Below are 44,379 nucleotides of genomic sequence, written 5' to 3' on the forward strand. Positions count from 1 at the left end.
CCCACTACTGGAGCGCAAACAATAAATCGCTATAATCTGTTTCGTTCGATTGAAATCACTGGCTCAGCAGCTTCGGGTTCTAGTTCTGGAGAAGCAATTCAGGCGATGGAGGGGCTAGCTCAAGAGATTTTGCCACCGACTTTGGGCTATGAATGGTCTGGTATTTCTGCCGAAGAACAGGAGTCTGGCGGTCAAGCACCGATTATTTTCAGTCTTGGGCTTGTTTTCGTCTTCTTGGTTTTGGCTGCTCAATACGAGAACTACGTCGATCCTTTTATTATTCTTCTAGCTGTACCCTTAGCCATCATGGGTGCGCTTGCGGCTCAATCGTTGCGTGGTTTGCCCAATGATGTTTACTGTCAAATTGGTCTGGTAATGTTGATTGGATTAGCGAGTAAAAACGCGATTTTGATTGTAGAATTTGCTAATCAGTTGCGCGATCGCGGTTATTCAATCACCAAGGCTGCTCTTGAAGCCTCAAAACAGCGTTTGCGCCCAATTCTCATGACTGCTATTTCTACGTTGTTAGGGATTTTTCCGCTGGCAATTGCCACGGGAGCAGGAGCAGGTAGCCGACAATCACTTGGTACAGCAGTATTTGGCGGGATGTTTGTTGCTACTTTCTTAACTCTGTTTGTGGTGCCAGTTTTATATATCGTAATTCAAACACAGAGCGATCGCATCTTCAAGAAAAACCGCAAATCCAATCAATCTAATAACTCTAAGAAGCCAAAGACTACTTCTCAGGAAAAAACTCACGTTGAAAGTCGTCGTTGAATGAAAAACTCCACGCCACTTGTGGCGTGGAGCTTTTGGCGATGGGGCATGGGGAAAAGTTACCAATGCCCAAGTCAGGGGTCAGCTATTCCTTGCCCACGAGATAACGGAGTCTCTTGCCGACTTACTTATGCGACATTTAAGAAGCCGCTTTGAATCAAATAGGCGGTATAAGTCATCAACAATTTAGAGTCAATAGTCGGACAAACAATAGAGCTACCAGCTAATGCATGAAGAGTATCTTGGCAGCTAATGTGAGGTCTTCTGGCTTGCAAGTACAAATCAGGAATGGTCAGTTGTTCATCAGACCAACGTTCTAGTAAAAAGGGCCGCAAAGTATATAAAGGATTGTCTACAGAAGACACATTATTAATTAACTCTGCTTGCCATTGGTCATAAGGAATCATCTCAACTGGATAACCAAAAGAGCGTATCCACTCAACTAAGTTCTTCAAAGAAATGGGTTGAGGATGTTGCAAATGAAAAGCCTTGCCTATCGATGTTTTCTGTCTTGATAGATAAACAACAGCTTTGCTAACATAGTCCACAGGAGACATATCCAACATATAGTCTACATCGGGAAAACTTCCCATCTGTAGACAGCCTTTGGTCATCAGATTGATAAAGTCATGGGTGTTGCAAATACCTGTTTTGCTATCTCCTGAAATCAATGGCGGTCTATAAATAGTAACAGGAAGTCCTCGTTCCCCAGCAATCTTGACTAACTTTTCAGCCACCCATTTAGTCTGAGAGTAACCAAGATAAATTCCTTCCCAATGACTGAATTCATCGTCTTCTTTAACTATCTTGCCTGCATAAGCAGGTGATTCAAAAACAGCAACACTAGAAACGTAATGTACAGGCTTGACTTTAATTTGACATGCCAATCGTAAAACTTCTTGAGTTCCTAGAACGTTAGCTGTTTTCAGTGCTGAATATGGATAAACATAATTTAGCAAAGCCGCACTATGATAAATAGTATCAACGTTTGCAGCTAAGATTTGAAACTGTTCAGAGCCAATTCCTAAAAGTGGCTGAGATAAATCGCCGACAACAGGAATAATTCTGGAATTAAACTTTTCCTGCCAAACTGCATACTGTTGCAGATTTTTTTGGAGTTTGCTCTTGCCTTCTTCTGCATCAGCAGCACGCACTAAGCAATATATATCTGCATGAGTTTCTTGTAATAGTTCCTGGATTAAAAAAGCTCCTAAAAAACCTGTTCCTCCAGTGAGAAAGATTTTCTTAGGTTCACTGAAAGGCACTTTAGGTAAAGCACCAGGATGAATGGTAGAGTCAAGAACAGCTTCGGCTTTTAAATTTAGAACAGGGGCAGCAGTGTTGACATTTCCTGTGTCTTGAACCTCTGACTTTTCTTGCAATTCTTCAGCTAAACGCTGTGAAAGAGCTTCAATGTTTGGGTAATGCCACAACAGAAGTGGAGACGGTTGAAATCCTAGTAATTTCTCTAGTTTACCAACTAGAATCATCGCCTGGGCTGAATCCAAACCATAGCTTTCTAAATGCTCTTTGACATCTATCTCATCAGTTTCTAACTCTAGTAAAGTAGCTAAGTTAGACGCTAAAAAAACTTGAATATCTCCTGCGGTACAAGTCTGTTTTATACTCATTTTTTAGCTCTCCAATATTGTAGGACTAGGGTGATACTGACTGTAATAATTAGGTATTTGCAGTCCTTGAATTTTTAAACTTTGGATGCGGTATAAAAAGACTGCACCAGTCATAATTTGGTCAGCAACATCAACTACATGGCGATTTTTGGGTTCAGATAGATAAGAACCACGCACCCAGTCATTGAAACTACCCATTGCCGGGCCACACCAAATTTGATAATCGACTTCTCGACCTTTTTCACCAGAACTAGACCAACGAGAAGATAATCCTAAATACCAGCGGAAAATTAAAGCCATTTTGAGCTTAGAATTATTCACCGCTTTACCTAGCTTCTCAGGATTTTTTTGAGACAAATAAGTCGCAGTTCCTTCCCATACCTCAGCAATACTTTTGCGAAAAACTTGCTTTTCTAATTTCTCTCTTTCTGGTAAAGGAATGTCTTCAATCGAGTCATAACTTCGATATAATTCAAATAATTTCTGCGCTCGCATGGGGAACATCGTACCCCGTTTGAGGACTTGCAGTTTCACTCCCATTTCAAACATATCTGCGGCTGGAGCCATCATCACATCAGCCATTTCTGCTTGAGCTAGTAGTTTCTTAGTATGTTCACAAGCTCCAGATTCAACACATGACTGATTAATTGAGCCAGTCATAATATAAGCAGCACCCATCATAAAAGCTGCTAAGGCTGATTGTGGTGTAGCAATCCCTCCTGCTACGCCAACTCTCACGGGTGTTTCGTAATGATATTGTTCCTGAATTTCATCACGCAAAGAAATGATAGAAGGTAACAAACAAACCAAGGGACGATTGTCTGTATGACCGCCAGAATCAGCTTCGACAGTAATATCATCAGCCATCGGAACTTTGGCTGCAAGAGTTGCTTGTAACTCAGTAATTAGTCTTTGCTCAACAAGTTCCTTAAGAATTCTAGCTGGTGCTGGTTGGAGAAATTTAGTCGCTACTTCTCGGCGAGAAATTTTAGCAATGACTTTATTTTTGATTTCAATTTGATTGGCGTCATTTAAGCCAAGTCCAGCAGCACGGTAGTAGACGATGTTAGGAGTTAAGTCGAGAAATGCTGAAGCTTCTACAGTTCTGACTTGATATTTGAGGTATAAACCTACCGCACGCCGTTCAATTGCAGGTTCGTTGGGACTATGAATTAAATTAAAAGCATAAGGGCCTTGAGGTAAAGCTTGTTGAATGCGATTAATAGCTGCTTCTAAACGGTCTGGAGTTAAGCCACCTGCGCCAAAGGAACTGAGAACTTGCTCTTTACCAAGTGCAATAACCATTTCTTCAGAAGCAATACCGCCAGCCATTGCGCCAGTGACGTAGGCATATTTGACGCCATGAAATGAGAGAAAATTAGGATCACCTAGCTGTTGAATACGAATTGGTGGGACAAATGTCAGCAGTTCTACTTGTAATGTTGTGCCGTTATCAACTGGAGATAAATATCCTTCGTTGGTAACACCAATTTTTCCGGCAACTTTCACGATGTAGCAAGGTTTATCTAATACCATCAATTTCTCTTTGATGGCTGATTGCTCAAAAGATATAGATTCTAAAGAACCTTTCCAAACTTGGTTTTGGTTATGAGAACAAGCAGAAAATCCAAGACCATTATTGTGTTTACTGAGTACCGCATCTACGGTTGTCACGGCAGTTATCCCTCAAATTATAAGCATGGTTGGGTATTGGGTATTAGGAATTGGAGATTGGGCATGGGACATTGCTATTCTTTTCCTGCTCCTCTGCTTTTTTTCCAGTCCCCAATACCTAATAAAAGCTGGAGGATATAGACTCCCTAAATGAGTCTACACACTTCATTATCAGGACTCTTCGTTAAGCAAATTTTCAGCGCAAGCTAATTGCAATTGAATGATTTCGCTCATTTGCTGACTAAAGTCTTGTCTTGCCTGTAAAAAAACGGTATGTGCTTTAGTTAACTTTGAATTATTAGAGTTGAGCTTTTGATACTGGGACTTATTTAAATCGAACATACTGATGGTTTTACCAAATTTTCGGGTTATAGCAGGTGGAGAAGAAATAGGTTGAGAAATTTGCTGCTCAATTGCGCTTAACTCAGAAGATTGTAATTGTTCTTTAAGTTCAAAACCGTTATCAATGATATTTTTCGTTTTGACTTCTTCTGGTTGAGTATTGGGTGGTAAAATGTGATGGGAATTACTTTTCTCTTGAGCAATCGCCCCCACAGCATTCACAGAATTTATTTCCAAATCTTGGAAATTAGGTATATCTAGCTGCTGTTTTTGGGTACGATGGGCTACGCCCCGCTGGAGGCGATCGCGTCTAATTTGTTCACCTATATCTTGAAAAAGTTTTCGGTTTTCTTCACTCAATATTGCGTGAGTAATTGGGTTCCCACCTAGGGTAATTGTTCTCAAGGTTGTTTTATGTTGACTAGTTTCTGGTGTGAGACTGTACAGTGGTGATAAATCCACATTCACCTGATGGCTGAGTAGTTTTGCTAAAGCTTTGACCATCGAAGTATGATCATCCATACCTCTACGATTTAGGGATATTGTGATGTGTTCTTGATTGCCGAGGATTTTATCAATCCATCGAGAACAAACACTACCAGCACCCGCTTCGAGAAATATTCGGACACCATCATCGTAGACACGGTTAACTAATCGCGGGAAATCTAGTTCTTGGCATAATCCTGTAGCAATGTTGTGAGCAATAACCTCACTATCCAGTGCGATAGGTTGATAATCAGCCGCCGAATAGAATACAATACCCGGAAGATTTTGTGATGGTAAAGTGTTTACCTTCTTAATTTCCTCGTATTGCGATCGCATTGCCTCACAATGAATCACATGGTCGAAAGGAGCCGGAAAAGAATTGCAACCCAGAGTTTCAATCACTCGCTTACAAGCTGCTGTTTCCCCAGCAATTAATACTTCTTCTGGTGTATTAATCTGAGTTAAATAAACATGCTTCTCATGTTTAATACATTCCCTGATTTGTGATGGAGTAGCCATGAGAACATAAGTACTCCAAAAATCATTGTTTTGTGAATTTGGCGTCAATCCCCAATATTCACGTACAGCATTTTTCGGGCCAGATAACTTATCTCCAAACAACGGAGACGAATTTAAAGTGTTACTTCCACCCTCAAAATCACTCCAAACTCCTTGGGCAACCATCATACTAGTTTCACCCAAGCTGTAGCCAAAAACGCATTGTGGCTTAACTTGAAAATCATCTCGAAAAATTGCAGTCATGTATCTGGCGAAAGCTATTTCACTTTCAAACATTGCTAGAGAATCATCTAACAATTGCTTTTCGAGAGTTTCTAATTGTCTAGTTGACAATTTATTCAAACTTCTGGGGTAAACCAGTTTCTCAACATCAGCAGCACGGTTGTAGAGATTATTGCTTTTCAAGTCCTCAAAGACTTTGGGAAATAAGCGGAAGACGGTGCGACCAATGCCGATATAAGAATTGACCGCCGCTGGATAAACGTAAGCTAAAGCTCCAGTTTTACCCAATGGTTTGGCTGTAAAATAACTACCTAGAGGTGTTTGCCAATCTGTCCCACTTTCAAAAGCATTATTTACACCTTTGCGAGCCGATTCAATTTCTTTGAGTAATTCTTTTTTGTTGCGTCCTGTGATTGCTAGCGCATATTTTGCTTCTCGATGTTGTCCAAAAGTCGCAAATGTTTGACTAGCGATCGCTGCTAAAGAAGAACTATCCTCGATAGTGTGTTGAAGACTGTTCAGCAGTTCAGGTAAATCTGATTTATCTTGTGCTGCTATGGGGAAGAGATGGAAAGGCATTTGCTGCAAATACTTGCTGCTGCGCTCCTCTTGAACGGGTTCTTCTGACAAGATTAAATGGGCGTAAGTCCCATCTATACCCATACCGTTAATTGCTGCTACTCTGCGTGTGCCATCTTTATCCAGAAACCAGGGTCTTGATTCCGTGGCGACATAAAAAGGGCTACCCTCCCAAATTTGGGGTGTTTTGACGCCTGACCAATTGGGAGTCGCAGGAATGTATCTGTAATGCAGACACAAAGCGGTTTTGATGAGGCTAGCAATTCCCGAAGCCACATAAGTATGGCCGATATTGGCTTTGACGCTACCTAACGCACAGTGTAGACCATCTCCCACAGGCGGATAAGCTTGCAGTAAACCTGTAATTTCGGCTGCATCTTCTTGAGGAATACCACTACCACAGACTTCCACATAGTTCACCTCTGTGGGGTCAATACCCGCCATCTGGAAAGCTTGGTTACAGACTTGGTTAACCGTTCCCGCATCTATAGAAGTTGAATCGGCTTGTCCAAAGCTAATGGCATCAATGACTGCATAGATGCGTTCATTATTTTCTTGAGCAGTTTCGTGACGCTTTAGCACCACTGCACCCGCACCTTCGCCAACCATCCAGCCATCGGCTTTCTGGTCGTAACTCAAGGTATTTACACCAGTGTTAATTTGTGAGTATTGGTTTCGCAGCAAGACATTTTCCACACCGCCTGCTAAATCAACAGCACCAACAACCACAGCATCAACTTCCCCAGTAGTTAGTAGCATTTGCGCCACTTCCAACGCCTTGAGGACAGAAGTTTCCACCGCCGCAACTGTGAACGCCGGCCCGGTGAAATTCCACAGTGCAGAAATCCGACTCGCCATAATGTTGGCGATGTAACTGAGATATTCACCAAGTTCTACTGGATTGTGAACACTGTCTTTGACAATGCTTTCTAGTTGAGCAATTTTTTCCTCTGGCAAAGTAATTTGTGCATCGTTCAAGCCATCTTGAATTTGCCAGGATGAATTCCATCTCTGCTGTAACTGATGTACTGAAAATTCTGCTTCTGCGGCAATGATAACCGCGACATTGCTACCTTCTTGAATTTTTGCATCTTTGAGGGCGCGATCTGCAACTTTTAATAGTAACAGTTGTTGCGGATTTAGCTTTTCAACTTCATTCGGGGGGATTTTGTAAGCTAAAGTATCAATATCAAAATCTTTGATATATGCCCCTACTGGTGCTTTCCCCTCAGCTAATCCGTATTCTTTGAGTAAGTTTTCTTGCTGTTCAATTCCGTGCCATCTGTTTGGCGGTAGGGGAATAAAATGCTGTTTTCCGTCATAAATACTGCGTTCAAAAGCATCTAATCCATTGCAACCACCAAAAAAGGCATCCATACCAACAATGGCGATTTTGGCTGGTGGAAGCGGTGCAATTGAGTCAACTGGTGTTGTAGTTCCTTGCTCAACAATTAGATGGGAATTTGTACCGCCAAAACCAAAAGCACTTACAGCAGCCCGTTTAATTGATGTATTCTTGTGTGGCCACGCTGTAGCCTTTCTGACAATTTTATCGGCAGAAATTATCCCACTTTCAGATGTTAAAGGATCTGAAACATTAATAGTTGGTGGAATTACGCCATGAGCCATACTCAAAACCACTTTAGTCAAGCCAACCATGCCAGCGGCGGTTAACAAGTGACCAACATTAGCTTTCACAGAACCTAGTTGCGGGGTAGCATGATGTTGACCAAAAAAGGTTTCTATGGATTTGACTTCGGTGGTATCTCCTAGTAATGTACCAGTGGCATGACACTCTAGATAATCTATACTTTGGGGACTGATTTGTGCTTCAGTATAGGCTCTCTCAAAAGCCAAAGTTTGCCCTTTAGAATTAGGGCTGAGTAAATGCTTACCTTTGCCATCATTCGATAGTCCATTACCGCAGATTGTGGCGAGAATATTATCGCCATCTCTCACAGCATCAGAATGTCTTTTCAGCATGACCATGCCAATACCATCTGCGGGAGTTAGCCCTCTAGATGACTTATCAAATGGCGAACTAATACCATTTTCTGGATATCCTTGAACACCAGAAAATAACATCCGCACAAATAGAGAATCTGCACAACTGATTGCTCCAGCTAACATTACATCAGCTTTGTGCGATCGCAAATAATGAGACGCCAGCTTGATAGCATAAAATGATGAAGAACAAGCAGCATCTAGACATAGATGAATCTGCGATAGTTCAAAAGCTCTGGCAACTACGGCGGCTGGTAAGCCAGATATCATGGCATTGTATAAAGATGCTTTACCTGTAGTAGCTCCAGCCAAATCGAAGTCTTCAAACTGCAAAAGTTCTCTAACAGCAGGCGCAATAGTTTGCTGGTAAATCGGAGAGAATAATTGATTAGAAAATTTTGTCGGGAATGATAGATTTCCCAGAATTACGCCACACTTGGAGAGAACATTTTGATTACCCCAATAGCCACTTTGGACAATTGCTTGTTTAGCAGCATACAGTGACCATTTAAAGGTATCATCCAAGCTTTCTGCAAGTTCTGCTGGTAAATTGTATTCGGATGGATCAAACTGAAAATTGCGGATGTATCCGCCTTTGAGGGAATATGTTTTATCTGGTGTACCTTTAACTGGGTGGTAAAACATTGTCGGGTCTACCCCCATTTCCGCAGAAGTTGCGGATGATGTCGAATCTTTTTGAGCAATAAGATTCTGCCAAAATTCTTCAGGATTTTGAGCATCGGGGAATAGACAAGATAATCCGATGATAGCTATTTTTTCCACTGTTTATATCCTCATCAGCCGCTAGGCATTTAACTTACCTGTTTGGGTATTAGGCAAGAAGTAACTAAGAGACGCTAGGATTTACGCTGTTCCCCAAACTTAATAAATGCAAGTCAAGATGCGATGAAAGCTTGCTAACTGAGTGTTAAAGGAAAATTACTAACTTTTGAGTAATTTCATAGACCAAATTATGGCATTGGCTCCGAGCATTTGTGAGTAGATTTGCCCTTGAGCATCGTGTATGATAAAGTTTGCGATCGCGCTAGTTGCTGTTTTGGCTTTCACTTCACAAGAAACATAAAAAATTTCGTTGCATGGTAAAGCAGCAAATTGTTCAAATTTCTCTACCTTTCCAGGTAAACAACCTTCTTGATGGAAATGCTGTGTCCAAATCCATAAAGCGTGCATACTCAAATCAGTTGTATATGGATTCACCCATTGAACTGGAAATTGTCCTTGTTCCTGTTCGCTGATTCCTTGCCAAAGGCATTCTGTAGTTATCTTTTCAGGACTAATGTTTAGGACTCGTTTAACTTCTTGAAAAGCCGGGCCATGAAATAATGTGGCTCCCCCATTCTGATAAAAATCTTTTCCTGTGGCGGTAATAATATTATCCGACTCAAGATTTATTGATTCATAAGTGGGAACAATGGGGATTTCTCGCTGGAGATTGAGTTGAGCGCTAAAGTTATAATGAACTTTACCTTCAGGATTTTTGCTCAATATTTGAGCTTTGATTTCGATGTTATGATAATTAACTTTAGAAATTTCTTGAATTTCTAAAATATGTTCTTTTGCCAGTTTTTCATTGAAAGTAATTCCCTTCAAAACTTTGAAATCTTTGTAACTAAACAACCTATAACCTGGATAAAGTTGCTCACAAGCATTAATAATCCATGTCATTGCACAAGTGGCTGGTAAAACTGGATAACCAGCAATGACATGATCCCGCAAAAAGGGATTTGCTTCCAATGTCATTTGGCGACGGATACGATAGGTTCGCAGTTCAGTATCTAACTCTATTGCAGGCGGAGTTAGTGGACTACCAATTACAACTTGTGTATTATCATGATGAGCGGGATGTAGTTCGTTGACTAGCATTTGTGTGCCAACTTCTACAGGAATCACCTCAATTCCTCGTTCAGCAAAAGCTTTTTTAAGTTCCGCCGATACCATCCCACTGTCCCAAGCTCCCCAATTGATCGCCACTACATGACAAGCAGGATAGTTTTGCTTGATTAAATGGGCTGATTTGTTGAGAATTTCATTAGCGATCGCATAATCAGTTTGACCAACATTCCCGTAAAATCCGGTTACGGAAGAAAACAAAACTAAGTGCTGAAGTTGATTAGGATTAATGCAAGCTAACAGATTTTCTAAACCCTGAACTTTGGCTGTGTAAACCTTTTCAAAATCCTGTTCTGTTTTCTTTTCAATTAACTTATCAGCTAAATTTCCCGCACCGTGAATAATTCCTGTAATCGTACCTAAACGTTGCACAGCAGCAGCCAATTTTCCTTGTAAAGCTGCTGTATCTGTAACATCGACACTAATATATTCTGCTTGCGCTCCTGTTTGTTGAATTGAAGAGAGGGTTTTTTTGATTTCACGGCTGGAGGTAATCTGGTTATAGACTTTTTGCACACTCATGGGTGTGGGTTTTTCGCCTTGAGCAAGAAGATTCTCCATGATGCGTTTTTTCAATGCGGAATCTTCAAAACAATTTTGAGCAAAATCTGGTTCAGTTTCTAATAGTTCGGAGCGACCAAGGAGGATGAATTTGCAGGGTTGGTGTTGTGCTAATTTGATAGTACACTCAGCCGTAATCCCTTTTGCACCGCCGCTTACAACAAAGACTGATGATGGGTTAAGCTGGGCTGTTTGTGTCATAAATCCTCTGGAATATCTGCGTAAATCAAATTATTTATTTCCTCTGTGTTCTCTGCATCCTCTACGTTTAGGTGAAAAGCTCACGCAGAGGAGCCAGTGCGTTGGGCGGGTTTCCCGACTTAAAGCACCTGGCGTCGCGCAGAGGCGCAGAGAGAAGAGATGAGGTGATTAACTTGCGATGAGGGTGACGCGTCCTTGGGAACTGTAGGCAACTTCGCTGATATAAAGATTGGGATCGTGAAGTTCAGCAATGATGTGTTGTGCTGATTGTTGAGCATCTATAGCTGGATTTAGGTCGATCGCCCGTGCAAATACTTTTGGCCATTCCCATCTGAGAGTTTTGGTTAATCCGAATAAACCAGCGCCGATCGCACCAAAGTTGACTTGATGTTCTAAGCCAAAGGCCCCGTCGAGATGTGCTACTGTGCAGAAGCAACTACGTCCTTGATGCGCTGCTTGATTTAGGGATGGTTTGAGATGTTTCGCCATCAAAAAGACGTGTTTGACGATCGCTTTTTCCTGTTCGAGATAAGAAATGCTTCCGCTGTCTGCTGTAAATACAGGATGTAGGTGGATAAAGGCCCCAATCGTCCCGCAGTGAGATGCGATCGCTTGCAATTGTTGTTGAAGATGTTCTTCACTCAAGTTTGCTAGTGTCACGCGAGTCACGCCTGCGGGTAAAGGTGATTGTTGGGGAATCAGCGATTGGGGGAAATTAACAACTACTACCTTCCAGCCTTGCTCGATTAGCGACTCAGCTAATTTAGAAGTGGTGAGGGAACCATCATCGGTGATTAAGCCGATGTGTCCCTCTGGTAAACTGAAATCCAAGTAATCTGGTTGTGCTAGGGGTTTGAGTTTGGCTGGACGGCGGGGGATACTGTGAATTATTTGAGGTGGCTGCTCAAACTCATACTCAGACTTTTTTTTTTCACCTCCAACCAACTGCTGGAGATAATCGACTATTTGACCTATGGTGCGTAGTTCTCCCAAATCTTCCATATCTGGCTTGGGTAAATTGGGGTACATTTCTTGCATCGCCCCCAAGATTTCCACACGTTTGATGGAGTCAATCCCCAAGTCCGCTTCCATGTCCATTTCCAGTTCGAGCATTTCTACTGGATAACCAGTTTTATCACTGGTTATGGCTAACAGGGTTTGACCTAAGTCTGCAAATTCATTACTTACTGTAGGTTCCGGTGCTGTGCTCAATTCAACAACTACGCTTGGCTCAGGTGAAGTGATGACCTCAGCCACGGGCGCAGTCGTTACCTCTGGAGTCTCGGTTGCGTGTTGTACTTCGTGAATGGCGATTTCGACAGAAACACTTCTAGAAGCATGGGATTGCAGATACTCTACAACCTGACCGATGGTGCGTAGTTCTCCCAAATCTTCCATGTTTGGTTTGGGTAAGTCGGGATACATCTCCTGTAGCGCCCCTAGGATTTCCACCCGTTTGATGGAGTCAATCCCTAAGTCTGCTTCCATATCCATATCCATTTCCAGCATCTCTACTGGGTAGCCAGTTTTGTCGCTGGTGATAGCTAACAGGTTTTTATCCAAGTCAACAATATCAATGGTTGCGCCTAGTGCTGGTTCTGGGCTAAATGCAACAACTTCGTTGACTGGTGGTGAGCTAATTTTGACTACTAACTCGGTATGGGGTTCTGCTACGGGAACAGGTGCTTCAACTACAGGCTCTACTGCGGGGATAGGCGTCTCAACTATTGGCTCAACTACCTTGGAAATGGCGGGGAGAGGTGTTTGAGTAAAAGTTAAGCCATTTTTAGCTATAGGCGCGATCGCAGGTAAAGGCTGGCTTTCTACAATCTCGGTAGTAGGGGATACAGGTGCTTCTGTAACGGTTGCTTCGGTGGTGAAAGGTACGAAATGATGGCGTTCGCTTACTCCGTTGCTGAGTGTCTCTTGCGGTTGAGTCGCTCCATCACCAGCAATTAGCTGAGAATATTCTTGTTGAATGAGTTGGAAAAAGTTTTTGGTATGTTCTACCTGCTCTTGAAGATATTGTTCATGGATGCGTAGGGTTTCACCTTGTTGAGAGTGAAATTGCATCATGCTACGCTCTAAGCTTTCCATGACAACTTGCTTCAGTTTCGCAGTTTCCATTGAAGATTTACTGTTACTCAACAAAGAATTTTGCTGTTGCATCAGTTGGAAAAACGTTTTGGCGTATTCCATTTGATGGTTGAGATAAGTTCCGTGAACTTGTAAATTCTCGGCTTGATTTTGCTGAAACTGTGTCAGCAGGTATTCTAAACTTTCTAAAAGTTGTTGATAATTTGCAAGCTTTTCTGGTGTTGGTTGCATCTTCCCTCCGGGATGCTGGGCGTAAGACTCCTGGGCTGTTTGATGTGCAAGGGTTGCAGGATTCATCTGTTGCTCTGGTTGAGTAGCGATAGTGGGGGGGTTAATCACACTGCTCACTGATGGGGTTGTGATCGGGGGTGTTTTTTTATGTCCATTACTCTCTCTGACTGCGTAGGCGTAGCCCGTCGTAGACATCGCTGGAGTTGCATCTGGGCTAATAAATAATGGAGTCGCAGTCTCAGAGAACTCAGGAGTGGGTTGATTTGTTGAAACCGAAGTTTCAGCAGGTAACGTTACTTTGTGTCCATTCTGCAAAGCTAGAGCAAAGGCATTTTTCGTTTTTTCGGATCTATGATTGATACCGTTTAAACGTACATTTAACGCCTTCTTGTTCTCAACTGGGGGTAGTGTTTGGGGGAGGTGGTAGGGATCGAGGTTATTCAAAGCCAAACCCATTACGCGCAACTGCACTACTGCTTCTCGCAGGGAGCGATCGCTATTCTTTTGGGTGCTGGGGTTTAAAGATACGGTAAAATGTGGGCGATCGCCGAGGGTTTCTTTCACCAAGTTGGTGAGAATTTTCCTAGGGCCAAATTCCACAAAGCAATAACCACCCGCCGCATAGATATTTTCAATTTCATGCTTAAACAGCACCGAGTTTGAGAGGTGGGTTTCCAGGATTTTTTGAATAGTTTGCGGTTCTTTGGGATACTGCTTACTGGTGACGTTGCTGTAAACAGGAATTTGGGGATTTTGGAAGGTGACGGCTTTAGTAGCGATCGCAAAGGATTTTTGAGCAAAGGCGATTAACGGTGTATGGAAAGCTGCTGATACAGGTAATAAAACAGCCGTATATCCTTTGTCGTGTAAAGCCTGACGCACTTTGGCGATTTCTGCGGTAGGGCCTGCTAAGACAAATTGAGTTGGGGAGTTTTGGTTTGCGATCGTTACTTGCGGAAAATGTCTCAGCACTGCTTCAACTTTGCTGATATCTTCTTTGACAGCCAACATACTTCCCGCATCATGATCGGGGTCTTCTGGAGCCGCCATTGCTTGACCCCTAGCCTTCACTAGGAACAAGTAATCTTCCTCACTCAAAACGCCCGCAGCCCACAAAGCTGTAAGTTCACCAAAGCTGTGTCCCGCGACAAAATCTGATTTGAATCCAGCTTGTTGCAGTATGGAATAAAGCCCAGCGCTAAACACCCCGATGGCAGGTTGAGCATATTCTGTGCGTTGTAGAGCAGCAATTTGGGCATTCTTTTCTGCTTCTTCAAACACAGGATGAGGAAACACTATCTCTGAAATTGGCTGCAAATTGTCTTTGAGTAACAGGCTATCCATCTGCCCGTAAAGACGCCGCAGAGCAGGAAAATTCATCACCGCTTCCCGGCCCATTTCCAAGTATTGCGAACCTTGTCCAGAAAATAGCGCGACTACTTTTCCGCCCAGATTCATCCCAGAGGAACGATAGTAAATTCCTTGGGGATGCTCCCAAGATGCTACTGATCCTTTGTGTTTTAGCCAATCAATACTAGTTTGTAGGAATTTGCAGGCTTCTTGCAGATTTTCGGCAACAAACCCAACTCTGGCATTAGAGAGAGGAATCTCTTGTGATTTACACTCTTTGACTAATTCTGCATAGTGTCTATCACCCCCATCCGACTGCAACTTAGCTAAAATCTCTTCAGATTTAGCCAACAATTGGGCTGGAGTTGCAGCAAACAACAGCACTTCACTAGCAGCATTGTTTAAGCGATAGGCGTCGTTCTGTTCTTCCCCATATTCTTCGAGGACGACGTGATAGTTAGTGCCGCCAAAACCGAAAGAACTGACACCCGCGCGTCTTGGTGCTTCCCCTTCTGCACGAATCCAAGGTCTGGTTTCTGTATTCAAATAAAATGCCGAATTTTTGATATTAAGTTTGGGGTTCGGCTCGGTGATGTTAATTGTGGGTGGTAATACTTTGTGATGTAGTGCCAAAGCAGTTTTAATCAAACTTGCTGCACCCGCAGCTGCTTTTGTATGTCCGATTTGGGATTTCACACTACCCAAAGCAATGTGTTGTTTTTTGGAGTCATGTCCAGCAAAGAAGTCACTCAAAGAGCCGAATTCTGTGGGATCTCCAGCCATTGTGCCTGTACCATGCGCTTCCATCAAACCAACTGTGGCGGGAGAAAAGCCGGCATCCTCATAAGCACGTTCTAAAGCTTTAACTTGGCCTTCTTTGCGAGGGGCATAAATACTCTTGTAACGCCCATCGCTAGAAGTACCGACACCCTTGATGACTGCATAGATTTTGTCATTGTCGCGTTCCGCATCTTCTAGGCGTTTGAGTACAATCATGCCGATACCTTCACCTAGCATCATCCCATCCGACTTCGCATCGAAAGGTTTGACATTCTCACTAGGAGAGACAGCCGGTGTTTTGCTGAACGATATATAAGCCATTATTGTGTTGTCGGTGTCAACACCACCAGTTAGCATCATGTCAGAGCGATGTTCAACTAGCTCGCTAATTGCCATCTTTAAAGCACCGAAGGAACTCGCACAAGCAGCATCAACTACGCAGTTCATCCCGCCAAAATTCAGACGATTAGCAATTCTGCCGGCGACTACGTTAGCCAACATTCCGGGGAAAGCATTCTCATCCCACTTGACATAGGCGCTTTTGATTTTCTCGACGATTTTTTGCGTATCTTCATCAGATAAGCCGCTACTTTTAAGAGCTTTTTCCCAAATTGGATACTCTAATCTGGCGGAAAGTGGCATTCCCAATTGCTTGGCCATTGCCACACCTAAGATGACACCAACCATCTCACGATTAAAGTCACGTTGTTCGCCGTAACCTGCATCTTCCATCGCTTCTTTCGCAACTACTAAGCTCAATAGTTGCGATACGTCTGTGACTTCTAAAATGCTTGGTGGTATACCAAATTCCATTGGGTTAAAATCCACCTCTGGGATAAACCCGCCTCTTTTACAATAGGTTTTATCTTCGGTAGTTCTAGGATTTGGATCGTAGTAATCTTCTACGCTCCAGTGAGTGGATGGAACATCAGTAATACAGTCAATTTTGTTGACTATATTTTGCCAGTATTCCCGCAAGTTTCTGGCTTTGGGTAATAGAGATGCCATCCCAATGATCGCTATAGGATTATGTTGCAGTTGTCTGTTAATTTTGTTGATTGACACTGATTTTTCTGATTTCATTTTCTTTCCTTCTATAGACCTAATCAAATCCTTTTCACAATTGTTGATCTGAGCTTCTAACTCCGCTAAGGCAGTATCAATTGAATAAGCAGGCATAGGACATAGACTAATCTTGAGTACTGTGGATTGTTCAGCTACAGTAATTTCTGTTGCCTACGAACAATGAGGAGCTACTTTTTTTTGCAAGCAGCTAGCTATCTTATCTACGTTTACGTAGCGTGGCGCAGTTAAGACTAAATGCTTTTCTCCAAATCAACACCACACGATACATACTGCCCTCATAAAGCCACAGATTTATAGGCATGGCATACAGCGATCGCGTCAGAATGTTATACAGAGCTTGACTCTTGGTATTGTGGTAATAGGTCAACGATGTTGTTGAAACTGGTAAAATAGTCTGGGAGTACGTTAGCTGCTTGACCAGTGAATTCAATCCATTTGTAATCACACATATTTTGATAAATGGTATCCCACTGGAGGAATGGAAACTTAGGAGCAGCTATTAGAACAGAAACGCTTTTTTCTCCTGAACTAGTTTGATTGTCTAGCCTAATTGCAGCAATATAGCTGGTATTAATGACAACGTTCTGTATCTTGAAAAATGTCATAGCCAGTTTCGACATCCAGGATAATTATCTTATGGAATTTGACCACAAAAAGAAGACAAGTTCGTTACAGAAAAGACATTACCTATAATCAGAATTTGTGCAATATGAACAACTACATAAATTGTTTAAAGGTAATGACAAAGTAGTTAGATTTAGTTATTTATGCTTTTAAAATCTCAATTAAATAACTAATTTATCTGACCGCTTTGAAGCATTGAATTAATAAAAACCCTAGCATACTTTATAGAAACTAAATCATTACTTTAAATTTATTTTATAAATAAAATAACTTCTCGCCGATGTAATTGTTGAATAAGTTTCAAGAGAAAAGTATAATTTATGACCTTAACACTAGTAAATAATTTCGTGTTTTGCGGGTAATTCATAAATTTTCTCTTGATTGAGTTAATAACGCAAACATGTTGTCTAACAAGTAACAATTCAATGAATACATAGATAAATTGAATAGCCATAAGTGTCTTTTTCTCAGAGGAACATCATAATTGAGCTAAGATTTTTGATGAATTTTTAATTTAAATCAATTTAAGAACTAAAGCGGTTGTTTATAAAGCAAACATTAATTTTTAATATGTTGCATGATAAACATAATAATGATTTCATTTTCAAGTTCCCTCGTTCCTAGTCTTCGGCTGGTAATGTCTATAGAAAGGCTCCGCCTATATTACTTGCAGCAGAGACGCAGTAAAATCTAGAAACGAGATTTGCAAAGATAATCTAAGAAATTCTTTTTAGTAATGCTAATAACTTGACGAGCATGTCTTTAGCGGCTGTTCTCCAGTTCAGTTTTGCCACAGCAGAATACCATAACTGACTAACTCTGGACTCTCATCTCAACAAACAAGTACACTCTGCCCCGTCCTTATATCTTTTATTACTGTTAGCAAAACTCATGATAATGTCTCATACTACACAACTGTGCTAACAACAATATGGTAATAATATTAAATCCGATTGGTAATTAATAATCTGTTGTGATTGTAATTAGTAGATGAGTAATTTTTCTCAGTCTTTAATTATTACCATGACGAATATTATAGTAATTTCAGTAGAAATTAGATAGAGTTAGACGATTGACAAATCACAAGTTTCTTGCCATACTTGAACACAAGTTTATCCGAGTTTTACCAGCGCTTCATTCTTTTTGAGATTTAATTTTTTTAGCTAGCGCTATTGTATTTTACGCTACTGGGTTCAAGGTCAAATTAGGATAAAACTTAGGAAGCTTTGGAGTAACGCCACTATTAATTTTGACGCCAACCTAGTGCTTTATGGCGGCTGTAAAGGTGTACAACAATTCATATAAAACCAATTAGACTTCTTTGATGTCTTCAGGTAAAACCGTAGAGGAAAGGCCCTCTTAGTTAATCGAATGAGTCTGTTCTAATCGACTGATGTAGCTATTTAGGCTATCCCTTGGTAAAGCAGAATTGGAATAAAAATATGGCAGTAAATAAAGAAAGCCGATTATTCACAAAACACGTAGGTCGGTGGCGAGTAATATTGGCAACTTCTATCATTTTAGCTACCGGACTAGTATCTTTTTACAGTTTTTCACCATTTTGGTCTAAACCTAAAGTTCAGACACCTCCAGCGAATTCACCAAAGGCTGTGACTCCGGTAAAAGTTGCTGTGACTGCACTAGGGCGTTTGCAACCAGAAGGTGAAATTACCTCTTTGTCTGCTCCTAGTTCTAATAGTGGTGTACGAGTAGACAGACTTTTGGTTAAGGAAGGAGACGAAGTTAGAGCAGGGCAAGTATTAGCTTATTTAGAAGACTATACTCGTTCGACAGCAGCTCTACAACAAGCTTTAGATAAACTGCAAGTTGCTAAAGCTAAACTAGCGCAAGTCAAATCTGGAGCGAAAACCGGAGACATCAATGCTCAAGAGGCTGCGATCGCTACTTTAGGATCTCAATTCAAAGGAGACATTGCAACGCAAGAAGCGACAATTGCGCGTATCCAGGCTCAGGTAGACAACGCTCAAGCCGAGAATGATCGATATCAGCAGTTATACAAACAAGGTGCGATCGCGGCTTCCGTAGCAGATACTAAAGCTTTGCAATTGAAGACTACACAACAGCAATTGACAGAAGCTCAAGCAACTCTCAAACGGACTCAAGACACTTTCCAACAACAGCAAAAGCAAGCACAAGCCCAACTCAACAGTATTAGCGAAGTACGTACTGTAGATGTTGAAGCAGCACAAGCCGATGTCAACAGTGCTGTGACAAGTATTAGACAAGCAAAAGCAGACCAAGAGTTAACCTACATCAAATCTCCCATAAATGGCAAAGTTTTGAAAATTCATGCCAAAACCGGAGAAGTCATCACTAATACAGGATTTGCTGAGATCGGTAAAACCTCTCAAATGTACGTGATTGCAGAGGTGTACCAAACCGATGTTCAAAAGGTGCGTGCAGGACAAAAAGCCACCATTACCAGCACTGCATTTACTGGAGTATTACGAGGAACTGTAAAAGAAATCGGTTGGCAAGTTGACAAACAAAGCATCTTCAGCCTCAACCCCGGCTCAGACACAGACCGCAGAATAGTTGAGGTAAAAATCTCCATCGATAATCCCACAGATAGTGAACGAGTAGCTCGTTTAACCAACTTGCAGGTAGATGTTGCGATTCAAATATAGTCAAGGGTCATAGGTTAGTAGTTAGCGGTTACAACTAATGACAACTGACAAATAACAAATAACAAGTAAATCCATGAATTTTAAGATTCCTTTGGCATGGCTACAGCTAGCTCAACAAAAAGTGCGTTTTGTAGTAGCTGTAGCGGGTATTGCTTTTATTGTGCTGCTAATGTTTGTGCAACTTGGTTTCCAAGATGCTCTTTATTCTAGCGCTACCGCAGTGCATCAAAATCTGCGAGGAGATTTATTTTTAGTCAGTTCGCAATATAAATCTTTGACCTCAAATCAAAGTTTTTCACGAACTCGTTTGTACCAAGCTCTGGGGTTTGATGGTGTAGAGTCAGTTAGCCCCATGTATTTACAGTTTGCAAAATTAAAAAATCCTGCAACTGGAGAGAAATATTCAATATATGTGATTGGTTTCGATCCAGGAAACCCTGTGATGAATATTCCAGAGGTTGATAGAAATTTAGATAAACTAAAAATTCCCGATGTCATGCTTTTTGACCGGGATTCGCGTACAGAGTTTGGGCCAATTGCTGAACAATTTAATGTGGGAGATACTGAGCAGACAATTGAAATATTCCCCTTTAATTCATTAATTGGCTATAGGGTGAGAGTTGGTGGCTTATTTAGCTTAGGCCCTTCCTTTGGAGTAGATGGCAATTTGATTGTCAGTGACTCTACTTTCCAGAGAATAAATCCAAATAGCCGCCCAGCAGAAATGATCGATGTTGGTGTGATCGCCCTGAAACCTGGTGCTGATCCAGAACAAGTGCTGAAAAATTTGCAAGCCAGTTTACCTAATGATATCCAAGTTTTTACTCGTCAAGGCTTCATTGATTTTGAGAAAAAATATTGGTCTGTCAGAACACCTATTGGTTTTATTCTTAACTTGATGCTGACAATGGCTGCTGTAGTTGGTGTAGTCATTGTCTATCAAATTCTTTACAGCAACATTACTACGCAGTTCATTGCTTACGCAACTTTAAAAGCGATAGGTTATGCAAATAATTATTTATTGAATGTAGTTTTTCAACAAGCTTTAATTTTGGCAATTTTGAGTTATATTCCAGGCTTTCTTGCTTCTGTAGCTTTATATGACTTTGCCATGAAAGCCACTAAATTGCCAATAATCATGACTGTTAATAATGCAGTAATTGTCCTCACATCAACAATTCTCATGTGTATAACTTCTGGAGCGCTGGCAATTAATAAACTCCGTTCCGCAGATCCGGGAGATATTTTCTAGACAATTCATAGCAATAAAAGTCATCCAATTATATATGCAAATAAGCAAGCGATCGCTGTACTAACTCCTACGGCTATCACAATCTTATAACTGACAAATTAAACACAAATCAATCTACCAATAAAGCCTGCAATATGAACCTCAAAAATAAAACTCTCCTGATTACCGATATTGACGAATTTATCGGTTTACGTACAGCCGAGTTAGCCATAGCGCAGGGAATGAAAGTTCGTGGTTTACAAAGTTCTACAGAACAGAACAAACAAGCGCAGAGTTTAGGTATTGATGTAATTGTTGGCAACATTACAGATCCCACCACTGCAAAAAAGGCTTGTCAGGGAGTAGATATTGTTTTACATACAGCCCAAATTGCCCAAGAAGCAGGCTCAATCAATCATTTCCGAGAAATCAATGTTGGCGGTAGTGTCAACATGGCTAAAGCTGCTAAAGATGCTGGTGTCAAAACATTTGTGCATCTCTCCAGTGTGATGGTCTACGGTTTTGATTATCCTGATGGTGTCACAGAATCCGGCCCAATCTCTGGCGAAAATAATCCTTATTGTCAAACAAAAATAGAAGCCGAAACAGCACTTTTAGAACTAAATGCTTCACCAGATTTTGGCATTATTATTATTCGAGCCGGAGATATTTACGGCCCTGGAAGTATTCCCTGGATAGTCCGACCAATTCACATGATGCGCCAAAAATTATTTGCCTATGCTAACGATGGTAAAGGAGTTATAAATCATGTGTATATAGACAACCTAATTGATGGCATCTTTCTAGCAATAGAAAAAGAAACTTATGGTGAAATATTTAATATCACCGACGGACAAGATACTTCTTGGAAAGAGTATTTTATGCGCTTAGCCGCAATGGAAAGTTTACCTGCACCACTTTCATTACCAAAAGATGAAATCAAACTGTTTCTACGGTTGCGCGTCCAAGGACAAAAGCTTTTTCGGAAAAAAGTGGATATCTTACCGGAGTCTATAGATTTTATGACTCGTCCCTATGCCTGTTCTATTGCTAAAGCACAAAGCCTGTTAAATTTCAAACCAACAATTGATTTAGAAGAAGGAATGCAGCGAACACATGAATGGCTGCATAAAACAGATATTCAAAAGTTGCTTCAGTAATGGAATGAGTTAGTAGTTAGCGCTTTAGCGCTGAAGCGCCAATTACTAGCTATGGTCTAGCATCAAAATAACTTTACCAGAATTTATTTTACTAGACCAAAAATAAGTATTTGATTAATGCCATCTTTCTAGTGATAGATTTTATGTCTTTTGCATATATTTATTACATCAAAAAAGCACAAAATTTATTTAACTAGAGAGCAATAATTTATCGAAAACCGAGATTTTAGTGAATATATGAATGACTGAAAAACCGGATATTCACAAATTGATAAAATAAACTATGGATTTTCCAAAATCTTGTTTACTATGAGCAGTAGTCAGCCACGATTGAGTATTGGATTACCTGTATACAATGGCGAAAAATTTCTCAAAGAAGCCATAGATTCACTCTTGGCTCAGACCTTTGAAGATTTTGAGCTAATTATTTCAGATAATGCATCTACAGACAAAACTGAGGAAATTTGTAGAGCCTATGCTGCTCAAGACCAACGTATACGTTACTACCGCAATCAAAAAAATATAGGTTGTGCCTGTAACTTCAATCGCACTTTTGAATTATCTTCAGGTGAATACTTTAAGTGGGCAGCTTATGATGACCTACATGCGCCTGATTTTCTCATGAAATGTGTGGAGGTACTTGATAAAAACCCTACCGTAATTTTATGCCACTCCCAGGTATCTTTCATTGATGAACAGGGTAAATTTCTCCAAAACTACAACATTAAGCTCAAGACAGATTTAGTACAACCACACAAGCGTTTTCACGAATTGCTTACTAAACATTTATGTTATCAATGTTACGGAGTAATTCGAGCTAGTGCTATCAAGGCGATACCACCTATGGGGAGTTATGGTCTTGCAGATGGAATTTTATTGTCAAGGCTAGGTCTTCTTGGTCGATTTTATGAAATCCCTGAATACCTGTTCTTTGCAAGAAGCCATCCCCAACAATCAATGAGTATGTTCTTTCCTGATTATTTGTCATTTACTAACAATAATCCAAAATATTCATTGAAGATGTTGCCAGATTTCTACTCATACACAGTCTGGTTTGATTCAGCTAAAAATGGGCAAGTTTTGTTTCCTCATTGGAGAATTTTATGGGAGTACGCGCTCTCTGTATGGCTATTCAAATTGAGTTTGTATGAGCGGCTATGTTGTCATATAAGTATATATCAGCAGTTAAGAGGTACAGAGTATCTTCTGCTGAAAGATTTTCTGAAAGTGCTGCAAGGACTTTGGAAAAATTGGCAACGAGTAGCAATTCAAAAACCGCAAATCACGCTTTGAACTAATAGCGCTAAGAATAAAAGCTTGCATACGCAGCTTTTGCTAAATGCCAATCTAAAACCAAAAATAACTTTTTTCCATCACCATATTATGCTGAAAATATCTTGCTTCCATCATTTTTTGCTTGCTACTTTAATGAGCCTCAGCCTGGCTGAAACCGTAAATGCTGAGCAGACTGCAACACTGACTATTGCGGTAAATGGCATCCGTCACCAAAAAGGTGAGATTTGTTTTAGAGTTTTCGCAAATGAGCGAGGTTTTCCTCTGAGTGATACCAGCGAAGTTCAAAGCGGCTGCGCTAAAATTACCGGAAATTCTGTCAAAAAAGTGTTCTCTGGCTTGAAACCTGGGGCTTATGCTGTCGCCGTAGTTGACGATCAAAATGGCGATCGCAAACTCAATACAGACTTTTTCGGTATTCCCCAAGAAGGCTTTGGCATTTCCAAAAATCCCACTGTTTCAATTCAAACAGGAACACCAAAGTTTCGTGATGCTAGTGTTGCAGTGAGCAAAAATACAACACTCAACATTGTCATGAAATATTCACTTGATCCATAAGTAGAAAAGTAATTGGTAGTTGGAGAAAACCTATTACTAATTAAGCAGCCAGCGAAGAAGTAGAGGGGTAAAGACTCACTGCAAGTTCCCCTCTACTCCCCAGGCAATTAACCGCCGCTACAAATAAGCCGATATTCTGCCGGAGACTAAAATTTAATGAAAGATTTGACGATATTTCTGTCTAAGTCTTTGCTGGGTTGGCTGGCTATTCAGGTGTTTTTAACACTTGTCTTTATATGGTATCTGCGCTTGTCTCAAAAAAACTTATTACCAGATGACCAGTTACCTAAAACAGCAGTGATTCTTTGCTTACGTGGAGCCGATCCTTTTTTACCAAACTGTTTGCGATCGCTCCTCAAGCAAAACTACCCAAACTATGATTTAAAGCTGATTGTTGATAGTCACGAAGATCCTGCTTGGAAAATCGCCAGCAATACCATCACAGAGCAAGGAGCGACTAACGTTCAAATTAGCCCTCTGAGAATTGTACGCAACAATTGTAGCCTCAAATGCAGTTCTCTAGTGCAAGCTGTCCGTGAGTTAGACGATTCTTACAAAGTGGTTGCTTTAGTAGACGCCGATACAATAGTCCATCCCAATTGGCTGCGAGAATTAGTTAGTCCTCTAGCTGATGCCAAAGTTGGAGCAACAACTGGCAATCGTTGGTATGTGCCAACAGGTAAGCATTGGGGATCTTTAGTACGGTACATAGGTAACGTATCTACAGTAGTGCAAATGTTCCTCTTCCAAATTCCTTGGGGTGGGACTTTGGCTGTCAAAACAGAAGTGCTTCACCAAACAGGACTACTAGATAAATGGGCGCAAGCTTTAGGCGAAGACCTCATGATTCACAAAGCCTTGAAAAAACAAGGTTTACAAGTCAAATTTGTGCCTTCTCTATTAATAGTTAATCGTGAAGAGAGTGATTTACCGAGCTTACTAGATCATCTCAAGCGCCTGATGGTTTGTTCTCGACTTTATCACCCACAATGGTTAGCTTTAGTTAGTGAAGCGGTTTCTAGCATCCTGTTTCCTACTACAGTCATAGTGTTATTTTTAGAGTCGTTGTTAGAGACACAATGGGAAACAGCGGCTCTTTTATTTCAAAGCTATAGCATCTATACCATCGGATTACTGTTGCTAATGCTCATTGTAGAGCGTGGTATACAGCAAGTAATTCGCTTAAATGATCAGCCGATGACAGAATTATCAGCTGTCACAATCATCAAAATGTTGATTGGGATTCCCCTCACACAGTGGGTTTATGGGTTAGCCTTAGTATCATCACTGTGGATATCAACAGTCACCTGGCGCGGTGTCAGCTATCGAGTCAAAGGGCCTTGGAATATCCGGCTAGTTGAATACCGCCCTTATCAATGGTTGGATCAACCTGTTGATAGTAAGGTTTCTCTTTAACGTTATTGGTCATTAGTCATTAGTCATTAGTTATTGGTGATTAGTTTATCGCTACAACCAACTAATACCAATTTGTAATTCGTAGTTTCTTAAGGAAATCATTTCTAGCCTTAATTTAAAGAATTGGTATAAAGACAAATGACAAGTGACAAATGACAAATTAAAAAACATTATCTTGCACCATGAAAACACCACCTCTTCGGATTGCGCTGTTTACAGGATTATATGCGCCGTTCTTAACAGGGGTTTCGGTCGCAGTACACCAACGAGTTCGCTGGTTATTACAACAAGGACATGAAGTCTTACTTGTCCACCCTCAAATCAACGACCAGTACCCCGAAAAAGTTGGCAAACGTCCGATGCAAGGACTGGATGAACTACAGCCCTTCCCCAACTTTTCTGCTTATGCATTCCCCACCAAGCCGCTAATTTTCTATAAATCTCTTCCCCAACCGTTGAATTATCGACATTGGAGTGATACCAAGTTACTTGAGAACTTTCAGCCTGATGTTGTAGTGGTTGAAGAAGCGGCACAAATGAGAGGATTGTACTCACTTTTGTTGCAAGGTTATGGTCGCCCTGTTGGTACTGAATACGCAAGGCGAACAGGCACGCCAATAATATCGCTTTTCCATACTGATATCGTTGCATATATCAAATATTATTTGGGAGATCAGTTTTTTAGCTTGGTGCGTCCAATTATTCCGGCTTTAATCAAGCAATTTACTGAGTCTTACGATTTCAATTACTTTTCTTCTCAAGAACAGTTGATTAAGTACAGGGAAATGAAATGTCAACGTGCCGAATATCTTCCTTATCAAGGCATCGATTGCGAAAAATTTCACCCGCGAAATATCTGTTACAACCCGATTCCCAATGACCATCGACCAACTCTGTTGTTTGTTGGACGCATCACAGCGGAAAAGAATGTCAGCCAACTTCTAGATGCATATCCGCTCATCGCTGCTAAAATTCCTGATGTCCATCTAGTTATTGTTGGTAGCGGCCCCCAAGATGACGAAATTCGTGAGCGTGTTCAAAAGTTTAAATCTGGAATTACTATGTGGGGTGAATCCCACGGCGCAGAACTTTTAGGTTGGTTCGCTAGAGCGGATGTATTTGTTAATCCATCCGTCACCGAGAACTTCTGCACTACAAACAACGAAGCGCTGGCGTCTGGAACCCCTGTAGTTGCTGCGCTTGCTCCCTCAACTTCAGAGCAGGTGTTCCCTGGACACAACGGCTTCTTGGCTGAACCCAACAACCCGGCAGATTTCGCCCAAAAGGTGATTGCAATTCTGGAAAATCCCGACCTGAAAGCTGATTTGACTCGGCAAGCTCGTCCTTCTATACTCGAATTTGATTGGTCGGCATGTATGCAAAAGTTTGAAGACAAACTTTACCAGATCGTTGAAACATCAAAGAAGGTTGAGGCGGTATGAGAGTCTTATTCAACTAAGATTTTGCACCATTCTCAATTAGCTTCATATCCTGCCCGGAAATAATCCGGGCTAGGAGCTAAATTCCATGCTTAGTGGACTGAAACAGAGCGATAAATCGCTCACTACATACAAAATTACATTACTTTATTTTTAGTTGGCGATCGCTTAAATTTTTGTGCTGCAAGTTTTGGTGCAGTAGAGAGAATAAAAATATTTTTATTTGAAAAAAACGACATAAAGCTTTTAGTTATGTCTGACAATTTAGTAACATAAATTACTAATTTTTAGATAATTCATAGTACTGAACATTTTGCACATACTCATATTATCAAAGGCTTTTAGCTTAACTATATACGTAAAATAAACTCAGTAAATTTTATTTTAAACTAACATTCTTAAAAGACATAAATTAAGGAGTTAAGTCCTAATACTTGATTGTCAAAGCTTGATTTTTAAAGTTTAGTCATGAATAATAAACATTAGGTCTACCATCTTGATAGACGCTCTTGGTGACAACTTAACCTTATCCAATGTCCGAAGTCCGCGAAAGCGGACTTTATTTATTTTGCCTCAAGTCTTCTTTGTCAGCATTACTTTGGACTGTGATAAATCTTTGACTTAACTGTAAAAACTACAAGATTTGCTAAGTCTCTTGCTCATATCTACTCTAAGAAATAAGTCCCTAACTCTTTGATTCGCTCTACCCAAGACTTAACCTGATCAGCCACTTTATACTTTCATTCAAGTTGAAGTATTGTTCTGGTATTAAAATCATCAAATACCACGTTGTATTTATTTTCAAATATTGGCGACTGGAATCTTTCTTTTCTAACATATTTGAAAGTTAGAGCTACTCAAACTTTATACTAGATGGTATCAATTAAAAATTTGTTTTCGACAGCTTTTCAATTTGCCCGGTAAAGTATGTTTCTTGATGTTTGATCTGTTGCGCTAGTTCTAACCCTTTTTGAAAAGCTGTTAGTGCTTGAGGATATTCTTTGCGTTCTAAATGCAATTGACCAATTTGGTCATACGCTTGCATCATTCCGTAAAAGTTAACAGCCCGTTCCTCTATTTGCACGAGAATTTGGCTAGCTTGCAAAGCCTCGTCTGTTTGCCCTTGAAAGCGGTACAGTGTGATTAACTTTTGCAAAGCTTCACCAGCACGAACGTACTGCTGCAATTGCCAAGCTGTAGTGTAAGCTTCTTGATAGTTTTGAAAAGCTTGTTGCAATAAACTGGGATTTTCCTTTGCTAAGGATTCATATTCTGAGGCGATCGCTAACTTCAATTCTGGGATTTCAGTCAGATTATTTTCATTTACGTAAATTTCAGCTAGCTTATTCTGTACATTGATTGCCTGCTGGGGTTGTTTTGCTTGCTCGTAAATATAAGCTAGTTGTTTCAAGTATGCTAACTCATTCAGGCGATCGCCTTTAGAAGTAGCCAAACCTAACAATTCCTCGTAGGTAGTCGCAGCTTTGGGATAATCAAACCAACTCAAATTCACTTCCCCAATCGTCTTCAGAGTTTCTACTAATGCAGCTGGATTTTGTTGTCGCACTACTGCCAAAACTTGCTCATAAACTTCTACGGCTAGTTTAGGCAAGCGCACATTTTGGTAAGCTTCACCTAGAGATCGCAAAAGTTCTACATCAACATTTTTTTGAGAATCTGTTTTTTTGGGTTGTGCCTGCTTTTGAATTGCTTGTAACCGCTGAGTAATATATTGTAATTCTTGGCGATCGTTTTGATTCCAGGCGATCGCACCTACTCGTGATAGTGCTTGGACTTCTGCTAATGCACCTAAAAACCGCCGCAAGCGCAATTCCCGATTCCAAATTTCAAACGCTCCTACCTTATCCCCTGCTTGCAGTTTTGCCGCAGCTTCTTGATTTAACTGATCCAGCGCCACCTTCAACTTTTGCATCTCGGCCTGAGTTAACGGCTGTTTATCACGCGAAGGTGGTAACAGTGGATCGGGTGTTGTAATTTCTAGCGGACTCGGAGGAAATTTATCAGGCTCCTTGGGCTTTTTACTCTGTGCCAGCGTCAAGGAGCTGCTAAAGAATGTAGCGGCAGTAACGATCACAATTAAGCGCTTTAGCATGAATACTTTACCTTGCTTTGAGTCATTTTTATTTGTCATTTGTCAAGAGTCAAGAGTTAATAGTTTTCTTATTGTCCCCTCTGCTCCCCTGCTCCCCAGTCTCCAGTCCCCATTTCCCAGCCCCTAGTTCCCAGTTCCCATTCCTCAGCTCTACAATACTCCCAGATAATTTTTAAGCAACTGGTTGATCATCTCTAATGACTCATTCTACGGATATTGTTACTTTAGCTCGTTGGATGGCTGCTGATTTTAGCAATCAAGAACAAGCTTTTGAAAATCCGCCTTTATATGCCCATATTCGTGTGTGTATTCGTCCCCTACCCTTAGAATTGTTCTCAGGGGTGAGCTTGTTTCTCGAACAAGCGTATGATTTTATGCTCACTCAACCTTACCGAATGCGGGTAATGAATTTGATTAAGGCAGAAAACCATATTCTCATCGAACACTACACAATTAAAGAAGAACAAAAGTTTTACGGCGCGTCTCGGAACCCCGAACGCCTTCAAGACTTATCTGTTGACCAACTGGAGAAAATGCCAGGCTGTAACATGATTGTAGAGTGGACAGGCACAAGCTTCAAAGGCAGAGTTGAACCTGGTAAAGGCTGCATTGTGGTTCGCGACGGCAAAAACACCTATCTCGACAATGAATTTGAGATTGACGCTGAGAAATTTTCCAGCCTTGATCGGGGACGGGATATAGAAAGCGATGAGCATCTCTGGGGTTCTATCGCCGGCCCATTTCACTTTGTCCGTTGGGGCAATTTTGCTGATGAAGTGAAAGTGAATTAGGAGTGATGAGTGCTGAAGCGCGGTAGCGGGGCGTTTAGCTCGTGCTGAGTTAGGAGTGATGAGTTAAAGAAAGTTGTTTATTCAAAACTCCTATCTCCTGACTCCTAAAGAATTACTGTCTTAGCACCGAGGCGTAGCCCCAGAGCGAATTACGAATTACCAACTTGTACTGAGCGACTTGTCTTGAGCGAAGCCGAAAGAAGCCGAAGTATTACGAATAAGGAACTCGCTCAATCCAGCTTTTCCAATCACCATTAGGATATAGTTTCAATAAACGAAACCCAGGTGGTGTTTGGTCGATCGCAAAAGCTGAGCTTTCTGGTTGAAACTGAATGCAAGTTGAGGGAGTACCCAGATAGTGGACGCCGTAACGCTGGTGATGAAATTCTTGGTGAATGTGCCCGAACAAAACTAATTTGACTTGTGGGTGGCTATCTAAGATAGCAAAAAGTTCCTCTGAATTTTTTAGGGTACTTGCATCTAACCATTGAGAATTTATCAGCAAAGGCGAATGGTGTAGTGCTACCACAGTCGGGTTTTCACCCAACATTTTTAACTCGGAATCCAGCCAATCCAGAATTTTAGCTGAAAGATGACCATGCACGCACCCAGGTACACAAGAGTTGAGTAAGATAAAATTCCAACTGCCGCGTTTAAAAGACTTACGCCGGGAAACCATCCCCAGATTTAAAATATCATCCATTGCGATCGCACAGTCATGATTTCCTGGCAACCAGTAACTTGGTATTTGTAGTGGACTCAGCAGGTTTTGGAGATTTTCATAGGATTCAGGTGTACCATCACTAGACAAATCTCCTGTTAGCAGTAGTAAATCAAGTTCAGGTTGTAGATTCTTTAACCGCTCTATAACTGCTTGCAAAGACTCTGTAGTGGGTATTCCTAGCAGTTGGCCTTTTTCCAAAGCAAACAGATGCGTATCTGTTAACTGAGCAATTGATACGGGAGACACTTGATTCATCTTTGCTGATAGCAATTTGTGCGTCTTAACATCTCATTCTCCTTTCGGGCAAGTAGCTGATTGTACCTCAAGTAGCGAAACTAGATTTGTCGTAAATTCATCAAGCAACAGGTTTTGGCTAACTAATGCTTACCTGATTTTCTCTGAAAATTGCATTGCTGAAAATCATCCATAATTTACTCTTTTAAAGAAAATAATTTTTTCATCTACCCTAAGGTAGAAAATACATTTTTTTTGTATTTTACGACACTCATCTACCAAGGTATCGCCAAGCAATTCACGAACATGACTATTGTTTATCTAAAAGCACTTGGCTATACACGGGCTATCTTGCACACCTCACCATCGGGCAAACCTGTTTACAAAACCCTTGGTTTCTCACAAAGCAATGAGATGCGCTTAGATCTGTGATGCTCTTTGTTTAGCTGCTGAGCAAATAGGTAACGGTTGAGCCGATTGCAACACCGCATTTAATAACCCTGGAAACAGCGCTTCTAAATCTTCATGCCGCAGCCTGTTGATGTGCTGCGTTCCTTCTTTGCGTGTCAAGACTATCCCCGACTCCCGCAAAATCTTAAAGTGATTGGACATAGTTGATTTAGCGATCGCAAAATCGAATCCAGCACAGCACTGTTCCCCCTCAGTGGCCAGCAGCCGCACAATCTCTAGCCGCACTGGATCGCCCAATGCGTACAGCACTCCTGGTAAAGATATGTTTTTTCTATCTGGGTGATATAAGAATTTCATAGTTGCATTATCTCTTACAGTGGCATATATTTTTCTTATTCGATATTATCGAATTATAGAATTAAAGCAGAAGGACGATTTATGTCATCCATCACAAATGTCACAGAAGCCACGTTCAAGCAAGAAGTTCTAGAAAGTGAGATTCCAGTCTTAGTGGACTTTTGGGCACCTTGGTGTGGCCCTTGTCGGATGGTGGGCCCAGTAGTCGATGAAGTTGCTGCGGAATACGAAGGACAGGTGAAATTTGTGAAGCTGAACACAGATCAAAATCCTACTGTCGCTAGCCACTACGGGATTCGCAGCATACCGACACTGATGGTATTTAAGGGTGGTCGGCAAGTCGATACTGTCGTGGGGGCAGTGCCAAAGACCACCTTAAATAAGACCTTAGCACAGCATATTTCATAATAGGGCTGAGTGGGAGCAGGGGGCAGAGGAGCAGGGGAAGAAAAATTACAATTGACCCTTGACTCTTGACTCTTGTCTCCTACCAGTTTTCTAGACACATTTGGAGATACAACTAATGAATACTGAGATCAATTTATTTTCTCCTTATCAGTTGGGTAATTTGGAACTATCCAACCGGATAGTTATGGCTCCCTTGACGCGAAACAGAGCAAGTGAGGGAAATGTTCCACACCAACTTAACGCCACTTACTATGTCCAACGCGCTTCAGCTGGACTAATTATTGCGGAAGCAACTCAGGTTGCTCCTCAAGGGCAAGGGTATCCTTTTACACCAGGAATTCATTCACCTGAGCAAGTCGCGGGTTGGAGGTTGGTAACTGATGCTGTACATCAGGAGGGAGGGAAAATTTTTCTGCAACTATGGCATGTAGGCAGGATTTCTCACCCTGACTTGCAACCAGATGGAGCATTACCAGTGGCCCCATCTGCCATTGCTCCCAAAGGTGAGGCATCAACCTATGAAGGGCCCAAACCCTTTGTTACTCCCCGTGCTTTGGAAACTTCGGAAATACCGGGAATCGTGGAACAGTACCGTCAGGGCGCTGCAAATGCACTAGCAGCTGGGTTTGATGGGGTAGAAATTCATGCAGCTAATGGTTATTTAATTGACCAGTTTCTTCGGGATGGTACTAATCAGCGCACAGATAAATATGGCGGCTCTATTGAGAATCGCGCTCGATTCCTGTTGGAGGTAACAGAAGCGGTAACTAGTGTGTGGGATTCTAACCGGGTAGGGGTGCGCCTTTCTCCTAGTGGAACCTTTAATGATATGCATGACTCCAATCCCCTAGAAACTTTTGGTTATGCAGCTCAAGCGCTGAACAGGTTTGATTTGGCATATTTGCATATCTTTGAAGCTACAGACGCAGACATTAGACATGGTGGGACGATTGTACCAACTAGTCATCTACGCGATCGCTTTACAGGTACACTCATCGTCAATGGCGGTTATACCCGCGAAAGAGGTAATGCTGTATTGGCAAAAGGCGAAGCAGATTTAGTTGCCTTTGGCACTTTATTTATATCAAATCCAGATTTACCCCGACGCTTAGCTTTGAATGCACCATTGAATCAAGCAGATCCGACAACCTTTTATGGTGGTACTGAGAAGGGATATACAGATTATCCATTTTGGTCGGTTGCTAGCAAGGTAGCCAATCATTAATCTCTGTAATCTGCTTTTCGGCGACTTTTTACACCTACAGGGCATTAAGTCCGATAATAAAAAGCGCTACAGCAATGTCATAAATTACGTAAGGGAAGATCATGAGTCCTATCACCCAAACTCAAGCTCTGGATGTACCCAGTGCTATACTCAAGCGTCGTTCAATCAAAACTTTTAAAACAGACCCCATTGCCCCAGAACTGCTTAAGCAACTAGTAGAGTTGACCGTAGCTGCACCCAGCAGTTATAACATCCAAGACTGGCAAATCATCCTCGTCCAAGATGAAGCCCAAAAGGCAGCACTAGCAGCAGCATCTTGGAATCAACAGCAAATTATCCAAGCACCTGTTACATTCGTCTTTGCTGCTGATTCAACAGCAGGCGAAAAAAACTTGACCCCAATCCTAGAGCGAGGACTCCAAACAGGAGCATGGAATGAAGGTACAGTGAACTATTTTCAAACCGCCGTTCCGCAATTCCAAGCAGCGCTGGGAGATAAGCGGCGGGAATATGCCATCAAAGATGCCATGATTGCAGCCACCCATTTGGTATTAGCAGCAGAAAGTTTGGGATTGTCAACCTGCTTTATGAATGGCTGGATTGAAGACAAAGTTAAAGAAGTCATTGGTGCAACTGAGAATCCAGATTTAGCGATCGCTGTTTTAGTTCCTGTAGGTTATGCAGCAGAACCACGCTTGAATCCCGGTCGTTTACCATTTTCCTACAACGTCTCTGTAGACAGAATAGGTAATCCTTATGGGGCATAGGGCATAGGGCATGGAGCATTGGGGAAAGGTAAAAATCATCCTTTTAACCTTTTCCCTCTTTCTGTAGTCCCCAATCCTCAGAATATTCATGTGGCGCAATCCGTTCAGCCGAACCTCAAGACTCAGTAGACAATCTTGATAGCATCCTTGATCCCGATGCGTAGGCGTAGCCCGTCGTAGCGAAAAGTCGAGCCAGTGCGTTCCTGAGCCACCCCTGTGCGGGGGTTCCCCCCGTTGAGGGGAGTGGCGTGTCGCCTTGCGTCGGAAGCGCAAAGTTAGAGCGGCGGTTCCCGCCGTAGACGCTTTGCGGCTTGCCGCAGGCATCTAAGCTTTGTAAGAGAAGCAACTGGCTTCGGAGCGGCGGTTTCCGCCGTTAGCGCAGCGGTAGCGAGTCCGCGAGCGTCTCTGAACTTTTCAAGACAGACATCGCTCAAACTTATCTCAGCATTCTACGTCAACCTCGTAGTGCTTGGACATGGGAAATTGAACTACGTCCGTGGGTCGAGAAATTCTAGATGTAGAACTATGTAAAATATCCAACGCTGATTCTTCAGGTTCTTCATCGAGTTTAGGTGGCGATCACAAAATTACCAAAGTCATAATTACTACTCATGCAGGTTGATGTTTTGACTTACATCTAAATTAGATTGCTCTTTAAGTCACAATTTACCGTAGTTTTTTCATTCATGTTCGCTGCTGAGCAAAGAAACATCACAAGCAGAGACGTTATAATTCAACTCGACTATCCGTGCTAATACTGAATCAAACATAATAGGAAATAACCCATGATTGAGCTTTACTATTGGACAACTCCAAACGGTCATAAAATCACGATGTTCCTGGAAGAAGTTGGCTTACCCTACACCATTATTCCTGTGAATATTGGCGCTGGGGATCAATTTAAACCGGAATTTCTTGAGATTTCTCCCAACAATCGCATCCCGGCTATTGTTGACCATGAACCAGCAACCGGAGGTGCGCCGATTTCTGTTTTTGAGTCTGGTGCAATCTTGCTGTATTTGGCAGAAAAAACCGGGAAATTGATTTCTCAAGATTTGCGCGATCGCGTTGCAACCCTAGAGTGGTTATTCTGGCAAATGGGGGGTTTAGGGCCAATGGCGGGACAAAACCATCACTTTAGTAAGTATGCTCCCGAAAAGATTGACTATGCTATTAACCGCTATGTGAAGGAGACGGGACGCTTATATGCAGTCCTAAATAAACGCCTAGCAGATAGAGAGTTTGTGGCTGGTGATTATTCCATCGCCGATATTGCCGCTTACCCCTGGATTGTGCCTTATGAAACCCAAAGCCAGAAGCTAGAAGATTTTTCCAACCTGAAGCGCTGGTTTGAGACAATTAAGGCGCGTCCAGCAACAATTCGCGCTTATGAAAAGGCAGAAGCTTTCAAAAATCAGGCGTTGGATATTGAAAAATCACGGGATTTGTTATTTAACCAGTCAGTAAATACAGTTCAGCGTTGAGCATTCTGGGCAGAAAAGGAGGCGGAGGGGCAGGGGAAATATATTTTGAAATGCAACAATAAGTCTTTGATACTGGTGAATGAACCTTTGAGCTTTGTGAATGAACCTTTGAGCTTTGTGAATGAACCTTTGAACTTCGTGAATGAACCTCTGAGCTTCATTAATGAACCTTGGAACTTCGTGAATGAACCTTTGAGCTTTGTGAATGAACCTCTGAGCTTTGTGAATGAACCTTGGAACTTCGTGAATGAACCTTTGAGCTTTGTGAATGAACCTCTGAGCTTTGTGAATGAACCTTGGAACTCCATTAATGAATCTCTGAGCTTCGTGGACAAGTATAAAAACTCCACTCCTCTGCTCCCTGCTGCTCCCCTCTTCCCACCTCTTGACTATTTCACGAAAAAAATAGGAGAACTAAGTGGGTAGGTCAGTTACAGATAAAGTAGGCAAAACACCTGTCTCATTAGGACTGTTGGGCGCTGCTGCCTTTATAGTAATTGCTGATGCGCGTGTGATTGACCCCCTGTTGCACATCATTGCTGACGAGTTTAACGTTGGTGTTGGTAGTGCTGCGGTGATTATCTCGGCCTATACGATTCCCTATGGACTATTTCAATTAGTCTATGGCCCACTTGGCGATCGCATCGGCAAACTTAAGGTAATTACAGCAGCACTCATAGCGTTTGCTATTGGCACAGCTATTTGTGCCTTTGTCTCAAATATCGTTTTACTTACCTTGCTGCGGTTTTTGACGGGGATGGCTGCTGCTGGGATCATCCCCATCACACTTGCTTATATTGGCGACAATTTCCCTTACGAAGAACGCCAAACGGCTATCGGACGATATTTGAGTGCGCTGGTGCTTGGTCAAATTCTGGGCGGTAGTTTGGGAGGCATTTTTGGGGAATATATCGGCTGGCGTGACATCTTTCTGTTATTTGGCATCGTCTCTCTTGGTATCGCTGGATTTCTGTGGCGCGGAACGCGCCACCTCAGTGATGGAAATCGTTCCCAAGGTCGGATAGTGATAACATTCCGGCCTTATTACCAACTCATGACTCAACCTGTTGCGCGTACCGTGATTTTGGGAGTATTTATTGAAGGCTTTTGTGTGTTTGGGGGATTTGCTTACGTTGGTGCATTTTTGAGAGAGCAATATAATCTATCCTATGTAGTGATCGGGTTTATGCTCAGTGGTTTTGGATTGGGTGGATTAATTTACAGTCGCTCCGTGAAGTGGTTGGTGCTGCGACTGGGTGAGATTGGGCTAATTGGGGTTGGCGGCAGCTTAATGTGCATTGGCTTCTTAGCGATCGCACTTTTTCAAAACTGGGTGCTGTTTATCCCCTTGAGTATGTTAACAGGATTAGGCTTTTATATGATGCATAGCACTCTCCAGACCCAAGCCACTGAATTAACACCTGAATCCAGAGGCACTGCTGTCTCGCTATTCGTCTTTAACCTGTTTATCGGACAGGGAATCGGTGCAGCAGCTTTTGGCAGGATTGTGGATAATTTCGGCTACGTTCCCTGTTTTATTGTGGCTGGTGTCTCACTTGCCTTGCTCTCCTTCTGGCTTGTCAAACAGAAGCAAGCTACGCGCAGCCTTTTATAAAGAACCGGAGCGTTAGCCCATTACGAATTACGTTAGCGCAGCGGGGCGTAGCCCATTACGAATTACGAATTACGAATTACGAATTACGAATTATGAATTATGAATTATCCTGTTTTAGGCCAATTCTTAGTTCCTGTTTACTGTGTTTTAACTCTTTCCAGAGCGTCTGGATATATTTGTAAGCATCTTCAGGAGAAAGTTTACCGCCGGTTTCTAAGTTCGCAACATAACCAACTTTTTGAGCAAATTCCTGAAGGTTGGCATTAAATATTAAGTTCTCCGGCTTAAATTCACCATAATACCGACTGCGTGGGTAAATAAAGCTGTATTTTTGTTCTTGATTGGGCTTGACCATAAGTTTATTCCACATTAATCTTCTTTTGTAGACTTATCGCAGGTGCGTTGAAAATTTATGCAACTATATCTAGCACATGTTTTCAAGATTCCCGACTTCTCAAAGAAGTCGGGAATCTTGTTGTTCACGAATTTTTGCAAAATTATTGATTATGCCAAAGGTTCAAATTAACGGGATTGATTTGTTCTACGACATTAAGGGAGCGGGTGAGCCTTTATTATTAATCGCTGGCTTCCTTTGCGATCATACCTATTGGTCGCTGCTAATGCCGTCGCTGGTTTCACACTATCAAGTGATTCGTCTAGACAATCGAGGTATGGGGCGAAGTTCTGCACCTGACAATCCCTATAGTATTAAGCAGATGGCAAGTGATGTTGCAGCATTACTTGATCGCATCGGTATTGACAAGGTGCATTTAGTAGCTCATTCAATGGGTGGTCAGATTGCCCAAGAGCTAGTGTTGACACACCCTCAAAAGATAAAAAGTTTGATGCTAATATCATCTTGGGCAGAGGGTGATGAACGGTTCAATAGCATTATTGAGACTTGGGGCGACCTTCCTAGCAATATAGACCTGAAACTTTATGAGAAAGTCGTGTTCCCTTGGATATTTACAGATGAATTTTACTCGATTCCTGGAATGATAGAAGGTCTAATCGAATTTGCAATCAAATATCCCTTCCCACCTTCTACTCGTACACTTTATCATCACAGCCGAGCTATCCTTGGCAATGACACAACAGAGCGCCTCAAACATATTCATTGTCCTACCTTAGTTATGGTTGGTAAACAGGATATTCTCACTCCGATGAAGTTTTCTGAGCAACTTGCTCAAGGTATCCCTAATGCTGAAATTGTAGTGCTCAACCGTGGAGGTCATGGCTTGTTGGTTGAGTCGCCGGATGCTGTGGCTTCAGTTATACTCAACTTCCTTGCGAAGTTGACGCCAGCTTATACTAGTTAACTCTTATTCCTCTTTAGATGAAAATTTCCAACTCAAAGAATTAAAAATATGATGCTACCTGATTAGGTAGGTGGCTGACTTATGCCATTGGTGTCAACTTAACGTGAAAGCCCAGTCTGATAAGCATTTCAAAGTTTTTCGATGTACCACCTAGACTTGAGATCCCCCCTAACCCACGCCAGTCGCTCCACTTGGGGAGACCCCATCGCATGATTGCGTCTCCCCTTCTCTACGAGACGCTACTTCGCGTTGGGAGAAGACCGCGCTGGCTCCCCTTTTTAAGGGGGGAATTAGAATCGAATGCCCCCTTTTGAAGGGGGTTGGGGGATCTGAAACTACTGGAAATTGAGTGTTTGAGCTGAAGTTGACACCATGGACTTATGCGATCGCCTACAGTTTACCTGAAGAATGCGAGCAAGTGCGATCGCCTACATCATCGAAGAGTGCTTTTTAACTGGTAGCGTAATAAAACGTCAGTGAATAAGTCAATTGCAAAGAACTAAAAACAGCATGGGTGGCAAATTAATTGTATTTGAAGGGGTGGAAGGTTGCGGCAAAACTAGCCAAATGCAACTTTGTAGTAAGTGGTTGGAAAGTCTGGGTATTTCTGTGATTCTCACTCGTGAACCAGGGGGAACAGAGTTAGGTTTATATCTCCGCAATCTGTTGCTAGAAAAGTCTGAGAACAAGCCAGTAGCCGAAGTGACAGAACTTTTGTTGTATGCTGCTGACAGAGCGCAACACATAGAACAAGAGCTTAAGCCAAGTTTAGCAGCAGGGAAATATATTTTGTGCGATCGCTACACCGACTCTACCATTGCCTATCAAGGTTATGGTCGAGGTCTTAGCTTCAAGTTAATTCATCAATTGAATGATATTGCCACTGCTGGCTTAGAAAGTGACCTAACTATCTGGCTAGATATTGATGTAGAAGTGGGACTGTCTCGTAAACGCAAAGGCGAAACAAAACTAGACCGCATCGAACAGGAGACAATCGCTTTTCATCGACGTGTCCAGCAAGGATATGCAGACTTAGCAGCATCCAACCCTTCGCGGATTGTGCGCGTAGATGGCAGTTTAAGTAGAGAAACTGTACACCAGATGATTCAGGAGATTTTGCGCGTACATCTTAAAGGGTTGCTGTAGGTATCCCTCTTTGTTTAATTAGTGCAATCAATCAATTTAAACCCTTTTATCCTTCTGAGTAGTTTAACTTATTTACTACTTACTTAATACGGGGAATGACAAAAAAGGATCAGTTAAGTCATTCAATTTTAGATTTTAGATTTTGCGAAAAGTTGTAAGGAGGGTTTCCCTCCGTAGCAAACTTTTCAAGACGGATTTTGGATTGCTCCCACAGATAAATCTGCTTGCTCTGTACCATCAAGGAATGTCGGTCACCTACAGGATTTTACTATTAACGATTTATTTAAAATCTGACTGATAAAATATTGGTACAAATGAAATCCGAGATATTCTAGCTGATTTTTCTAGTGATTCAGATTAAAACTGCTATAAAATTTTTTCTTGCATAGTTCGGTGGTGCGCTGAATAGATATTTATATTACTGTTATGCATGTCACAGATGCATTGCTTGCCAAAACTACTTACGCAAAATTTGAAACGCTGCCAATACTGCGTAAGCCCTATGATTAGCACAAGCGCCACTTCTAAATATCTGGGAATGTGAGGAATGTCAATTTTTGTTAAGCGCAAAATCCGCGATCGCAAGCTCAAACGCCAGCCTTTCGGTTTAATTTTAGTCGTTTTGGCTTGGAGTCTCGCTATGGGTTGGCTCCTGTCTTCGGTAACTAGCGCCTACAGCGCTACTCCTACCTCCGAAGTTGGCACTGTTGACATAGTGCCTACACAGTACCAATTAGGGCAACAATTGTATGTGGAAAACTGCTCTACTTGTCATATCCCCTTACCGCCAGCAGTCTTACCCACCCAAACTTGGAAAAATCTCCTGCAAGACTCGCAGCACTACGGCGCACAACTACAGCCTTTAGTCGATCCGCCACGTATTTTGGTGTGGAAATATCTTTCGACTTTTTCTCGTCCCCAGCTAAAAGACGAAGAAACACCCTACCGCGTCAACAACTCACGTTATTTCAAAGCTTTGCATCCAAAAGTCAACTTACCACGTCCTGTCCAAATTGGCAGCTGTGTTAGCTGTCATCCCAGCGCTAGTGAGTTCAATTTCCGCCGCATTGAAGAGGGGGGATAGAAACAGGGGAAGCATACTCTACCTTCCATGATCCCCTACTTCTCCACTCCGGCGATCGCTACCTTTCATGGGTAGCCTTCCGTGTCCTGAGATGGGGGCAAAATGATACTATGAAGGAAGTCTAAATATAAGATAAGAGTTAAAACCCATCATTTAGTAAACTGATTAGCAAGTTTTTCTCCTATTTTGGAGTTAATTCTCATTTGACACCCATTCACGAATAAGACGGCTAAGCTGGGTTAAACGTTTATAATCAATACCACTCATTTAATCCCTATCCCCCTTGATTCAGTTCCATAATCTGCCATGCTAAAAATATTGTTGGGCGATCCCAACGCTCGTAAGCTTAAAAAATACCAACCTTACATTACTGAAATTAACCTTTTAGAGGAAGAAATTAAAACTCTTTCTGATGATGAATTAAAAGGTAAAACCACAGAGTTTAAAGGTCGGCTTGCTAAAGGTGAAGCTCTGGATGACATTTTGCCAGAAGCTTATGCTGTCGTCCGGGAAGCAGGACGCCGAGTCTTAGGCTTGCGACACTTTGATGTCCAACTCTTAGGTGGTGTAATTCTGCATATAGGGCAAATTGCCGAAATGAAAACCGGCGAAGGTAAAACGCTGGTTGCTACCTTACCAAGTTATTTGAATGCCCTTACTGGTAAAGGTGTACATGTCGTTACCGTCAACGATTACCTAGCTCGTCGAGACGCGGAATGGATGGGACAGGTGCATCGGTTCTTGGGGTTGAGTGTGGGGCTAATCCAAGCAAGCATGACTCCCAGTGAACGCCAAAGAAACTATGAGTGTGACATCACTTATGTTACCAACAGCGAGGTAGGCTTTGACTACTTGCGGGATAACATGGCGACATCAATGGCAGATGTGGTACAGCGCCCATTCAATTACTGCGTAATTGACGAGGTAGACTCGATTTTAATTGATGAGGCGCGGACACCGCTGATTATTTCTGGACAAGTAGAAAGACCTACAGAAAAATACCTGCAAGCTGCTGAAATAGCATTGACTCTCAAAAAAGACGAGCATTACGAGGTAGATGAAAAAGCTCGTAACGTGCTATTGACAGATGAAGGCTTTGCAGAAGCCGAAAATCTTTTGGGAGTCACAGATTTATTTGACCCGGAAGATCCTTGGGCACACTTCGTTTTTAATGCGATTAAAGCCAAAGAACTGTTCTTGAAGGACGTAAACTATATCGTCCGCAACGGGGAAGTGGTAATTGTAGATGAATTTACTGGTCGGGTGCTTCCCGGACGCCGTTGGAGTGATGGATTGCACCAAGCGATTGAAGCCCAAGAACATGTAGAAATTCAGCCAGAAACTCAAACTCTGGCGACAATTACCTATCAAAATCTGTTTTTGCTGTATCCAAAACTGGGTGGAATGACGGGAACAGCAAAGACGGAAGAACCTGAGTTTGAAAAAATTTACAAACTAGAAGTTGCAGTAATTCCTACCAACCGTGATAGACGACGCGAAGATTTGTCTGATATGGTCTTTAAGACCGAACCAGGTAAGTGGGGAGCGATCGCAAAAGAATGTGCCGAAATGCACGAAATCGGTAGACCCGTATTAGTAGGAACCACTAGTGTAGAAAAATCTGAGTATCTCAGCCGACTCCTCAAACAACTGGAAATTCCCCACGAACTACTCAACGCTAGACCAGAAAACGTTGAACGTGAAGCGGAGATTGTAGCACAGGCAGGACGCAAAGGTGCTGTGACTATTGCTACTAATATGGCTGGTAGAGGTACAGACATTATTCTGGGTGGTAACTCCGAATACATGGCACGTCTGAAGCTGCGGGAATACTTTATGCCACGGATTGTCCAGCCAGAAGATGAAGATGTGTTTAGTGTTCAAAAAGCTGGTGGTCTGCCAAGTGCAAGTAGTGGTGGTCAAGGCTTTGTCCCTGGTAAAAAAGTCAAAACTTGGCGAGCTTCTCCAGAGATTTTCCCCACCCAGTTGACAAAAGAGACAGAACAGTTATTAAAAGAAGCAGTAGAAATTGCGGTGCGTGAGTATGGTGAACGCAGCTTACCCGAACTAGAAGCAGAAGACAAGGTAGCTGTGGCAGCAGAAAAAGCTCCCATCGACGACCCTGTAATCAAAAAATTGCGGGAAGCTTATAACCGCGTTAAGCAGGAATACGAACAATTTACTACCCGCGAACATAACGAAGTAGTGGAAATAGGCGGTTTGCACGTCATTGGTACAGAACGCCACGAATCACGACGCATTGACAATCAGTTGCGTGGGCGTGCAGGACGACAAGGCGACCCTGGAACAACGAGATTCTTCCTCAGTTTAGAGGATAACTTGCTGCGGATTTTTGGTGGCGATCGCGTTGCTGGATTAATGAATGCTTTCCAAGTTGAAGAAGATATGCCCATCGAGTCTGGGATGCTCACCCGCAGTTTGGAAGGCGCTCAGAAAAAAGTCGAAACCTACTACTACGATATCCGTAAGCAAGTATTTGAGTACGACGAGGTAATGAACAACCAACGTCGCGCCATCTACGCCGAACGCCGCCGGGTGTTAGAAGGTCAAGACTTGAAAGAACAGGTAATCAAGTACGCCGAAAAAACGATGGATGACATCGTTGACTACTACATCAACCCAGACTTACCCTCGGAAGAGTGGGAGTTAGAAAAGTTGGTTGAGAAAGTCAAAGAATTCGTCTATTTGCTAGCGGACTTGCAAGCTAGTCAATTAGAGGATATGTCTGTTAGTGAGATTAAATTCTTTCTCCACGAACAAGTGCGAATTGCTTACGACCTCAAAGAAGCGCAAATTGACCAAATTCAGCCAGGACTCATGCGCCAAGCTGAACGTTTCTTTATTTTGCAACGCATTGATACTCTGTGGCGAGAACACTTGCAACAAATGGATGCCTTACGTGAATCGGTGGGATTACGTGGCTATGGTCAAAAAGACCCGCTGATTGAGTATAAGAGTGAAGGGTATGAATTGTTCTTGGATATGATGGTCAACATTCGCCGAGATGTGGTGTATTCGTTGTTCATGTTCCAGCCGCAGCCTCAGCCAATGGTGCAGGCTTCGTCTGAGATGGTGTAAGGAAGAAGATTTCACCCACAAACGCAGCGGAAAGTCTGTAGCAAGATACCGCACGGTGCGGAGGTTTCTTCCTAACAGTTAGCGTACCCCTGCCTACAGGGAAGCAAGCTACGCGCAGCGTCTCGCAGAAAAGCGAAGCGATAGCGATAGCACAGCGTCTCGTAGAGAGGAACGAGTGTCCGCAGGAGCGTCACTTTCCAAGACAGAGACGCAGAAAGGGCTTTTGCGTCTTTGTTTTATAATCAGAGTGATTTTTATTTTGAACCCACCTTCCGCACCCCCAAGTGTCACAAACGGAAATTACTGAGAAAAAAAAAGGCAAGCAAGAATAAAAACAGACATCTGAAGACAAAAAAGACATTTGAGCCGCCATGAATCACCAAAAATGCCATCAAAATCTATGGTCAATAATGAGCAATAATAACTGATGGCAGATAAATTCGGATGAGATAAATTTTATATCTCAAGTCCAGCGAGCATAAAGATCTCTCAAATAAACAATTCTCCTGTAAATTTCAGAGAAATACTACGTATGCCTTGTCTACTGATCAATTCTGAGCAAGCATGCTTGAATATTTTATAGGCGATCGCGCTTACTTAAAATAAGAAATTAAGAGAAAGCGCCCCCCATTTCTGGAGAGCGCCTTTAGTTGTAGAGACGCGATGCATCGCGTCTTATTCAAAAATTAACCGTTGATTGCAGGAGCACTGATAGCCACAGGAGCAGAATCAAGCGCAGCCAAATCGAGAGGGAAGTTGTGAGCATTGCGCTCGTGCATCAC

30 protein-coding genes and 1 pseudogene (1 of these 31 cut by a window edge) are annotated in these 44,379 nt (G+C 42.0%); 20 read left to right on the top strand and 11 right to left on the bottom strand.

Annotated elements, in window-relative coordinates; translation table 11 throughout:
* A protein-coding gene (locus HCR01_RS24485; RefSeq protein WP_193198685.1) for an efflux RND transporter permease subunit crosses the window boundary here: on the top strand, nt 1-777 show its end. The gene continues 2,415 nt to the left of window position 1, outside the view; 777 of the gene's 3,192 nt are visible here — the last part of the coding sequence; the start codon falls outside the window, past its left edge; its stop codon occupies nt 775-777.
* Between the two features lie 128 nt (nt 778-905).
* Here HCR01_RS24485 and HCR01_RS24490 read toward each other — a convergent pair whose 3' ends face one another.
* From HCR01_RS24490 to HCR01_RS24515, 6 genes are all read right to left on the bottom strand, one after another.
* Nucleotides 906-2,408 carry a thioester reductase domain-containing protein gene (locus HCR01_RS24490; RefSeq protein ID WP_193198686.1) on the bottom strand — a complete coding sequence of 501 codons (1,503 nt, stop codon included), beginning with the start codon at nt 2,406-2,408 and terminating at the stop codon, nt 906-908.
* A gap of 3 nt (nt 2,409-2,411) precedes the next feature.
* Nucleotides 2,412-4,082, bottom strand: coding sequence for a PfaD family polyunsaturated fatty acid/polyketide biosynthesis protein (locus tag HCR01_RS24495; RefSeq protein ID WP_193198687.1), 1,671 nt, complete (start codon nt 4,080-4,082; stop codon nt 2,412-2,414).
* 171 nt (nt 4,083-4,253) lie between these two features.
* Nucleotides 4,254-9,017, bottom strand: coding sequence for a PfaB family protein (locus tag HCR01_RS24500; RefSeq protein WP_193198688.1), 4,764 nt, complete (start codon nt 9,015-9,017; stop codon nt 4,254-4,256).
* Between the two features lie 159 nt (nt 9,018-9,176).
* Nucleotides 9,177-10,907, bottom strand: coding sequence for an SDR family NAD(P)-dependent oxidoreductase (locus HCR01_RS24505; RefSeq protein WP_193198689.1), 1,731 nt, complete (start codon nt 10,905-10,907; stop codon nt 9,177-9,179).
* A gap of 168 nt (nt 10,908-11,075) precedes the next feature.
* The gene (locus tag HCR01_RS24510; RefSeq protein WP_193198690.1) at nt 11,076-16,544 is read right to left on the bottom strand and encodes a type I polyketide synthase; all 5,469 of its coding nucleotides are present in this window, start codon (nt 16,542-16,544) and stop codon (nt 11,076-11,078) included.
* 233 nt (nt 16,545-16,777) lie between these two features.
* The gene (locus HCR01_RS24515) at nt 16,778-17,056 is read right to left on the bottom strand and encodes a hypothetical protein (RefSeq protein ID WP_193198691.1); all 279 of its coding nucleotides are present in this window, start codon (nt 17,054-17,056) and stop codon (nt 16,778-16,780) included.
* Nucleotides 17,057-18,517: 1,461 nt separating this feature from the next.
* Between HCR01_RS24515 and HCR01_RS24520 the strand changes: the two genes are divergently transcribed.
* The 7 genes from HCR01_RS24520 to HCR01_RS24550 all read left to right on the top strand — a co-directional run bounded on the left by HCR01_RS24520 (nt 18,518) and on the right by HCR01_RS24550 (nt 26,823).
* Nucleotides 18,518-19,723: an ABC exporter membrane fusion protein gene (locus HCR01_RS24520; RefSeq protein WP_193198692.1), complete on the top strand. Its 1,206-nt coding sequence runs from the start codon at nt 18,518-18,520 to the stop codon at nt 19,721-19,723.
* A 73-nt stretch (nt 19,724-19,796) separates the two neighbouring features.
* Nucleotides 19,797-20,975 (top strand): ABC transporter permease DevC, encoded by a 1,179-nt coding sequence (gene devC, locus HCR01_RS24525; RefSeq protein ID WP_193198693.1) that lies wholly within the window; start codon nt 19,797-19,799, stop codon nt 20,973-20,975.
* Between the two features lie 134 nt (nt 20,976-21,109).
* A complete protein-coding gene (locus HCR01_RS24530) occupies nt 21,110-22,114 on the top strand; it encodes an NAD-dependent epimerase/dehydratase family protein (protein WP_193198694.1) in 1,005 nt (334 codons plus the stop codon).
* A gap of 309 nt (nt 22,115-22,423) precedes the next feature.
* Complete coding sequence (locus HCR01_RS24535) at nt 22,424-23,407, top strand: glycosyltransferase family 2 protein (protein ID WP_193198695.1); 984 nt, start codon at nt 22,424-22,426, stop codon at nt 23,405-23,407.
* Between the two features lie 90 nt (nt 23,408-23,497).
* Nucleotides 23,498-23,965 (top strand): DUF2141 domain-containing protein, encoded by a 468-nt coding sequence (locus HCR01_RS24540; protein WP_193198696.1) that lies wholly within the window; start codon nt 23,498-23,500, stop codon nt 23,963-23,965.
* A 156-nt stretch (nt 23,966-24,121) separates the two neighbouring features.
* Nucleotides 24,122-25,381, top strand: a complete 1,260-nt coding sequence (locus HCR01_RS24545; RefSeq protein WP_193198697.1) for a glycosyltransferase — start codon at nt 24,122-24,124, stop codon at nt 25,379-25,381.
* A gap of 182 nt (nt 25,382-25,563) precedes the next feature.
* A complete protein-coding gene (locus HCR01_RS24550; protein WP_193198698.1) occupies nt 25,564-26,823 on the top strand; it encodes a glycosyltransferase in 1,260 nt (419 codons plus the stop codon).
* A gap of 880 nt (nt 26,824-27,703) precedes the next feature.
* On the opposite strand, the gene HCR01_RS24555 is transcribed toward HCR01_RS24550, so the two are convergent.
* Nucleotides 27,704-28,933, bottom strand: coding sequence for a tetratricopeptide repeat protein (locus HCR01_RS24555; RefSeq protein WP_193198715.1), 1,230 nt, complete (start codon nt 28,931-28,933; stop codon nt 27,704-27,706).
* A gap of 197 nt (nt 28,934-29,130) precedes the next feature.
* Between HCR01_RS24555 and HCR01_RS24560 the strand changes: the two genes are divergently transcribed.
* Nucleotides 29,131-29,724: a chromophore lyase CpcT/CpeT gene (locus tag HCR01_RS24560; RefSeq protein WP_193198699.1), complete on the top strand. Its 594-nt coding sequence runs from the start codon at nt 29,131-29,133 to the stop codon at nt 29,722-29,724.
* A gap of 211 nt (nt 29,725-29,935) precedes the next feature.
* On the opposite strand, the gene cpdA is transcribed toward HCR01_RS24560, so the two are convergent.
* Together cpdA and HCR01_RS24570 are read right to left on the bottom strand one after the other, a co-directional pair.
* A complete protein-coding gene (cpdA, locus tag HCR01_RS24565; protein ID WP_193198700.1) occupies nt 29,936-30,703 on the bottom strand; it encodes a 3',5'-cyclic-AMP phosphodiesterase in 768 nt (255 codons plus the stop codon).
* A 399-nt stretch (nt 30,704-31,102) separates the two neighbouring features.
* A complete protein-coding gene (locus HCR01_RS24570) occupies nt 31,103-31,450 on the bottom strand; it encodes an ArsR/SmtB family transcription factor (protein WP_193198701.1) in 348 nt (115 codons plus the stop codon).
* Between the two features lie 81 nt (nt 31,451-31,531).
* Here HCR01_RS24570 and trxA point away from each other — a divergent pair, with 81 nt between their 5' ends.
* The 7 genes from trxA to HCR01_RS24600 all read left to right on the top strand — a co-directional run bounded on the left by trxA (nt 31,532) and on the right by HCR01_RS24600 (nt 36,949).
* Entirely contained in the window at nt 31,532-31,858 is a 327-nt protein-coding gene (gene trxA / locus HCR01_RS24575; protein WP_162394459.1) for a thioredoxin, read from the top strand.
* A 115-nt stretch (nt 31,859-31,973) separates the two neighbouring features.
* Complete coding sequence (locus HCR01_RS24580; protein ID WP_193198702.1) at nt 31,974-33,083, top strand: alkene reductase; 1,110 nt, start codon at nt 31,974-31,976, stop codon at nt 33,081-33,083.
* Nucleotides 33,084-33,184: 101 nt separating this feature from the next.
* A complete protein-coding gene (locus HCR01_RS24585) occupies nt 33,185-33,850 on the top strand; it encodes a nitroreductase family protein (protein WP_193198703.1) in 666 nt (221 codons plus the stop codon).
* Nucleotides 33,851-34,346: 496 nt separating this feature from the next.
* The gene (locus tag HCR01_RS40125; protein ID WP_264299939.1) at nt 34,347-34,472 is read left to right on the top strand and encodes a hypothetical protein; all 126 of its coding nucleotides are present in this window, start codon (nt 34,347-34,349) and stop codon (nt 34,470-34,472) included.
* Between the two features lie 163 nt (nt 34,473-34,635).
* The gene (locus HCR01_RS24590) at nt 34,636-35,334 is read left to right on the top strand and encodes a glutathione binding-like protein (RefSeq protein WP_193198704.1); all 699 of its coding nucleotides are present in this window, start codon (nt 34,636-34,638) and stop codon (nt 35,332-35,334) included.
* Between the two features lie 45 nt (nt 35,335-35,379).
* Nucleotides 35,380-35,760, top strand: a complete 381-nt coding sequence (locus HCR01_RS24595; protein WP_193198705.1) for a hypothetical protein — start codon at nt 35,380-35,382, stop codon at nt 35,758-35,760.
* Complete coding sequence (locus tag HCR01_RS24600) at nt 35,753-36,949, top strand: MFS transporter (protein WP_193198706.1); 1,197 nt, start codon at nt 35,753-35,755, stop codon at nt 36,947-36,949. Before HCR01_RS24595 ends, HCR01_RS24600 begins: the two co-directional genes overlap by 8 nt.
* 97 nt (nt 36,950-37,046) lie before the next feature.
* Here HCR01_RS24600 and HCR01_RS24605 read toward each other — a convergent pair whose 3' ends face one another.
* On the bottom strand, nt 37,047-37,304 hold the full coding sequence (locus HCR01_RS24605; RefSeq protein ID WP_193198707.1) for a hypothetical protein: 258 nt from the start codon (nt 37,302-37,304) through the stop codon (nt 37,047-37,049).
* A 151-nt stretch (nt 37,305-37,455) separates the two neighbouring features.
* Here HCR01_RS24605 and HCR01_RS24610 point away from each other — a divergent pair, with 151 nt between their 5' ends.
* The 4 genes from HCR01_RS24610 to secA all read left to right on the top strand — a co-directional run bounded on the left by HCR01_RS24610 (nt 37,456) and on the right by secA (nt 43,597).
* Nucleotides 37,456-38,268, top strand: a complete 813-nt coding sequence (locus tag HCR01_RS24610) for an alpha/beta fold hydrolase (protein WP_193198708.1) — start codon at nt 37,456-37,458, stop codon at nt 38,266-38,268.
* Nucleotides 38,269-38,778: 510 nt separating this feature from the next.
* The gene (gene tmk, locus HCR01_RS24615; protein WP_193198709.1) at nt 38,779-39,414 is read left to right on the top strand and encodes a dTMP kinase; all 636 of its coding nucleotides are present in this window, start codon (nt 38,779-38,781) and stop codon (nt 39,412-39,414) included.
* Between the two features lie 547 nt (nt 39,415-39,961).
* Nucleotides 39,962-40,498, top strand: a complete 537-nt coding sequence (locus HCR01_RS24620) for a cytochrome C (protein ID WP_193198710.1) — start codon at nt 39,962-39,964, stop codon at nt 40,496-40,498.
* Nucleotides 40,499-40,804: 306 nt separating this feature from the next.
* A complete protein-coding gene (gene secA, locus HCR01_RS24625) occupies nt 40,805-43,597 on the top strand; it encodes a preprotein translocase subunit SecA (protein ID WP_193198711.1) in 2,793 nt (930 codons plus the stop codon).
* Nucleotides 43,598-44,283: 686 nt separating this feature from the next.
* Here the strand turns inward: secA and HCR01_RS24630 are convergent.
* Nucleotides 44,284-44,379 (bottom strand): annotated as a pseudogene (locus HCR01_RS24630) (photosystem II protein D1); the annotation flags it as partial.

The sequence above is a fragment of the Nostoc sp. MG11 genome, from assembly GCF_014904695.1.
Taxonomy (GTDB): Bacteria; Cyanobacteriota; Cyanobacteriia; order Cyanobacteriales; family Nostocaceae; genus Komarekiella.

What these genes read in the sequence shown, in the direction of transcription:
- HCR01_RS24550 (WP_193198698.1), top strand. Translation starts at nt 25,564, where the DNA reads ATGAAAACACCACCTCTTCGGATTGCGCTGTTTACAGGATTATATGCG.
- HCR01_RS24505 (WP_193198689.1), bottom strand. Translation starts at nt 10,907, where the DNA reads ATGACACAAACAGCCCAGCTTAACCCATCATCAGTCTTTGTTGTAAGC.
- HCR01_RS24515 (WP_193198691.1), bottom strand. Translation starts at nt 17,056, where the DNA reads ATGACATTTTTCAAGATACAGAACGTTGTCATTAATACCAGCTATATT.
- HCR01_RS24610 (WP_193198708.1), top strand. Translation starts at nt 37,456, where the DNA reads ATGCCAAAGGTTCAAATTAACGGGATTGATTTGTTCTACGACATTAAG.
- HCR01_RS24555 (WP_193198715.1), bottom strand. Translation starts at nt 28,933, where the DNA reads ATGCTAAAGCGCTTAATTGTGATCGTTACTGCCGCTACATTCTTTAGC.
- trxA (WP_162394459.1), top strand. Translation starts at nt 31,532, where the DNA reads ATGTCATCCATCACAAATGTCACAGAAGCCACGTTCAAGCAAGAAGTT.
- HCR01_RS24535 (WP_193198695.1), top strand. Translation starts at nt 22,424, where the DNA reads ATGAGCAGTAGTCAGCCACGATTGAGTATTGGATTACCTGTATACAAT.
- HCR01_RS24580 (WP_193198702.1), top strand. Translation starts at nt 31,974, where the DNA reads ATGAATACTGAGATCAATTTATTTTCTCCTTATCAGTTGGGTAATTTG.
- HCR01_RS24520 (WP_193198692.1), top strand. Translation starts at nt 18,518, where the DNA reads ATGGCAGTAAATAAAGAAAGCCGATTATTCACAAAACACGTAGGTCGG.
- HCR01_RS24605 (WP_193198707.1), bottom strand. Translation starts at nt 37,304, where the DNA reads ATGGTCAAGCCCAATCAAGAACAAAAATACAGCTTTATTTACCCACGC.
- HCR01_RS24620 (WP_193198710.1), top strand. Translation starts at nt 39,962, where the DNA reads ATGTCAATTTTTGTTAAGCGCAAAATCCGCGATCGCAAGCTCAAACGC.
- HCR01_RS24590 (WP_193198704.1), top strand. Translation starts at nt 34,636, where the DNA reads ATGATTGAGCTTTACTATTGGACAACTCCAAACGGTCATAAAATCACG.
- HCR01_RS24570 (WP_193198701.1), bottom strand. Translation starts at nt 31,450, where the DNA reads ATGAAATTCTTATATCACCCAGATAGAAAAAACATATCTTTACCAGGA.
- devC (WP_193198693.1), top strand. Translation starts at nt 19,797, where the DNA reads ATGAATTTTAAGATTCCTTTGGCATGGCTACAGCTAGCTCAACAAAAA.
- HCR01_RS24585 (WP_193198703.1), top strand. Translation starts at nt 33,185, where the DNA reads ATGAGTCCTATCACCCAAACTCAAGCTCTGGATGTACCCAGTGCTATA.
- secA (WP_193198711.1), top strand. Translation starts at nt 40,805, where the DNA reads ATGCTAAAAATATTGTTGGGCGATCCCAACGCTCGTAAGCTTAAAAAA.
- HCR01_RS24490 (WP_193198686.1), bottom strand. Translation starts at nt 2,408, where the DNA reads ATGAGTATAAAACAGACTTGTACCGCAGGAGATATTCAAGTTTTTTTA.
- HCR01_RS24530 (WP_193198694.1), top strand. Translation starts at nt 21,110, where the DNA reads ATGAACCTCAAAAATAAAACTCTCCTGATTACCGATATTGACGAATTT.
- HCR01_RS24510 (WP_193198690.1), bottom strand. Translation starts at nt 16,544, where the DNA reads ATGCCTGCTTATTCAATTGATACTGCCTTAGCGGAGTTAGAAGCTCAG.
- HCR01_RS24545 (WP_193198697.1), top strand. Translation starts at nt 24,122, where the DNA reads ATGAAAGATTTGACGATATTTCTGTCTAAGTCTTTGCTGGGTTGGCTG.
- HCR01_RS24560 (WP_193198699.1), top strand. Translation starts at nt 29,131, where the DNA reads ATGACTCATTCTACGGATATTGTTACTTTAGCTCGTTGGATGGCTGCT.
- HCR01_RS24540 (WP_193198696.1), top strand. Translation starts at nt 23,498, where the DNA reads ATGCTGAAAATATCTTGCTTCCATCATTTTTTGCTTGCTACTTTAATG.
- tmk (WP_193198709.1), top strand. Translation starts at nt 38,779, where the DNA reads ATGGGTGGCAAATTAATTGTATTTGAAGGGGTGGAAGGTTGCGGCAAA.
- cpdA (WP_193198700.1), bottom strand. Translation starts at nt 30,703, where the DNA reads ATGAATCAAGTGTCTCCCGTATCAATTGCTCAGTTAACAGATACGCAT.